Origin of the sequence: Nonomuraea sp. NPDC049646 (assembly GCF_044465525.1) — a bacterium.
GTDB lineage: Bacteria > Actinomycetota > Actinomycetes > Streptosporangiales > Streptosporangiaceae > Nonomuraea.
In genome coordinates this window covers 1-53534 of record NZ_JBITLU010000012.1, presented here as the reverse complement: position 1 = coordinate 53534, position 53534 = coordinate 1, and the positions used below count along the sequence as shown (strand labels likewise).

General features: G+C 69.8%; 60 protein-coding genes and 4 pseudogenes (1 of these 64 running past the window's edge). 25 read left to right on the top strand and 39 right to left on the bottom strand.

Translation table 11 applies throughout. The features are described 5' to 3' along the window. Positions 1 to 786 carry the 5' portion of an FAD-dependent oxidoreductase gene (locus ACIBQ8_RS32530; RefSeq protein WP_397193785.1) on the bottom strand. 303 nt of this gene lie to the left of the window's left edge, so only the first 786 of its 1089 coding nucleotides appear in the window; it begins with the start codon at positions 784 to 786; the stop codon falls past the left edge of the window. Continuing rightward, positions 783 to 1646, bottom strand: coding sequence for an SDR family oxidoreductase (locus tag ACIBQ8_RS32525; RefSeq protein ID WP_397193784.1), 864 nt, complete (start codon positions 1644 to 1646; stop codon positions 783 to 785). Before ACIBQ8_RS32525 ends, ACIBQ8_RS32530 begins: the two co-directional genes overlap by 4 nt. Positions 1647 to 1727: 81 nt before the next feature. On the opposite strand from ACIBQ8_RS32525, the gene ACIBQ8_RS32520 reads away from it, so the two are divergent. After that, positions 1728 to 2684 carry an Lrp/AsnC family transcriptional regulator gene (locus tag ACIBQ8_RS32520; protein WP_397193783.1) on the top strand — a complete coding sequence of 319 codons (957 nt, stop codon included), beginning with the start codon at positions 1728 to 1730 and terminating at the stop codon, positions 2682 to 2684. A 335-nt stretch (positions 2685 to 3019) separates the two neighbouring features. Here ACIBQ8_RS32520 and ACIBQ8_RS32515 read toward each other — a convergent pair whose 3' ends face one another. Continuing rightward, entirely contained in the window at positions 3020 to 3880 is an 861-nt protein-coding gene (locus ACIBQ8_RS32515) for a hypothetical protein (RefSeq protein ID WP_397178417.1), read from the bottom strand. Between the two features lie 718 nt (positions 3881 to 4598). Here ACIBQ8_RS32515 and ACIBQ8_RS32510 point away from each other — a divergent pair. Beyond that, entirely contained in the window at positions 4599 to 5018 is a 420-nt protein-coding gene (locus tag ACIBQ8_RS32510) for a hypothetical protein (protein ID WP_397178418.1), read from the top strand. A 114-nt stretch (positions 5019 to 5132) separates the two neighbouring features. On the opposite strand, the gene ACIBQ8_RS32505 is transcribed toward ACIBQ8_RS32510, so the two are convergent. After that, positions 5133 to 5615, bottom strand: coding sequence for a GNAT family N-acetyltransferase (locus tag ACIBQ8_RS32505; protein WP_397193782.1), 483 nt, complete (start codon positions 5613 to 5615; stop codon positions 5133 to 5135). A gap of 395 nt (positions 5616 to 6010) precedes the next feature. Here ACIBQ8_RS32505 and ACIBQ8_RS32500 point away from each other — a divergent pair, with 395 nt between their 5' ends. Further along, the gene (locus ACIBQ8_RS32500) at positions 6011 to 7054 is read left to right on the top strand and encodes an alpha/beta hydrolase family esterase (RefSeq protein WP_397193781.1); all 1044 of its coding nucleotides are present in this window, start codon (positions 6011 to 6013) and stop codon (positions 7052 to 7054) included. 216 nt (positions 7055 to 7270) lie between these two features. On the opposite strand, the gene ACIBQ8_RS32495 is transcribed toward ACIBQ8_RS32500, so the two are convergent. After that, positions 7271 to 8002 (bottom strand): MBL fold metallo-hydrolase, encoded by a 732-nt coding sequence (locus tag ACIBQ8_RS32495; protein WP_397193950.1) that lies wholly within the window; start codon positions 8000 to 8002, stop codon positions 7271 to 7273. A gap of 658 nt (positions 8003 to 8660) precedes the next feature. After that, on the bottom strand, positions 8661 to 9242 hold the full coding sequence (locus ACIBQ8_RS32490) for a TetR/AcrR family transcriptional regulator (RefSeq protein ID WP_397193780.1): 582 nt from the start codon (positions 9240 to 9242) through the stop codon (positions 8661 to 8663). Between the two features lie 93 nt (positions 9243 to 9335). Here ACIBQ8_RS32490 and ACIBQ8_RS32485 point away from each other — a divergent pair, with 93 nt between their 5' ends. From ACIBQ8_RS32485 to ACIBQ8_RS32470, 4 genes and pseudogenes are all read left to right on the top strand, one after another. After that, the gene (locus ACIBQ8_RS32485) at positions 9336 to 9944 is read left to right on the top strand and encodes a CatB-related O-acetyltransferase (protein ID WP_397193779.1); all 609 of its coding nucleotides are present in this window, start codon (positions 9336 to 9338) and stop codon (positions 9942 to 9944) included. Continuing rightward, positions 9848 to 10945: pseudogene (locus ACIBQ8_RS32480) on the top strand (erythromycin esterase family protein); the annotation flags it as partial. The gene ACIBQ8_RS32485 and the pseudogene ACIBQ8_RS32480, both read left to right, overlap by 97 nt. A gap of 133 nt (positions 10946 to 11078) precedes the next feature. Beyond that, positions 11079 to 11579: an FAD-dependent monooxygenase gene (locus tag ACIBQ8_RS32475; protein ID WP_397193949.1), complete on the top strand. Its 501-nt coding sequence runs from the start codon at positions 11079 to 11081 to the stop codon at positions 11577 to 11579. Positions 11580 to 11661: 82 nt separating this feature from the next. After that, entirely contained in the window at positions 11662 to 11982 is a 321-nt protein-coding gene (locus ACIBQ8_RS32470; RefSeq protein ID WP_397193778.1) for a VOC family protein, read from the top strand. A gap of 136 nt (positions 11983 to 12118) precedes the next feature. Here ACIBQ8_RS32470 and ACIBQ8_RS32465 read toward each other — a convergent pair whose 3' ends face one another. From ACIBQ8_RS32465 to ACIBQ8_RS32435, 7 genes and pseudogenes are all read right to left on the bottom strand, one after another. After that, positions 12119 to 12901 (bottom strand): endonuclease/exonuclease/phosphatase family protein, encoded by a 783-nt coding sequence (locus ACIBQ8_RS32465; RefSeq protein ID WP_397193777.1) that lies wholly within the window; start codon positions 12899 to 12901, stop codon positions 12119 to 12121. Positions 12902 to 12987: 86 nt separating this feature from the next. Next, positions 12988 to 13335: pseudogene (locus ACIBQ8_RS32460) on the bottom strand (alpha/beta hydrolase); the annotation flags it as partial. 123 nt (positions 13336 to 13458) lie between these two features. Further along, complete coding sequence (locus ACIBQ8_RS32455) at positions 13459 to 13890, bottom strand: hypothetical protein (RefSeq protein WP_397193776.1); 432 nt, start codon at positions 13888 to 13890, stop codon at positions 13459 to 13461. Positions 13891 to 14643: 753 nt separating this feature from the next. Then, positions 14644 to 15432 carry a hypothetical protein gene (locus tag ACIBQ8_RS32450; RefSeq protein ID WP_397178426.1) on the bottom strand — a complete coding sequence of 263 codons (789 nt, stop codon included), beginning with the start codon at positions 15430 to 15432 and terminating at the stop codon, positions 14644 to 14646. Positions 15433 to 15670: 238 nt separating this feature from the next. Further along, positions 15671 to 16234 carry an NADPH-dependent FMN reductase gene (locus ACIBQ8_RS32445; RefSeq protein ID WP_397193775.1) on the bottom strand — a complete coding sequence of 188 codons (564 nt, stop codon included), beginning with the start codon at positions 16232 to 16234 and terminating at the stop codon, positions 15671 to 15673. Positions 16235 to 16300: 66 nt separating this feature from the next. After that, complete coding sequence (locus ACIBQ8_RS32440) at positions 16301 to 17443, bottom strand: FAD-dependent oxidoreductase (protein WP_397193774.1); 1143 nt, start codon at positions 17441 to 17443, stop codon at positions 16301 to 16303. Positions 17444 to 17544: 101 nt separating this feature from the next. Continuing rightward, positions 17545 to 17682, bottom strand: coding sequence for a hypothetical protein (locus ACIBQ8_RS32435; RefSeq protein ID WP_397193773.1), 138 nt, complete (start codon positions 17680 to 17682; stop codon positions 17545 to 17547). 114 nt (positions 17683 to 17796) lie between these two features. Between ACIBQ8_RS32435 and ACIBQ8_RS32430 the strand changes: the two genes are divergently transcribed. Next, positions 17797 to 19023 carry a TetR/AcrR family transcriptional regulator gene (locus ACIBQ8_RS32430; RefSeq protein ID WP_397193772.1) on the top strand — a complete coding sequence of 409 codons (1227 nt, stop codon included), beginning with the start codon at positions 17797 to 17799 and terminating at the stop codon, positions 19021 to 19023. Between the two features lie 90 nt (positions 19024 to 19113). On the opposite strand, the gene ACIBQ8_RS32425 is transcribed toward ACIBQ8_RS32430, so the two are convergent. Beyond that, complete coding sequence (locus ACIBQ8_RS32425) at positions 19114 to 19443, bottom strand: Tn3 family transposase (protein ID WP_397193771.1); 330 nt, start codon at positions 19441 to 19443, stop codon at positions 19114 to 19116. A 151-nt stretch (positions 19444 to 19594) separates the two neighbouring features. Then, positions 19595 to 19858 carry a hypothetical protein gene (locus tag ACIBQ8_RS32420; protein ID WP_397193954.1) on the bottom strand — a complete coding sequence of 88 codons (264 nt, stop codon included), beginning with the start codon at positions 19856 to 19858 and terminating at the stop codon, positions 19595 to 19597. Between ACIBQ8_RS32420 and ACIBQ8_RS32415 the strand changes: the two genes are divergently transcribed. After that, on the top strand, positions 19739 to 20182 hold the full coding sequence (locus ACIBQ8_RS32415; RefSeq protein WP_397193948.1) for an ATP-binding cassette domain-containing protein: 444 nt from the start codon (positions 19739 to 19741) through the stop codon (positions 20180 to 20182). The two genes, ACIBQ8_RS32420 and ACIBQ8_RS32415, sit on opposite strands and share 120 nt — an antisense overlap. Here ACIBQ8_RS32415 and ACIBQ8_RS32410 read toward each other — a convergent pair. From ACIBQ8_RS32410 to ACIBQ8_RS32390, 5 genes are all read right to left on the bottom strand, one after another. Then, positions 20068 to 24087 carry a S8 family serine peptidase gene (locus tag ACIBQ8_RS32410; protein ID WP_397193770.1) on the bottom strand — a complete coding sequence of 1340 codons (4020 nt, stop codon included), beginning with the start codon at positions 24085 to 24087 and terminating at the stop codon, positions 20068 to 20070. The genes ACIBQ8_RS32415 and ACIBQ8_RS32410 overlap by 115 nt on opposite strands. Positions 24088 to 24189: 102 nt before the next feature. Further along, positions 24190 to 24312, bottom strand: coding sequence for a hypothetical protein (locus tag ACIBQ8_RS32405; RefSeq protein ID WP_364337215.1), 123 nt, complete (start codon positions 24310 to 24312; stop codon positions 24190 to 24192). A 59-nt stretch (positions 24313 to 24371) separates the two neighbouring features. Continuing rightward, entirely contained in the window at positions 24372 to 27275 is a 2904-nt protein-coding gene (locus ACIBQ8_RS32400) for an AAA family ATPase (RefSeq protein WP_397193769.1), read from the bottom strand. Positions 27276 to 27504: 229 nt separating this feature from the next. Beyond that, positions 27505 to 27741: a hypothetical protein gene (locus ACIBQ8_RS32395; RefSeq protein ID WP_397193768.1), complete on the bottom strand. Its 237-nt coding sequence runs from the start codon at positions 27739 to 27741 to the stop codon at positions 27505 to 27507. 107 nt (positions 27742 to 27848) lie between these two features. Then, positions 27849 to 28391 carry a dihydrofolate reductase family protein gene (locus ACIBQ8_RS32390; protein ID WP_397193767.1) on the bottom strand — a complete coding sequence of 181 codons (543 nt, stop codon included), beginning with the start codon at positions 28389 to 28391 and terminating at the stop codon, positions 27849 to 27851. Positions 28392 to 28530: 139 nt separating this feature from the next. On the opposite strand from ACIBQ8_RS32390, the gene ACIBQ8_RS32385 reads away from it, so the two are divergent. Next, entirely contained in the window at positions 28531 to 29121 is a 591-nt protein-coding gene (locus ACIBQ8_RS32385; protein ID WP_397193766.1) for a TetR/AcrR family transcriptional regulator, read from the top strand. A gap of 5 nt (positions 29122 to 29126) precedes the next feature. Here the strand turns inward: ACIBQ8_RS32385 and ACIBQ8_RS32380 are convergent, their stop codons facing one another. Further along, positions 29127 to 29654, bottom strand: coding sequence for a hypothetical protein (locus ACIBQ8_RS32380; RefSeq protein WP_397193765.1), 528 nt, complete (start codon positions 29652 to 29654; stop codon positions 29127 to 29129). A 145-nt stretch (positions 29655 to 29799) separates the two neighbouring features. Here ACIBQ8_RS32380 and ACIBQ8_RS32375 point away from each other — a divergent pair, with 145 nt between their 5' ends. Continuing rightward, positions 29800 to 30369 (top strand): TetR/AcrR family transcriptional regulator, encoded by a 570-nt coding sequence (locus tag ACIBQ8_RS32375; RefSeq protein ID WP_397178436.1) that lies wholly within the window; start codon positions 29800 to 29802, stop codon positions 30367 to 30369. Continuing rightward, positions 30359 to 30985: a hypothetical protein gene (locus ACIBQ8_RS32370; protein ID WP_397178437.1), complete on the top strand. Its 627-nt coding sequence runs from the start codon at positions 30359 to 30361 to the stop codon at positions 30983 to 30985. The genes ACIBQ8_RS32375 and ACIBQ8_RS32370 overlap by 11 nt, the downstream gene beginning before the upstream one ends. Here the strand turns inward: ACIBQ8_RS32370 and ACIBQ8_RS32365 are convergent. Continuing rightward, entirely contained in the window at positions 30948 to 31097 is a 150-nt protein-coding gene (locus ACIBQ8_RS32365; RefSeq protein ID WP_397193764.1) for a hypothetical protein, read from the bottom strand. The two genes, ACIBQ8_RS32370 and ACIBQ8_RS32365, sit on opposite strands and share 38 nt — an antisense overlap. 263 nt (positions 31098 to 31360) lie before the next feature. Then, the gene (locus ACIBQ8_RS32360; protein WP_397178439.1) at positions 31361 to 32413 is read right to left on the bottom strand and encodes a sigma-70 family RNA polymerase sigma factor; all 1053 of its coding nucleotides are present in this window, start codon (positions 32411 to 32413) and stop codon (positions 31361 to 31363) included. A 79-nt stretch (positions 32414 to 32492) separates the two neighbouring features. On the opposite strand from ACIBQ8_RS32360, the gene ACIBQ8_RS32355 reads away from it, so the two are divergent. Both ACIBQ8_RS32355 and ACIBQ8_RS32350 read left to right on the top strand, forming a co-directional pair. Then, positions 32493 to 32852, top strand: coding sequence for a VOC family protein (locus ACIBQ8_RS32355; RefSeq protein ID WP_397178440.1), 360 nt, complete (start codon positions 32493 to 32495; stop codon positions 32850 to 32852). Between the two features lie 2 nt (positions 32853 to 32854). Beyond that, on the top strand, positions 32855 to 33514 hold the full coding sequence (locus ACIBQ8_RS32350; protein ID WP_397178441.1) for a maleylpyruvate isomerase family mycothiol-dependent enzyme: 660 nt from the start codon (positions 32855 to 32857) through the stop codon (positions 33512 to 33514). Positions 33515 to 33670: 156 nt separating this feature from the next. Here the strand turns inward: ACIBQ8_RS32350 and ACIBQ8_RS32345 are convergent, their stop codons facing one another. The 6 genes from ACIBQ8_RS32345 to ACIBQ8_RS32320 all read right to left on the bottom strand — a co-directional run bounded on the left by ACIBQ8_RS32345 (position 33671) and on the right by ACIBQ8_RS32320 (position 37670). After that, positions 33671 to 33832, bottom strand: coding sequence for a hypothetical protein (locus ACIBQ8_RS32345; protein ID WP_397193763.1), 162 nt, complete (start codon positions 33830 to 33832; stop codon positions 33671 to 33673). A gap of 144 nt (positions 33833 to 33976) precedes the next feature. Next, positions 33977 to 34537, bottom strand: coding sequence for a hypothetical protein (locus ACIBQ8_RS32340; protein ID WP_397193762.1), 561 nt, complete (start codon positions 34535 to 34537; stop codon positions 33977 to 33979). Between the two features lie 378 nt (positions 34538 to 34915). Next, positions 34916 to 35911, bottom strand: a complete 996-nt coding sequence (locus tag ACIBQ8_RS32335; RefSeq protein WP_397193761.1) for a polysaccharide deacetylase family protein — start codon at positions 35909 to 35911, stop codon at positions 34916 to 34918. A 55-nt stretch (positions 35912 to 35966) separates the two neighbouring features. Continuing rightward, positions 35967 to 36137 carry a hypothetical protein gene (locus ACIBQ8_RS32330; protein WP_397193760.1) on the bottom strand — a complete coding sequence of 57 codons (171 nt, stop codon included), beginning with the start codon at positions 36135 to 36137 and terminating at the stop codon, positions 35967 to 35969. Between the two features lie 318 nt (positions 36138 to 36455). Further along, entirely contained in the window at positions 36456 to 37196 is a 741-nt protein-coding gene (locus tag ACIBQ8_RS32325; protein WP_397193759.1) for a hypothetical protein, read from the bottom strand. A gap of 135 nt (positions 37197 to 37331) precedes the next feature. After that, positions 37332 to 37670, bottom strand: a complete 339-nt coding sequence (locus ACIBQ8_RS32320) for a hypothetical protein (RefSeq protein ID WP_397193758.1) — start codon at positions 37668 to 37670, stop codon at positions 37332 to 37334. 480 nt (positions 37671 to 38150) lie between these two features. Here ACIBQ8_RS32320 and ACIBQ8_RS32315 point away from each other — a divergent pair, with 480 nt between their 5' ends. Next, the gene (locus ACIBQ8_RS32315; RefSeq protein WP_397193757.1) at positions 38151 to 39224 is read left to right on the top strand and encodes a hypothetical protein; all 1074 of its coding nucleotides are present in this window, start codon (positions 38151 to 38153) and stop codon (positions 39222 to 39224) included. 187 nt (positions 39225 to 39411) lie between these two features. Here the strand turns inward: ACIBQ8_RS32315 and ACIBQ8_RS32310 are convergent, their stop codons facing one another. From ACIBQ8_RS32310 to ACIBQ8_RS32300, 3 genes are all read right to left on the bottom strand, one after another. Then, positions 39412 to 39660 (bottom strand): hypothetical protein, encoded by a 249-nt coding sequence (locus ACIBQ8_RS32310; protein ID WP_397193756.1) that lies wholly within the window; start codon positions 39658 to 39660, stop codon positions 39412 to 39414. Positions 39661 to 39814: 154 nt separating this feature from the next. Then, on the bottom strand, positions 39815 to 40573 hold the full coding sequence (locus ACIBQ8_RS32305; protein ID WP_397193755.1) for an SDR family oxidoreductase: 759 nt from the start codon (positions 40571 to 40573) through the stop codon (positions 39815 to 39817). A gap of 14 nt (positions 40574 to 40587) precedes the next feature. After that, on the bottom strand, positions 40588 to 41049 hold the full coding sequence (locus ACIBQ8_RS32300) for a carboxymuconolactone decarboxylase family protein (protein ID WP_397178450.1): 462 nt from the start codon (positions 41047 to 41049) through the stop codon (positions 40588 to 40590). 249 nt (positions 41050 to 41298) lie between these two features. Here ACIBQ8_RS32300 and ACIBQ8_RS32295 point away from each other — a divergent pair, with 249 nt between their 5' ends. The 3 genes from ACIBQ8_RS32295 (at position 41299) to ACIBQ8_RS32285 (ending at position 43031) form a co-directional block, all read left to right on the top strand. Further along, positions 41299 to 42237 carry an RNA polymerase sigma-70 factor gene (locus tag ACIBQ8_RS32295; RefSeq protein ID WP_397193754.1) on the top strand — a complete coding sequence of 313 codons (939 nt, stop codon included), beginning with the start codon at positions 41299 to 41301 and terminating at the stop codon, positions 42235 to 42237. 261 nt (positions 42238 to 42498) lie between these two features. Next, positions 42499 to 42852 carry an NUDIX domain-containing protein gene (locus ACIBQ8_RS32290; protein ID WP_397193753.1) on the top strand — a complete coding sequence of 118 codons (354 nt, stop codon included), beginning with the start codon at positions 42499 to 42501 and terminating at the stop codon, positions 42850 to 42852. After that, a complete protein-coding gene (locus ACIBQ8_RS32285) occupies positions 42849 to 43031 on the top strand; it encodes a hypothetical protein (protein ID WP_397193953.1) in 183 nt (60 codons plus the stop codon). Before ACIBQ8_RS32290 ends, ACIBQ8_RS32285 begins: the two co-directional genes overlap by 4 nt. On the opposite strand, the pseudogene ACIBQ8_RS32280 reads toward ACIBQ8_RS32285, so the two are convergent. After that, a pseudogene (locus ACIBQ8_RS32280) lies at positions 42975 to 43514 on the bottom strand (helix-turn-helix domain-containing protein). The gene ACIBQ8_RS32285 and the pseudogene ACIBQ8_RS32280 overlap by 57 nt on opposite strands. Before the next feature lie 522 nt (positions 43515 to 44036). Between ACIBQ8_RS32280 and ACIBQ8_RS32275 the strand changes: the two are divergent. The 6 genes and pseudogenes from ACIBQ8_RS32275 (at position 44037) to ACIBQ8_RS32250 (ending at position 47925) form a co-directional block, all read left to right on the top strand. Beyond that, a complete protein-coding gene (locus tag ACIBQ8_RS32275) occupies positions 44037 to 44390 on the top strand; it encodes a hypothetical protein (protein ID WP_397193752.1) in 354 nt (117 codons plus the stop codon). Further along, a complete protein-coding gene (locus tag ACIBQ8_RS32270; RefSeq protein ID WP_397193751.1) occupies positions 44387 to 45073 on the top strand; it encodes a hypothetical protein in 687 nt (228 codons plus the stop codon). The genes ACIBQ8_RS32275 and ACIBQ8_RS32270 overlap by 4 nt, the downstream gene beginning before the upstream one ends. Further along, the gene (locus tag ACIBQ8_RS32265) at positions 45028 to 45480 is read left to right on the top strand and encodes a hypothetical protein (RefSeq protein WP_397193750.1); all 453 of its coding nucleotides are present in this window, start codon (positions 45028 to 45030) and stop codon (positions 45478 to 45480) included. The genes ACIBQ8_RS32270 and ACIBQ8_RS32265 overlap by 46 nt, the downstream gene beginning before the upstream one ends. 29 nt (positions 45481 to 45509) lie before the next feature. After that, positions 45510 to 45649 (top strand): annotated as a pseudogene (locus tag ACIBQ8_RS32260) (transposase); the annotation flags it as partial. A 106-nt stretch (positions 45650 to 45755) separates the two neighbouring features. Beyond that, on the top strand, positions 45756 to 47612 hold the full coding sequence (locus ACIBQ8_RS32255) for a hypothetical protein (RefSeq protein ID WP_397193749.1): 1857 nt from the start codon (positions 45756 to 45758) through the stop codon (positions 47610 to 47612). A gap of 136 nt (positions 47613 to 47748) precedes the next feature. Then, positions 47749 to 47925, top strand: a complete 177-nt coding sequence (locus tag ACIBQ8_RS32250) for a hypothetical protein (protein WP_397193748.1) — start codon at positions 47749 to 47751, stop codon at positions 47923 to 47925. Between the two features lie 552 nt (positions 47926 to 48477). Here ACIBQ8_RS32250 and ACIBQ8_RS32245 read toward each other — a convergent pair. From ACIBQ8_RS32245 to ACIBQ8_RS32220, 6 genes are all read right to left on the bottom strand, one after another. Beyond that, positions 48478 to 49782: an IS256 family transposase gene (locus ACIBQ8_RS32245; RefSeq protein ID WP_397193747.1), complete on the bottom strand. Its 1305-nt coding sequence runs from the start codon at positions 49780 to 49782 to the stop codon at positions 48478 to 48480. 130 nt (positions 49783 to 49912) lie between these two features. Further along, positions 49913 to 50800 (bottom strand): IS982 family transposase, encoded by an 888-nt coding sequence (locus ACIBQ8_RS32240; RefSeq protein WP_397193746.1) that lies wholly within the window; start codon positions 50798 to 50800, stop codon positions 49913 to 49915. 120 nt (positions 50801 to 50920) lie between these two features. After that, positions 50921 to 51538, bottom strand: coding sequence for a hypothetical protein (locus ACIBQ8_RS32235; protein ID WP_397193745.1), 618 nt, complete (start codon positions 51536 to 51538; stop codon positions 50921 to 50923). Between the two features lie 191 nt (positions 51539 to 51729). Continuing rightward, a complete protein-coding gene (locus tag ACIBQ8_RS32230; protein WP_397178461.1) occupies positions 51730 to 51963 on the bottom strand; it encodes a hypothetical protein in 234 nt (77 codons plus the stop codon). A 115-nt stretch (positions 51964 to 52078) separates the two neighbouring features. Further along, positions 52079 to 52435: an MmcQ/YjbR family DNA-binding protein gene (locus tag ACIBQ8_RS32225; protein ID WP_397178462.1), complete on the bottom strand. Its 357-nt coding sequence runs from the start codon at positions 52433 to 52435 to the stop codon at positions 52079 to 52081. 181 nt (positions 52436 to 52616) lie between these two features. After that, positions 52617 to 52988 (bottom strand): ATPase, encoded by a 372-nt coding sequence (locus ACIBQ8_RS32220; protein ID WP_397178463.1) that lies wholly within the window; start codon positions 52986 to 52988, stop codon positions 52617 to 52619. A 6-nt stretch (positions 52989 to 52994) separates the two neighbouring features. On the opposite strand from ACIBQ8_RS32220, the gene ACIBQ8_RS32215 reads away from it, so the two are divergent. After that, positions 52995 to 53282: a hypothetical protein gene (locus ACIBQ8_RS32215; RefSeq protein WP_397178464.1), complete on the top strand. Its 288-nt coding sequence runs from the start codon at positions 52995 to 52997 to the stop codon at positions 53280 to 53282. Positions 53283 to 53534 lie beyond the last annotated feature (252 nt).

The window sequence follows — 53534 nt, the reverse complement described above, 5'->3', positions numbered from 1 at the left end:
CAGCGGGAAGACGTCGTACCACTGGCTGATCATCCGCCGGACGAGGGGATGCCAGCCGTGCGTCAGGTCCATGACGAGGGACCTGAGCTGATCCTGCGTCATCAGGTTCAGACCGGCGGGGAGGTCTTCGGCGCGGGCGCCGAAGGAGCAGGTGGCGTAGTCACGGGTCGGCGCAACGCCCACCACGCGATGGCCCGGACCGGTGATCGCAGTGAACACGTTGTCCATGCCCTCGGCCAACTCGGCTGGGATCTTGCCGTAGAGCTGGACGAGGCCGGTGCCGACGATGCGGGCATGCGGCAGGTACTGGCCGCGCACGGCGGAGTTGATGCCGTCGGCGCCGACCAGGACGTCGCCTGTGACGGTGGTGCCGTCGTCGAAGCGCGCCGTCACGTGGTCGGCCGCGACCTGGAAGCCGGTCAGCCGCGTCCCGTACGTGATCGTCTCCGCCACCTCGGGCAGCAGGGACTCGCGGAGCGTCTGCCGGTCGATCGACAGGTGGAGTCCGCTGTGTTCGAGGACCTCCACCCCTGCGAGCGTGTGATCGAAGCGGACGAACCGGGGCAAGGGTGTGTGGGCGGTGGCAAGGAAGGCCGCTCGCCGTTCCGGGGCCATCACGCTGGTCAGCGCGTCGATGCCCATGTCGCTGAGGTGCAGGCGGTAGCCCTGGCGGCGGACGTGCGGCGATGGGTCGCGCTCGTGGACGGCCACGTCGATGCCGGCCCTGAGCAGTCCGTTGGCCAGGGCCAGCCCGCCGAGGCCGGCCCCGATGACGATCACCTTCATCGCTGGTCGCCGCCGAGGTCGTCGGCGTGCTCGGCGGCCCACGCCGACAGCGTGGTTGCGGGCGCCCCGGTGATGTCGCGCACCGTGGAGGTGACCTCCGGAGGCGGGGCGGCGGCCATCTTGGTGTAGCCGTCGAGCAGCTCGTCGATGAAGTCGTCAGGGAAGCCGGGGTCGGCCAGCAGCCGGGCGCGTTCCTGCGCCGGCGTCGACTCCTGCCAGTGCAGCGGGCGGCCGATGGCTTCGCCGATCAGCCGTACCTGCTCGGCCCGGGTCAACACCTCAGGCCCGGTGAGGGTGTGGCGGCGTCTGTCGTGCCCGGGTTCGGTCAGCGCGTGTACGGCCACCGCCGCGATGTCGTCCTCGTGGATCGGCGTCATCGCCAGCGAGCCGAAGGCCCCGCGGACGCTGTCGCCCGCCTTGATCTGGTCGCTCCACCACAGGGTGTTGGTCATGAAGGTGCTGGGGCTGAGCACCGTCCACTCCATGCCGGACCGCTCGATCAGCTGTTCGACGGTGGCGTGCCGGCGGGCGACCGGGTTGGGCTGCTCCTCGGGGGCGACTCCGGGCAGTGTGCCCCCACCGGTCATGAAGACGACATGGCGGACACGGCGCTTGAGCGCGTCGACGATGGGGCGGGCGGGTTCGGCCGAGTGGAAGGGCCACATGAGGAAGGCCGCTTCGACGTCGTCCAGGGCGCCGGGCGCGGCCAGGTCCGGGGTGATCACGTCGACGCTCCGGGGAAGCTTCGCGGCCGCGGGGTTGCGGCTCGTGGCTCGTACGGCTGCGCCGCTCCAGGCCAGCCGCTCGGCGACCCGTCTGCCGACGTTGCCCGTTGCGCCGAAAACCAGGTAGGTGCTCATGCAGCAAGAATCCGGCCACCCCGGCGATCTACGCACTTCAAATGCCATCTCGCGGCGATAAATGGCATGTAGCCTCGAATTATGGCGATAACTAGCGCATTGGACGCGCTGGACTACGCTCTCGTGCACGCCCTCCAGATCGACGGCCGTGCCTCCTTCCGCACGATCGCCGAGGTGCTCGGCGCCTCCGAGCACACGGTCGCCCGCCGCTACCGGAAGCTGCGCGCGCAGGGCGTCCTGCGCGTGGTCGGCTGGCTCAACGGCCAGCGCTTCGGCCGCACCGCCTGGTCGGTGCGCCTGGTGTGCACGCCGGATGCGGCGGCACAGGTGGCCGAGGCCCTCGCCCGCCGTGACGACACCGTGTGGGTCCGCCTGCTGTCCGGCGGCACCGAGATCGCCTGCGGCGTCCAGGCAGGCGGCGACCAGGACGGCGACGCCCTGCTGCTGAAGAAGCTGCCGCGTACCCCGCGCATCGTGGCCATGTCCGCGCACGCGACCCTGCACATGTTCGCCGGCTGGCGCAGCCGGGTCGCGGTGCTCACCGACGAGCAGGCCGAGCGGATCCGGCACGTGCAGCAGCACGAGAAAGAGGTCTCGCTGACCGCGCAGGACCACGCCATGCTGCGGGTGCTGGCGAAGGACGGGCGGGCCGGGTACGGCGAGCTGGCCGGGGCCAGCGGATGGTCGCACACCACCGTGCGACGCCGCCTCGACGAACTGCGGGCCGGCGACGCGCTCAGGTTCGACGTCGAGATCCCCTCCCAGGCCCTGGGCTACCACGCCGAGGCCTGGCTGTGGATGAAGATCGAGCCGTCCGCCCTGGCCTCGGTCGGCGAAGCCATGGCCGCCCACCCCGAGGCCGACGTGGTTGCGGCCACCACCGGCCCCACCAACCTCATGGCCGGCGTGACCTGCCGCGACACCCGCGACCTCTACCGCTACCTCACCGAGCGGGTGGCGCCGCTCCACGGCGTGCGCGAGCTGGAGACCGCGCCCGTGATCCGCACGGTCAAGCGGGTCGGCACCTTCCTGTCCTGAACCCCGTCCCGCGCCTCCCTCCCAGCCTGGCCACTGTCCGGTAGCAGAACGGTGAACCGGCCGCGTACAGCACCTCCGCCCTTGCACGTCCATGGCCACCGTGGGGCACGTTCGGCTAGCCGCCGGCGGTTCCCTTGCTTGGGACGGGCTGGGATGACGGCGAGAGCGAGCAGCCGGGCACACGTCGCGGGCCATGGACTCCGGGGATCGGGGGGTGGCCATGCGCGCACCGTACAACGGCGGGCGACTCCCGGAGGCCAACGACACAGACATCATCTGACTGACCAAAGCTCGGGCCACATGTCGTTGGAGTGAGTCGATCAAGTGCAGATCCATCAGCCAGGGAAGACGCGTGAGTTGAGCACGCCGGGCTGCCAGCCGGAGTCTTCGTGGTAGGCCCACACGGCTGTCGGATACCCCTTGGCCGGCAGCGTGTGGAAGGGACCGTCGCCGGCGTCGACGATCGTCTTGCCCTTGTCCTTGCCGTCGGTCCAGTCGAGTTGCACCTGCCACGCGCAGTCACACGAGTTGGTGTGCGCGGTCAGTTCCAAAATCTCCGGCTCATCGCTTTTGACGGTATAAGGGAAAGAAGTCTTCTCCCCCTTGGCGGGCCGCCAGCTGCCGGATGCGTCATCAAGGTCGGTCCTGAACGAGCGCACATCCACATGAGCGCCACATCGTTCACCGATCTGGAACTGCACCAAGGTGCCCGCCGGCGGTTTCGGCGCTCGTGACACGAAGACCGTGCGCGCACCTTCCAGCACAACCGTCTTGCCCGGCTTGCCGCTGACGGTCAGCCGAATCTTGGTGGTGTTCGGATCCCCGGCCCGGTTGGCCAGCGCCCACGCCTCCAACACCCCCTCATTGCGTTTCCAGTCCCTGCTCCACCGGGGCGGATGGACCTCCGCACGCGGCCGGGGAACCATCGTGGTCACGATGCACCCTTCATCGATGGCGCGCCCGCTCGGCACGATCACGAAGTTCGGAGTGTCGAACGTCCAGACCCCCGCGCGCTGTCGCCCGCCGGCGCGCTTGCCACCAGCCAGCGGCGCAAGAGGCGCCACTCGCCTGCCCGCCACGGTCAGCGGATCGTCTCCGGTGACCAGCCCAAGCAATCGATCCCCGGTGGCGCCGAAGATGCCCGTGGTCCACTGAGTCAGCGCGGCCGTCACCGCGGCCAGGACCACTGCGGCCATCGCCGCCCACACCTTGCGCCAGCCCCGCTTGGCCGGCGCGTGAGGTGCCCGGATCCCTCGGGAAGATCGCGACATGCGCCGACGATACCTCCCTGCTCCACGCGGCCCCAGCGCGATCCACGGCCGCAGCCCCGGGGTGAATGCATACTCTCTCTACGGTTACCAAGGCGTCCGCTGTCTGCAGGCGGCATCTCCGATGGGCGCCGGCCCCGGCCTGCCCCGACGTTGGGCCGTCGGCCGGTAGACGTGGCCGTATGAGTAGGCACACGCCATGGGGAGCGCCCGTGACGGCCTGGACCGTGAGGCGCAGTCACGGGCCGGCGAGAACGGGGACCAGGAGGTCAGGCTGACGGTGCCGCCTGACGCCGGCACCCACGGGCGGCGATGATGCACCTTTGCATCTATGACGTACGTGGGGCCGCGGTGTCGTTGAAAGAGCCGGGCGGCCGAAGTTGACCGATCGGCAGGCTTGGTGGGTCGCCGTGGTGGGCTGGGGCCGATCGCCGCCCGATGGCCACACCGGGTGAGGTCCGGAGCATCATCGCCTCCCAGGGCGCCGGCGTGGCTCTCACCCCTGGTGTCGACGGCCGTCGTACCAGAGAGGTCCCCGCCGGCATGCACCAGCCGACGCGGGTCCCATGAGATTCGAGCTGCCGTCAGCCGTGGTGTCGATCTGAGGCTCCTGGCCATGTCCTGAACGGTGGCGTACCGTGGCGACGTGACGACCGACAGCGATGCGTGGGACTCCAGCCACCAGCACAACCTGATTGATCTGGCCGACGATCTGGCCGAGCTGGACGCGGCGATGCTGGTGCAACTGGATCCGGTCGATCGGGCCCGCCAGGTGCGTGCCCGGGAGGCGCTGTGGGTGTACGCGGACGCCATGTGGGACGCGGTCAAGGCGACCAAACCCGGCGAGGGAAGCCCCGCGACGCGCAACCCCTACAACTGCGTGGCCGCGCTGCGCGACTTCGCCGGCGAGCTCCACGCCGCAGCGGTGCAGGCGCAGCAGGCGGCCGGCGACCCGGAGCCCGACGAAGACGGTCCGGGCGATGTGGACATGTGGGCGGAGCACCGGGCTGACCCAGGCTCCGGTCACCCTCGCTACACCCTGCCGGACCGGGCGCCCGATGCTTGAATGCCCTACTCGCTGGTAACCGTACAGTGCTCCAATTCTGAGTGATCGGGACTACCTGGCGGCTGGGCCTCGCTCGGGTGGAGGACGCCCGGTCAGCACGGACGACGAAGCTCCTCACCGATCGGCGAGGGGTGGCCGCCGTGCCGCCTTGTCGAGCCAGACCCGGTCGCGCAGTTCGATGCCGTCGATGACCAACCCGGCGGGGTAGCCGGTGGCGGGGGTGAAGGCGTCCCGCTCGATCGCCCGCATGCGGAATCCCTGCCGCTGGTAGAACCGCAGATTTCCGATGTCGGCCGCGGCAGTGGCGACCACCAGCGTCGTGCCGCCCTCCCCCGCGACGAGGTCGGTCGCGGCGCGGACGAGGCGCGTGCCGATCCCCTGCCCCTGAAGGTCCTCGCGGATCGCCATGTTCTTGATCTCCACCTCGCCCGGCCGTCCGGTGTCGATCAACTGCAGGTGCCCGACGATCTCCTCCCCGGACCGCGCCACCAGCACGCGGCCCAGGTCAAGATAGGAGTCCAGCTGCACCGGGGAGTCCTCGGCCAGCGCGAACAGGGGACGTAGCGCTTCGCGGGCGCCGGTGTACAGCTCTGTCATGTCTCGAGTGTCGCAAGCCGGCACCATGATCGGCTGCCGCCGTAAGCCCTTCGTAACAGCGCTGCTTGACGGTTGGGGGCAGCTTCGGGAGCAGGACGCCTCTCTGCGCGACGGGAACATGCTGACCGTCCAGGCGGTCGATCGGCTCGGCCGCAACCTCCTGGAAGCAGCGCTCTGCGTTGCCCGCACCGGGCGGCTGCCTGGCGGATCAGATGGCCGGGCGTGCGATTCTTCGGCGGTGAGCAGCTCGCCGAGGCGGTGGCCGCCCTCGCACTCCGATCGTTGATCTGGGTTTGCGGCCATCTCCTGGAGGACCGTTTGCGGAACGTCCGATTTGGGGTGACCGCAGGGCGGGGATCGCCATGAGCAACATGTCCGGCAGGAGAGGCGAGGAAATGAGAGCATCCAAGCTGACAGTCACCGTCGTGGGGCTGGCGATCGGTGCGGCGGCTTGCTCCAGCGGTGCCCCGGCGGCGATGTTCACGGCTCAGCCCAGCCCCACGGGCACCTCCGCCGACGACGCCGGACTCGACAAGGAACTGCTGGGCCCGAACCCGCCCCGGGCTCCTCGGTTGAGCGCGCCGGTGCAGAACCTCACGGTGAAGGTCGGCGGCATGACCCGCTCCTACGTCGCCTTCGTCCCCAAGGATCTGCCGAAGAACGCCCCGCTGCTGCTGGCCTTCCACGGCACAGGCATGAACGGCGAGCTCATGCGGGCCTACACCGGATACGAGTTCGACAAGCTCGCCGACTCCAACAAGTTCGTCGTCGTCTACCCCAGCGGATACGGACGGCACTGGAACGACTGCCGCAAGCAGGCCAAGTACCCCGCCCGCACCGAGAACGTCGACGACGTGGGATTCGTCCGCGCGATCATCGACAGGTACCGCGAGTCCAACGACATCGACCCGAACCGGATCTTCGCCATGGGCTACTCCAACGGCGGCCACATGACCTACCGCCTGGCCTCGGCGATGCCCGGCCAGATCAAGGCGATCTCAGCGGTCGCGGCGAACTTCCCCGCGCCGGACAACAACGTCTGCCCGGCGATCAAGAGCCCGATGCCCATGCTCATGATCACCGGCACCAAGGATCCGCTCGACCCGTACAACGGTGGCGACGCCGTCGTGGCCGGCACCTCCTACGGCAAGGTGCTGTCCTCCCCTGACACCGCGGCCCACTTCGCCGAGCTCAACGACAACACCGCGACACCGCAGGACACCGAGCTCCCTCACCAGGCCGATTCCGGATCCACCTCGGTCTCCGTCAGAAGCTACGCACAGCCCGGCAGGCCCCCCGTCACCCAGTACACCGTCAACAACGGCGGCCACGTCGTCCCGAACCAGGTCTTCGAAGCCCCAAGCCAACTCGGCCCGACCACGCATGACCTCGACGCACCCCCGGTCATCTGGGACTTCTTCATGAAGAACAGCGGCTGACCGATCATCGACCTGGCCACTCCCACCTGGCCCCCGCCCACCGGAGCACCCCAGCCCGCATGGCGTCGGCGACGACCTGCCGGAGCGGAGCCCCGCACACAGCCGTGCCCCCCGCAGACCCGGACGGCCGGCCGAGGCACAGCAGAGCGGGAGGCGGGCTGGTTCCAGGCGGAGGATCCTCCGGCTGAGCCATCCGCTTCCCGCGGGTCCGAGGGGCTACCGCGTCGCCTGGAACTTGTAGCGGTCGCCGTGTGCCAGATAGTGGAACTTGACGGACGTCGAGGAGGCGGCGGCGGCCTCCTTGAAGTCGTCGAGCCCGGAGTGGAACACCGAGAAGTCGTTGTAGTGGATCGGGATCGCGGTTTGCGGCCTGACGATCTCCGCACAGCGGACCGCCTGGGCCCCGGTCATGGTCACCGTGGTCAGGAACAGCGTGGTCCCACCGCTGTGGAACATGCCCAGGTCGATGTCGGGGTAGTGGCGGGGGATGTCGTACAGCCGGTTGTGCAGCATGGTGTCGCCGCTGATGTAGAGCCGGAACAGCCGCTGGTCGCCGTCGTAGAAGTCCAGCAGGTGGCCGTTGACCGGCATGAGCATGTCCGCCATCTCGAAGTCGCTGGTGTGCTCGGCCGGCATGGCCGTCACCACGAGCCGGGCGTCACCTCGTTGGACCGTCTGACTCTCCCAGGTGTCGAGCGCGTGGCCGTTGGTGAAGCCCAGCGGGTGCAGTTCCTCAATGGCGTGCTTGGTGCTGACGACCGGGATGTCCTTGTCGAGATCCCGAGCCGCGACATGGTCGAAGTGGTCGGCGTGATAGTGCGACAGGACGATCAGGTCCAGCGGGGGCAGATCTGCGACCTGGCAGTCCGGCTCCATCTCGCGCCGGGCATAGATGCCGTGCCCGAGGTGGAGATGGTCACCCTTGTGCAGAAACGCAGGGTCGGTCAGGATCGTGAACCCCGCGAACCGGCGCTCATACCCCCGAAAATCAGCACAGATACGGCGCTCCCCCAGACTTTCCGGCCCGGTCTACACGCGTGCATCCGCACCCACGTGCGCGACTTCCGGCAGCGCCCTTCCCCGCTGCCGGAAGCACCCCGGACCACACCCTGAACAGGCCGGTAGCAGGTAGAAGCCAGGACGGTGGACCACCGCGGGGGCCTTTGCTGCCCTTCCACCGCAGGGCCTGATTCCACAACGGACGGCGCGACGTTCACCTGCGGCGGCGACCAGGTCGTTGATGACGTCCGTGTCCGCCTCCGTGGCCTGGAGGGGCCACAGGCGGCGGCCCGGCCGTCTGAACGGCGGTGGGCAGCGCTGGCCCGCCTGCTGACGCGTGGCCAGGAGCTGCAGGAGCTCGACCCCGAACCGGCGGTAGTCCTCGGCGACGGTGCCGGTGGTGGCGGCGATGCGCCGCTCAGGGGAAGCACAGCCTGACCCGGCCGACCCGAACGTGGCGCGCCCCAGGTTCGGGTAGCCGCGGCTGGCGCTGCTCCGGCCGCCGGTCACGTACCCGTTGATGGAGGTCGGGGAGTTCGGTCGCGAACGGCGGGCACCACGCGCCGGCCGGTCACGCCGCACCCGCCGCAGCCTGGTCGCGCCCGCGTCACGGGCGGGGCCTCATCCCGGCGAAGAGCGCATCGAGGATCCGGTCGACGTAGGCGTGGGTCAGCGGCTCCTGGGTGATCAGGAGCCGGAAGTACAGCGGGCCGGACAGGATCGCCATCGCCAGATCGAGATCGAAGCCGGGCGACAGCTGCCCCTGGTCGCGGGCCGCCCGCAGCCGGGCGACGGTCCTGTCCGCCTGCGGGGCGATGAAGCGCTCGTTGAGCGCGGCGGCGACCCGGCGGTCGTGCTGCGCCTCCCCGACCAGGGCCTGGAACAGGGCGCCGTACGACGGCCCGGTCAGCAGGTCCACGGCCGCGTAGATCTGCGCGCGCAAGTCGGCGGCCAGGTCACCGGTGTCGAGGTAGTCCAGTTCGCTCTCGTTCAGCGACAGCAGGGAGTCGAGCAGCAGGGCGCCCTTGGACGACCATCGGCGGTAGAGGGTCTGCTTGCTCGCGCCGGCGCGGGCCGCGACCGCCTCCATGCTGAGGTTGGCGTAGCCGATCTCCTGGCCGAGCTCCAGCGTCGTCCGCATGATGGTCTCGGTCCGGTCGGCGCCGCGGCGGTGGGGGGTGCGGGTCATGAGGCCACCTTATCGGTACGGAACGTTCCGTACTGATAACGAAAAGAGCGGATTGTGCTACCTGTTCCCGTCGGCCCCACAGTGGTGCGCCCGATGCCCGGCCAGCCACGGGTGGTGCTGCTGAAACCCCTGGTCTCCTCCCCGCTGATCGAGATCGGCGACTTCTCCTACTACGACGACCCGGACGACCCGACCGCCTTCGAGACCCGCAACGTGCTCTACCACTACGGGCCCGAGAAGCTGGTCATCGGCAAGTTCTGCGCGCTCGGCGAGGGGGTGCGGTTCATCATGAACGGCGCCAACCACCGCATGGACGGCCCCTCGACGTTCCCCTTCCCGATCATGGGCGGCTCCTGGGCCGAGCACTTCGCCCTCGTCACCGGCCTGCCCGGCCGGGGCGACACGGTGGTGGGCCACGACGTCTGGCTCGGGTACCGGGCCATGGTGATGCCCGGCGTCCGCATCGGCCACGGCGCGATCATCGCCTCCGGCTCCGTCGCCGTGGACGACGTGCCCGACTACGGCATCGCCGGCGGCAACCCCGCCCGGCTCATCCGCCGCCGCCACAGCGACGCCGACGTCGACCGCCTGCTGGCCGTGGTCTGGTGGGACTGGCCGCTCCCGCTCATCACCGAACACGTCCGCACGATCATGTCGGGCAGCGTCGGCGACTTGGAGAAGGTGGCTGCCACGCACGCGTGAGACCGCCCGTCCACCTTCCAGCACCTGATCTTCCAGCACCGGAATCGAGCCAGCAGCATGTCCGCTTCGTCCCACCCCGACCCGTTCACCGGCTGGCTGGGCGGCCAGGCCGTCCCGCTCACCCACCTCGACCCCGAAGCGCCGCTCGACGACCTGGAGCCGCTGCGCGACCTCATCGGCGACGCCCGGGTCGTCGCGATCGGCGAGCACTCCCACTTCGTCGACGAGTTCATCCGCATGCGCCGGCGCCTCCTGCGGTTCCTGGCCGAACGCTGCGGCTTCACCGTCCTGGCCTTCGAGTACGGCTTCAGCGAAGGCTTCCCCCTCGATGCCTGGGCCCAGGGCGAGGGCACCGACGCCGACCTGACGGGACACCTCGCCGAAGCGGTCCCCGTGGGCGTCGACGACCCGCGGCGCTGGATCCGCCGCACAACGTCACCGCCACGCGGCCGGTGCGTTTCGCCGGGATCGACATCCCGGCGGCCGGCGGCTCCCTGCTGCCCGCCCTGGCCCCGGTCGCCGACTACCTGCGCGGGATCGACCCCGAAGCCATGCCGTTCATCGAGACGGCGATGCGGATCGCCGGATCGTTCGCCGGCGCCTCCGCCGCCTCGGCCGCGCCCGCGTGGGCCCGCCTGCCCGCCGCCGACCAGGACGCCCTCACCGCCGCCCTGGCCCGTCTGCTCATCCGCTTCCGCGCCGTCGAGCCGCTGCACGTCTCCCGCGGCGACCGGCCTGGCTACGACGTCGCCCTGCGCCGCCTCGAAGGCGCCTGCCAGGCCGACTACGGCTTCCGTGCCATGGCCGGCCTGTTCGCCGGGACCGGGCTGACCGCCGACACCTCGGCCCGCGACGCCTACATGGCCGAGTCGGTCCTGTGGCACCTGGAGCGCTCCGGGCCCGGAACCCGCATCGTGCTGGCCGCCCACAACGCCCACATCCAGAAGGCGCCCGTCTCCTTCGACGGGCAGCTCACCGGCTTCCCCATGGGACAACGCCTGCACGACGCGCTCGGCGACGCGTACTTCGCCCTCGGCCTGACCAGCGGCGGCGGGCACACCGGCGAGATGGTCCACGACGAGGAGGCGCGCTTCGGCTTCCGCATCGAGAACACCGCGCGTCTCCCTCTACACGATCAAGAACGAGAGCACCGAGTACGACGACGACGTCCCCATGACCGTGCCCGAGCTCCAGGACAGCATCCACCGCGTTGTCGGCGCGCGGCTGCCCGTGGCCCAGGCCAGCCGGCTGTCGCGGTTCACCTTCAAGGCCCGCCAGGCCGAGCGCTACCGCCAGGGCCGGATCCTGCTGGCCGGCGCCTTCGCCCCCGACCTCACCCTGCACACCGACCAGGGCGTCACCAGCGTCGCGGAGCTCCTCCACACCGCCCGGCCCGTCCTGCTCCACCTCGCCGGCCGTCCGGAGCTTCGCGCGGTGGCCGCGCAGTGGCGGGATCGCGTGGACGTCCGCATCGCCAGGACCGGCGAGCGTCCGGCCGACGCACTGCTGATCCGCCCGGACGCCCACATCGCCTGGGCGGCCGGCCTCGACGAATCCGCGGACAGCGCCACGCCCGCACTGCGTGAGGCACTCTCCGCATGGTTCGGAACGCCCTCGACACAGGAGGAGGCATGACGAGCAGGCTCACCGAGTTGACCGTCGACTGCCACGATCCGGAGAGACTCGCGGCCTTCGGTGCGCGGTTCTGGGCCTCCAAGTGATCGACCGGAACGGGCACAAGGTCGAGATCGGCTCCTGGGAGCCGACCGCCGAAGAGGTCCGCGCCCGCCAGATGCCGCCCACTCTGCTGTTCATCCGGGTGCCCGAGGGCAAGACCGTGAAGAACCGGCTCCACCTCGACGTCAGCCCGATCGACTGCGGCACCGACGACGAGGCGACCAGGTTGCTCGGCCTCGGCGCCACCAGGAGAGACGTCGGCCAAGGCCCGGACCGAAGCTGGGTGGTCATGGCCGACCCTGAGGGCAACGAGTTCTGCGTCCTGCGCACCCTGGCGGTGACGCGCGCACAGCCGGCGTAGTGGACGGTCGTCCCCGGCGGTGATCGAGAACCTGCGTAGGCGCATGGCAGGTCTGCGGCCCGCTGGGCACGCGGTGGTCAGGCTCGCGCTGAGGACGGGATGCCCTCCGGCACCGCGCGGCCTGACCGGGCTCCTGCTACCGCGTCACCCAGGCGTGCAGCGGGACGTGATCGGACCACGTGCGCCTGGCGTGATCGACGAAGCACCTCCGTACGCGCCCCTCGCCGGCGAACACGTAATCGATCTTCCGTTTGCGGGTCACGTAGGTCCAGCGCCGGCGCGGGTCGCACTCGTCGCGCCCCTTGTAGGCCGCGGCGGCGTCGCGCGGCACCAGGTTGAGATCGCCGCCGATCACGCCCCGGCCGAGCCTGAACAGCTCGCGCAACTGGATGTGCCGGTAGGGCCTGCCCTTCTGCCTGTCGTCGTAGCTCGATCCGGACGAGAAGTGCGCGGTGCAGAATGCCCGGTCGGCCGTGCAGACGGCGTACCTGCGGGCTCCCCACGGCGGCGAGGTCAGCGCGTGCGCGACGAGGCGGGTGTCCGTTCCGGCCACGGCCAGGGTGACGCTCAGCACCCCGCGCGGCCTACCGCTGGTGTCGGGAAGGCACTGGTACGGGGAGCCGTCCGGGTACACCAGCCCCGCCGACCCGACGCTCCACTCCCGGCCGGTACGGCGTTCGAGCTCGTGTTCCAGGTCGGCGTCCGCGCCCGTGCAGAACTCCTGGAGGAAGACCACATCCGCCTCGGTCGCCAGCACCGCCACGTGCCACGCCAGCTCGGCGTTCGAGCGGCGGAAGAGCGCGCACCCGGGATTGGTGCCCGCGCAGACGTTCCACGTCATCACATGGACGAGAGGGGGCTGCGCCTGTACGGACAGGTACGGGAACAACAGCGCGGCGATCAAGAGCTGCCTGATCATCCGAGATCCCTCCACACATGATCGGAGCCATCAAGGACCGCTCAACCGGCAGGACAGCGGTCAACCGAAGTCCGATGCCTGCCCGATCAGCCCGGTCCGGCTGGAAAAACCGCATTCGTCATTGTCCTGGCGGCGCGACCCGGAGGCCAGATCTGCGGGCGGCGCCGTGGTGCTCGTCCCCGGCCGACAGACCGGTGCCCGTGGTCACCCGGGGGTGGGAGTCTCAGGCTCGTCAGGTAGCGGTTGACGTGGGCGGTGACGCAGCCGGTGTCGCCGTAGAGGTAGAGCATGTGGCCGTGCCCCTCGTACCGAACGCTGGACGAGCCCGGCACCGGCCGGACGACCTCCGCCACCTCGTCGTGGTCCGTCCAGCTGCCGACCCCCAGGACCAGCGGCAGGCCGCGGGCGGGCAGCGGCGCCGGCGGGTTGGTGACGGGCGCTGGCCAGCGGCCACCAGGCCCGCTGCCCGGCGAAGTCCGGCGACAGCACCGCCGCCCTCCCGAGCGCCTCGCGGTAGGCGGCGTGGCTGCCGTATCCCGCGCCGTCCAGGCAGCGCGTCATGTTCTGCCCGGCGAGCGAGGGCACCTTGGGCTGCCCGACGACTGCCGCACGTAGTCGGCGAACCCGTCGTGACGCAGGTGAGCGGCCAGGATGCGCTGAGCGGTCAGGCGGACCTGCCGTTCCTCCTGCGGATCGCGGCCCGTCGCCGGGCCGGATCTGCCCCCTCCGGCGGCGGCGTGCAGGGCATGCGCAGGTAGGAGCAGATGACGTTCACGATCGTCTGGCGCAGCGGGGGTCCCCTGGGCCAGGTGCTCCAGGGCGTACAGGCCAGCGAGCCGGACCGGTGCCTTGTCGCTGCCGAGGTGGTCGGCGGCCTTGGTGTAGAGCTCCGTCACGCGACGCTCGGCGGCGTCGTGCGTGGTGTGCGTGGTGTGCGCGGTGGCCAACTCCTGGTGCCGGTGGCGGCGTACGGCCAGCAGGAGTGTCACCGCGGCGCCGACGCCGGCGCCGGCCGCCGGCGCGATCCGGACGGCCTCGATCTGGGCGGAGATCCGCTCGGGACCGGGCAGCGTGCCCAGATCCTGCAGCAGCCACCCTGGAGCTTTAGGACGTCAAGGCGTTCATCCCTACAGTCCGGGCCCGTGAACCAGGCCCCTGCCCGGCCGGCGGGGGTGCTATTCGCGCCCTCGACGAACTCGTCCGCACGGTCCTGGCCGACAAGAAGACCGCCGGCATCCCCACCACGCCGAAGCGGGCCCGCGAGCACGTCAGCGTCACGCTCGCGATGCTCGGCCGGTATCTGGCATCCGAGCCGTACACGCCGGCCATGCCGGAGGAGCAGCCGCAGTTGGTGAGGCCGCACTGCCAGCATGACCAGGAGCGCGCCTTGGACGTGTGCCAGGACGGGTACGCGCACTTCGCGTGCAGCACGGCGCGGCCCGGCCGGACACGCTCATGGTCCGCACCCCGTCCGGCGGCGCCACCTACACTTCCCGGTCCCGCAGGACGGGCCGTCATCGGGTCGACTACCGGCCACAACCCACGAGCGCCGCTCGAGCCCGGCATCGACACCCGCGGACGGTATCACCTTGGGTTCCTAGCGTGTTCTTGCAGGTCAGAGTGCGATGATCTTGTCAGGCGCGTAAGGCAGGCGAAACGGCGTTGAAGGCATGGCGAGTCGGGCCGGACGGGAGCGCCGGAACAGGGCCGGGCGGAGACGCCGGAGCAAGCGGGGAGGCGCGTCACCCCTCCCGGTACGCCGCGAGCCGTTCCAGGTCCTCCGGCGACAGCGGCTGCAGGAGCCCTGGGTGGTCCTGGGTGAACCTGTCCATGATCATTTTGATGCCTGTGACCGTGGCGATGATCTCGATCGACTGCAGGCCGGCGGCCACGTCCACGCCCGCGGGCACCTCGACCACCATGCTGTCGTCGCCCGGCAGCACGTCCTTGGGGCGGACGACGTTGGCGATCCGCGCGAAGGTGGAGCCCGCGCCGTGCACGTTGAGCAGGACGATCCCCGTCAGCGCCAGCCCGCCCAGCACGGTGATCAGGATGGTGCGGTCGGAGGCGTTGACCTTGATCTTGAAGTACGGGCCGAGCGACACCTCGACATTGGGCTGGACGTTGTTGCCCTGCGCCTGCAGGTTGACCTCGTCCTCACCGTTCGCGCCCGATCTGGGCGGTTTCTGGTCCCAAGGCGTGATGACGAGATCGTCGACATCGCCCAGCGAGTAGATGTTGAAGGCCTTGGTGAGGTCGAACTTGGTCCCCTCTGGTATCTGGATCGCGGACGGTTCGACCCTGGGGTCGCGTCCACCGGGGAAGTAGACCTGGGCGCCGGAGTCGGTCGACTGGTTGAGCACCCAGATATGGTTGTCGCGCGTGCTCACCCAGAAGACCACCTGGCCGATCGTGACGTTGGTTCCCGTGCCGACCGGCCCGAAGTGCACGAGTTCCTTACCGCCGACGAGAGATCCGGCGATCTTTCCGATGGTGGTCGCGACAGTCAGCGCGGCGTCGAGCCAGCCCATGACGTGTCCTTTCTCTGGGGTGACCCACCTAACATGAACCTCGTTTCGCCGCCCTGCAATGCCCAGCATCGAGGTCCGGAAGGTATCGGCCGACCATAATCAGCGCCAGGCGTCCCGGGCTGCGCCATTCCCTTTCGGCAGTGATGCGAGGCGCTTCACGCCGTGGTGTGAGGCACGATGTGGCGGTTGTTCCCGCCGCCCGCGGGAGCCGATGCCCGGGGCGGTGGGAAGGGCTGGGTCAGGCGGGGGTGCGGAGCGGGGCCAGGGCGGTGGACCAGGCGATGAGCTGGTCGAGGGTGGCGGTCAGCTGGGCGGTCTGGCGCTCGCCCGGGGTGAAGTCGGTGAAGCCGGTGAAGTCGTGGTGCATGCTGAGCGCGACCTGGGCGGAGACGTCGGCGACCTGCAGGGCGCCCAGCACGGGTCGCAGCGCCTCGACGGCTCGGACGCCGCCGTCGACGCCGTAGGAGACGAAGGCGGCCGCTTTGTTGTGCCATTCGGCGTGTACGCGGTCGAGGGCGTTCTTCAGCTTGCCAGGGGCGGAGTGGTTGTACTCGGGGGTGACGAACAGGAACCCGTCGTAACGGGCGACGGTCTCGGCCCAGGAGCGGGTGTGGTCGTGGGTGTAGCGGCCGGAGGCGGGCGGCGCCGGCTCGTCCAGGTCGGGCAGGTGGAATTCGGCGAGATCGACCAGCTCGAAGCGGGCGTCAGCGCGCTCGGCGGCGTGCTTCATCACCCACTCGGCCACAGTCGCGCCGCGTCGGCCGGGACGGGTGCTGGCCAGAACGACGGCGATGGTGATCATGATGGGTCCTTTCAGATCAGGTGCGGGGGAACACGGGCGCCCGGGTCGGGGCCGCGGGAGGAGGAGTCAGGTCTGTGGCTGGTCGGCGAACATCCGCGCCAGCCGGGTGACGGGGTCGGGGCCGAACATCAGCTCCAGCGAGGCGGCCGACTCGGCGGCGGAGGCTTCGCTGCGCGGGAAGAGCGCCTTTTCGTAGGCGGCCAGCGCGGCCTCGATGTTGCCGCGGTGGTCGGCGATGGCCTGGCCGAGCTCGGCGCCGTCGAGCATGGCGAGGTTGGCGCCTTCACCGGCGAACGGGGACATCAGGTGCGCGGCGTCTCCGAGCAGGGTGACGCCGGGTACGCGTGGCCAGGAGTGGCCGACGGGCAGAGCATGGATGTGGCGCGGTACGAGCGGGCCGTCGGCCTCGGCGATCAGCGTCTTGAAGGCGGTGTCCCAGTCGGTGAAGTGCGCCAGCAGCGCGGCCTTGGCGGCGGCGGGGTCGGTGAAGTCGATGCCGTCCAGCCAGTCGTGCCCGGTCCGCAGGGCACTGTAGACGTGCAGGCTGCCGTCGCTCTCCCGGTGGGCGAGGAAGCCGCACTCGCCGTCCAGGGCGATGAAGAAGCCGCCGCCGATCAGTGCGGCGCTGCCGGGATGGCGGATGTCGGCCTCCAGCAGGTCGAGCTCGACGAAGGAGATGCCGGTGTAGGCGGGCCGGGCGGGTGAGAGCAGGGGCCGGATGCGGGACCAGGCGCCGTCGGCGCCGACCAGCAGGTCGGTGGTGATGGTGCTGCCGTCGGCGAAGCTCACCTCGTGGCGGCCGTCGCCGAACGCGCGGGCGCCGGTGGCCTTGGCGCTCCAGCGGATCGTGCCGTCCGGCAGGGAGTCGAGCAGTAGGTCGCGCAGCTGGCCGCGGTCGGCCTCGGGACGGTCGCCGGTGCCGTCGTCCTCCTCCTGAAGGGCGACGGCGGCGTCGCGGTCGAGCAGGCGCATGGCTTGCCCGCCGGGGTGGACGATCGCTCGGAACGGCTCGTACAGGCCTGCCGCGCGCAGCGCGACCTGCCCGGAGTCCTCATGGATGTCGAGCATGCCGCCCTGGGTGCGGACGTGCCGATCGCTCTCCAGGTCGAACACGGTGGCGGGGATGCCGTGGGTGTGCAGGACGCGTGCCAGGGTCAGGCCGCTGAGTCCGGCGCCGATGATCGCGATGGGGTGGTGCGCGGTGGTCATGGTGGTACTTCCTTGGTGCAGAGGGCGGAAAGAGGGAGCGGGGACGTGCCGCGCCGGTCTCCCGGGCCGGCAGGGCCGGCCGGCGGCCGGGCACGAGGTGGTCACGGTGGGCCGGCCGCTCGCGGCGCGGCCGGCGGCTTGCCGGGCCCGCTGCGCAGCGGGACTTCCTTGATCAGCCAGGACAGGACCATCCGCATCGAAACGCCCGGCCGGGCCTGCGAGACGGCCGCGTCGACCATGGTCGATCACTCCTCGATGAGCAGCACAAAGAACGAACACATTTGTGCATTCGCTCTGAAACTATAACGACTCTACTCAGGGAGTTGTTCCAGTCAATGCCGTAGACTGGCTGCATGACCGAGGCCACGGGGCGCAGGGAGCGCAAGAAAGCCCGCACCAGGCAGGCGATCGCCGACGCCGCGCTGAAGCTGTTCCTCGACCGCGGCTACGAGCAGGTCGCGATCAAAGACGTGGCCGAGGCCGCGGACGTGTCGATGAGCGGGTTGTTCAAGCACTTCCCGACCAAGGAATCCCTCGTCTTCGACGAAGAGGACGACGTGCAGGCAAGCCTGGTCGCCGCGGTTCGCGTCCGTCCCGAGGGCGTTTCGGTCTTGGAGGCCCTGCGTGACTGGCTGCTGAGCCACGCCTGCGGGGCGAGGGCCGCCCCCGATGCCGTCGCGTTCCTCGACCTCGTCGCCCGCACACCGGCTCTGAGCGACTACGCCCGCCGCATGTGGCTACGGCATGAAGAAGAGCTGGCCAAGGCCATCCGCCGGGCAGGGCCCGAGGCCCCCGGCGCCGCCGTCGCCGCCCGCGCGCTGGCCCGGTTCGTCCTGGACCGCACTCAGCCCTGGCGCCGCGACGACCCGCGCGCCGAGATCGACGCCGCCTTCACCCTGCTCGCCCACGGCTGGCCCGCACCCGAGCGGCGCGTGCCGCCGCACCATCCCCCGCAGGCTGCGCCCGCGACCCCGTCCCCACCGCCAGGGCTGCGCGAACGCAAGAAGGCCGCCACCCGGCAGGCCATCACCGCGACCGCTCTGGAGCTGTTCACCGCTCGCGGCTACGACGACGTCGGGGTTCGCGAGATCGCCGAGGTGGCCGGCACCTCGATCGCCACCCTGTTCGCCTACTTTCCCGACGGCAAGGCCAGCCTGGTCTTTCCCGGCAACCGGAGCGAGCACGTCGCCGCCGTGGTCCAGGCCGTGCACCTGCGGACGCCCGGCCAGAGCGTGCTGGAGGCGCTGCGCGACCACATGGCCGGGCGCGGCCCGTTCGACCCCGCCCCTCCCCCCGACCAGCGACGCGCGCTCGACCTCATCCGGGCCACCCCGGAGCTGCGTGAATACGCGCTGCACTCCTGGACCCTGGCCCAGGAGGCGCTCACCGCCGCCATCGCCCGCGAGGCCGCGCTGCCGGCCGACGACCTGCTCGCCCGGCTCCTGGCCCGCTACGTCCTGCAGATCCCCGACCTGGCCAACACCATCGACGCCGAACCCCGCCACACGCTGGACGTCGTCGTCGGCCTGCTCGAACGGGGATGGCCCGGCGTCCTCACACCTGCACGCCCGCGCCGGTAGGCCATCGCCGGAATCCACCACACCCGTCCAAGGCTCCCCACTCGGGTTCGCACCACCAGCCCAACAGTAACTCTGCGTAATGTCTCCGGTTCAGCACGTAGTGGTCACGCGCATCGGCAGGGATTCCTTCTCGAGGACGTCCCGAAGTTGGCCGTGGACTACGTGGCGGGCCAGGTGAAGGCCGATCCAGCGCGCCAGGTTCGCCGCGCGCAGCGTCTCCTCCCGCACGTACCATTCGGCGGTCCAGGCCAGGATGTCGGAGGAGATCCCGGCGGCATCGGCCATGCGGGTCAGCCCGAAGTGATTCGCCCACTTGGCCGGGGTGAGCAGGTAGGCGGCCGGGTTGGCATACCGGCGCGATCCGGGCACCCACCCTTCTCCCGCCCGCAGGACGTCCCGTAGCACCAGCAGCGTGCACAACTCCCAGTAGTGCCGGTAGGCGCTGGCATCGCCGCTCTTGGCCGCGGTATCCAGGTAGCCGCGCCAGCGGGCCGGTACGAAGGTGACCGGCGCGACCGCGGGACCTTGCGGGCGCCCGTGGCGTTCAGCTCCCGCAAGATCTCCACCGCCTTCAGCAGGTCAGCGGCGGCTCCAGCTGCTGGCGCGGATCGCCATCGTCTTCCAGGACGTCTATCTCTTCGACGGCACGATCGAGGAGAACGTGCTCCTGGGGCCGTCCCGGCGCAAGCCTCGCGGAGGTGCGGGCGGCGCGCTGCTGTCCGGTGGTGAGCGCCAGCGTGTCTCGATCGCGCGGGCCCTGCTGAAGGACGCGCCCGTCGTGCTGCTGGACGAGGTGACCTCGGCGCTGGACCCGGTCAACGAGGCGGCCGTCCACGAGGGCAATCGAGCGCCTGACGGCGGGGCGGACGGTGGCGATGGTGGCGCATCGGATGCGGACCGTCCGGCGCGCCGACGCCTTCCTCGACGGCGGCCGGATCGTGGAGGAAGGCAGCCACGACCAGCGCGATCCCGGCGCCGGCGAACCGCCCCTGATCCAAGAGCCCGGCCGGACGGTGGGAGTCCGGCCGGGCGATGGTCAGGTGGTCACTTGCGTAGGTTGAAGGCGCGGATGGTGGTCTGCTTGAGGGTGTTGCCCGCCTTGTCCCAGGCTTCGACCTTGAGAGTCACTGCGCCCTTGGTGGCACCGAGGGCGGGGTAGCGGGCCGTGGCGGTGTAGGTGCCGTCCTTGTCGCGCTTGACGGGGACGGGGGTGTAGGTGGCGCCGTCGTCGGTGCTGGCCCACAATCTCAGGCCGGCGATGTCCGGCATCTTCGACGGGGACGGTGCGTGGTAGGGGGCGACGGTGAAGGCGTGTGACCGCCCGGCGCGCACGCTGTTGGTGACGTCCAGGGTGTCGCCCAGGTCGTAGCTGACGAACACGACCGGGGCCGGCTTGCAAGGCTTCGCCGTGCCGTACAGCACATCGAGCGAGCAGAAGGAGCCGGGCAGGCGCTGAGCCGTCACCGGGGTGTTGAAGACCCACTCGACGTCGTGCCGGTCGTTCTTGGCGGTCAGGCGGTAGCTGCCGGAGTCCTTCGGCAGGGCGAAGACCGGCAGGATGGTGGAGCCGCTGACCGAGGCGCGCGGGATCTCCTTGCCGTCCCGGTAGAGGCGGACGTCGAAGCCCGGCTTGGACAGGTCGGGCGTCGGCCAGTAGTCGCCGTTGTGCTTCCTGCTGCCGGGCGAGCCGTAGCTGGGCTCGAACTCCGCCCAGAGCTTGTCGCCCTGCACGCACATCAGGCAGCGCAGGTGTGCGCCGAGGTTGGCGCCCGGCTTGGCGAGCTTGTAGACCTTGTCCGAGCCGGTCGCGACGCCTGGCGTGAACGGCGTGGTCATCCACGACTGCCGGACGCGGACCGGTTCGTCGAACACCTCCAGGGCCCACTGCGGGATCCGGGCGTCCGTGGGCCCGCCGCGCTGCTCTTCCATGCCGTGCGACCACAGGAGGCCGGAGTCGAGCGGCCCGACCCAGTCCTGGCGTTCCTGCAGGGTGAGCCGGGGGCCGCCCCACCCGCTGAGCCCGGTCGACAGCGGAATGACGTCGTCGGCCTTCTGCGCGTAACGCCAGTCGTTGTAGCGGTTGGGGGCGACGACGTGGGTGTCCAGGTCGATCCTGGCCAGGTCGCGCTCGCGGAAGGTGTAGTGCAGCGAGCGGGACACCCGGCCCTCTTCGTAGGGGGCGAAGGTGTAGCTGTAGGGCGTCTCCTCGGTGCCGGTCACCCGGACAGTGACCTGCCTGCCGCCCGCGAGCCGGTCGCGCAGGCCGAGGGCCTCGCGGGAGGGCAGGGACACCGTCGGGATGCCGATCGGCTTGGCCTGTCCGGTGAACGGGGTCTGCGTGAAGCTCAGCGGGATCGCGCATCCCGTCCCGGGCTTGGGGAAGTGCGCGATGGCGGCAGCGCCGGCGTCGCGGATCGGGCCGATCCGCTCGATCTGGACTCCGCACGCGTCGCCGAACGTGTTCTGCGACATCGGCGCCTCCAGCAGGACGAGCTTGCCGCGCAGGTCGCGGCCGGCGAGCTCCTCGGGCCTGCCCTCCCCGACGTCCACGAGCTCCAGGTCATGGGTGCCGGTGAAGGGCCGGAAGTCGGGGAAGCCGTCGCTCTGCTCGTGCACCCCGAAGGTGTTGTAGCCGTGCAGCGCCGAGGCCGGGCTCAAGGGGAGCCGGTCCCGCCCGCGCACGCTCATGGCGACCTCGGCCTTGCCGAGGGTGAAGCGGGTGTGGAAGCGGAAGGAGCCCTTGGTGACCTTCTCCGTGGGCAGCGCCCACACCCGGGTCCATGAGTCCTTGGGCCACACGAACCCCATGAACGGGGTTCCGCTGACCGTTGTCCGCTGGTAGGCCAGGTAGGGGAAGTTGCTCAACGGCTCGGCCGGCTGCGGGGTGGTGAAGCGGATCTCCGCCAGCTTCCTGGCGTCGAGCGTGATCTCGGTGTCCCCGGTGACGGTGAACTCCGGCACGGACAGCACCGCCAGGTTGCCCCGGTCGTCGTCGCCGACCCACTCGATGAGCTGCGTCACGCTGATGACGCTCTGCGGCACGCGGACGACCGTGGTGCCCTCGGCGATCAAGCCGACCCCGCCGATGAAGCCCTTGCCGCCGGTGATGTCGATGGTGTCCTGGGCCCACGGACTGCGCGGCTTGCCGTCGCGGCCCAGGGTGTGGATCGTCAGGGTGGCCTTGGGCACCTCGCGGACGACGCCCACGGCGGAGCGCAACTGGACGCCCTCGGCGGTCGCGGTGACGACGCCGGTGTAGGTGTCCAGATCGGGCAGGGCCTTGGGATCGATGGTGGCGGCAGTGGCGGCGGCGCCTCCGGCGGGGAGGGTGAGGGTTGTCGCGGCGATGCTCAGCCCGCTCTCCACCGCCCGGCCGTCCGACCTGCGCAGTTCGGCGGTGAGCTTCAGGGTGATCGGCTCGCTGCCGCCGTTGGTGTAGGTCAGCTCCCTGGTGATGGGCTCGGCGCCGCTCTCGACCGCGCCGAAGTCGATCCCTCCGGTGGTGGCGAAGACCCGCTGGGCGTACGCCCTGGCCACGTCGATGCGGCCGGCGCCCTGCTTGTAGACGCTGAGCGCGTCGTCCTTCGCGGTCGACATGAGCGCGGCCTTGATCTGCGGGCCCGTCCAGTCCGGGTGCAGCTGCGCCATGATCGCGGCGGCTCCGGCGACGTGCGGGGTGGCCATGGAGGTGCCGTTCGCGGCCGTGTAGTGCTCGTCGATCGGGCTCCCCATGCTGGTGCCGGCGGCGCGCGCCGCGGTGATGGCCACGCCCGGGGCGGCGATGTCCGGCTTGAGGCCGCCGCCGACGCGCGGTCCCTGGCTGGAGAAGGCCGCCCACGCGTCGCTCTTGTCCACGGCGGCCACGGTCAGCGCGGCGTCGGCCGTGCCGGGGGTGGCGACCGTCTCGGCGCCCGCCGCGCCCGTGTTGCCCGCGGCGATCACGAACAGGGCGCCTGAGGACGCGCTGAGCGTGTCGACCGCCTGGCTCATCGGGTCGGTGCCGTCGGTGGCCCCGCCGCCGAGGCTCATGCTGATCACCTTGGCGCCGGAGGCCGCGGCCCACTCCATGCCCTCGATGATCTGGGAGTCGCTGCCTGTCCCCTCATCCGACAGCACCTTGCCGACGATCAGCCGGACGCCGGGGGCGACGCCCTTGTGCTTGCCGCCGTCCGCCGCACCGGAGCCGGCAATGGTGGAGGCGACGTGGGTGCCGTGGCCGTGGCCGTCCCGCACCTGCTGGCCGGGGATGAAGGACTTGCTGTCGGTGATCCGGCCGGCCAGGTCGGGGTGTGCCGCATCGACGCCGGTGTCGAGGACGGCGACCTTCACACCGGCGCCGTCGTGGCCGCCGGCCCACGCCTGCGGAGCGCCGATCATCGGGACGCTCTCGGCGAGGTCGGCCTTGACCTTGCCGTCCAGCCACACCTTGGCGATGCCGCCGCGCAGAGTGTCCGGCACGTTGGCCAGGCCGACGATCCCGTTGGCGCCCTTGGTCTCCGGCACGGCTCGCACCGCGTTCCAGAACGCGCCCGCCTCGGCCTTGGTGACCTGGATCGCCGAGGCGTTCACGCTTTCCAGCGTGAGCACGGGCTCGCCGGCCGGGATGGCCGCGGCCGCCGTGGCGACGGCCTGGTCGGTGTGCCGTTCTGGGTACTGCACGATGACGGGCAGCTGCTTGGACTTGTCGTCGGCGTAGCCGTTCTCGGCCAGATAGGTGACGTTGAACAGCTCCCGGTCCAGGCGGCCGGAGTTGATGGCGGGCACGGCGTCGCCCGGGGTGACGTACACGCCCTTGGGGGTGGCGAGCGCGGACAGCCGGGCGGTGGTGCCGTCGGGGCGGACGTGCGCCTCTGGGCGCACGGTGTACTTGCCGCCGCCCGCGTCGCCGAGCCGTACCCGGTCGCCGGTGATCAGGGTGATCGTATGGTCGCCCGGGCCCAGCCCGGTCAGCGCGACCGGGCCGGTGACCTGACCCGGCGTGTGACCCGGCGTGGGAGCGGGTTCCTCGGCGAGGGCGGGGGTGCCGGGCACCGTGAGGGCGCCGAGCGCCAGAGCCGAGACCACGAGCAGTGCGCTCGTGCGGCGTGGCCTGAGGGAGGGGGGATCATGCGGTGATCTGCGTGGGAACATGCGGAACTGCCCTTTCGGGTGCAGAGGGGGGGAAGATCAGACGGGCTCGAACCCTTCGGGGGCGTCGTCAAGGGGTTCGATGACCGGCTTCTCCGGCGGTCCTTCCCGCGCTGGGACGGCGTCGCCCTGTTCGCCGTCGGTGGAGTCGGTTTCGGACATGCCACAAGCCTCGTGCGCACCGCCGGTGAGGACTATGGGTAGGGCACCCCATTCGCGGCTCACGGACGGGGTGGGTCACTACGGGGGTGCTCCAGGCCGAGGTGCGCGCCGAGGGCGGCGCGCGAGCGCAGCCCGAGCTTGCGCAACGCGGCGCCGAGGTGCTTCTCCACCGTCCGGGGGGAGACGAACAGCTGCTGGCCGATCTCCCGGTTGGTCAGGCCCGCGGCGGCCATGTCGGCTATTTCGCGTTCCCGGGGAGACAGGTCCGCACCGTAACCCTGCGGGCCGCCGGGAAAGCGGCCCTTGACCGTCACGCCGTGCCTGCGGGCGAGCTGCGCGGCACGGTCGAGATCCCATCGGGCCGACAGGCCCCGGAACGTCGCCATCGCCTCCTGCAGCGGCTCTCCCGCTCCGGCGCACCCGGCGGCGAACAGGCGCCCGGCCGCCAGCTCGCGCGCCTGGGCCGCCTCGTACGGCGCGCCCAGCAGGTCGTAACCGGCTGCCGCCGCGCGGAAGTCCGCCGCCGCGGCCTCGTCCCCGGTCGTGAGATGAGCGCGTGCGTGGGCCAGCGCCGGGGCGGCCATCGGCGCGTCGAGGTCGCCGAGCCGTGCCGACAGCCGGGCCACCAGCGCGAGCGCCTCCTCCTGCCGGTCGGCGGCCGCCATCGCCTCGGCGAGCGCGGGCAGCGCGCGAACCGCCAGCGGCCAGAGCCCCTTGATCTCCCACACGGCGACCGCCGCCTCGGTCGCCGCGAGCGCGGCCCCGGCCTCGCCGTTCGCCGTGGACAGCCGCAGGAACCCGGCCACCGACAGCGGAAGCAGCTCATAGGCGCCCATGACCAGGGCGTTGCCGGCGACGTCGGGGAGCTCACGCCGGGCGGTGTCGAGCGCGCCGCGCGCCAGCGCCAGGCAGGCCGCGACGGTCTCGGCGCCGAGACGGTCGAACGGGCGGCCGCCGTACTCCTCGAGCAGGAGCGCGGTCTCCTCCTCCAGGCCGTCCCACCGGCCTTGGCAGCAGGCCAGCAAGAGCGCGACCAGGCGGCAGCGCGCCAGCGGCTCGCGCGAGGACTCCTCGCCGGCCGCCTCCCGCATCGCCGCGGTCAGCAGGGTGGCGGCGACTTCGTAGTTCCCTGCGAGACAGGCGTTCTCCGCGATGGATCGGTAGGCGCCCACCTCCTGCCGGTGCCGTGGCCGGCCGCCGGTCCTGCGGCGCACCTCCCTGGTCAGTTCCAGCCAGCGGGGGTCGCCGTACCCGCCCAGCGAGGTCGCGATCTTGCCGAGGATGAACACCTCCTCGACCGGGTTGCCGATCGCCGGCACCACCGCCAGCGCCCGCTCCAGCCACACGATGTGCTCGGCCAGCGGCACCCGCGCGTCCATCGGCCGGCCGAGCGCCGCCATCACCCATGCCGCGAGCTCGGGCTGGCCGGCGAGGTCGTCGACGGCGGCGGTGAAGGCGCGGCGCTGCGCGCCGGGGTCCTCGCCGAGCCTTTCCTGGAGCAATCCGATGAGAAAGTGCAGCTGTCCGCGTAGCGGGCCCGGTTGCTCCGACTCCAGCGCCTGCGACAGCAGGTCGATGACCTTCGGCGGGCGCAGCACCTGGGGGGCGGCCCATCCCAGCCGTACCGCCAGGCGGCTTCGGCGTTCCGAGGCGAGGGGCGCGTGGCGCAGGACGTCCTCCAGAATGCGGACTGCCTCGGCGTCGTCGCCGAGGTGCGAGGCCTGTTCCGCTGCCTGTTCGGCGGCCTCCACCCAGTCGGCCAGCCGTCCGGCCCGGCGCAGGTGGTGGGCCTCCTGGCCGAGCGGCACCGGCTTCAGGGCCCGCACGGCCGCGGCGGCCCGCGCGTGCAGCTCCTGTCGCCGGCCGAGCGGGATCGCCCCGTACACCGCCTGGGCGGTGAGTACGTGCCGGAACGCCACCGTTCCGGCCTGCTCGACCAGCAGGCCGGAGACCAGCAGCTCGTCCGCCCCCGCCACGGTGTCGGCCCTGGTCAGCCTGCTTACCGCGGCCAGTTCCTCCAGCCGCACCGGCACATGCAGCACCGCCGCCGCCTCCGCGACGACCCGCGCGACCTCGGGCAGCCGTGCCACCCGTTCACGCACCGAGTCGCGTACGCCCGGCGGCACGTCGAGCTCGGCCACCGCCTTGCGCGCCCACCGCCCGCTGCGCAGCCTGATCAGCGCGCCGCGCGCCCGCAGCAGCGCCATCAACTCCTGGACGGCCAGCGGTAACCCCGACGAAAGCTCATGCAGGTGCGCGCCGAAGTCCGCGGTGACGCCCGCCTCGCCCAGTATCGCCGCGGCCATCGCGCCGGTCTGCGCGGCGTCCAGGGCCTTCAACAGGATGTGATCGTGGAAGACCGGGTCCGCGGGACGCCCGGTCACCTCCCGGACCGAGCCGCCCGCCTCCTCCCCCCGGTAGGCGAGCACGAGCGACATCTCCGGCAGCGGGACCGCCAGCGCGTAGGCGAGGAATTCGATCGTCTGCTCGTCGGCCCAGTGCAGATCCTCCACCACCAGGACGACGGGGCCGAGCGCCCGCAGCACCTCGGCCAGGCCGCGGAACAGCTGGTGACGTTCGGCGGCCCGGTCGTCCAGGGGCTTCAGCGCAGGCGGCAGCACGGATTCCAGTTCGGGCAGCAGAGCGCGCAGCGCGCCCGCGACCGGTGACAGTTCGGCGCGCGCCAGCGCGTCGCCGGTGCCGCGCAGCGCCTCGATCAGGGGGCCCAGGGGGAACGGTTCCCGGATGCGCCGGGCACCGCCGCGCAGCAGCAGTCTGCCGGCCATCACGGGCAGCGCCGCCAGCTCGGCCAACAGCCTGCTCTTGCCGATACCGGCCTCGCCTTCGAGCACGACCACCGCGGGCGGCCGGCTCACTGCGGCGACCAGACGGCGAAGCTCCTCCTCGCGTCCGATCAGGATCGGGGAGATCACCCGTCCCGCGGCCGTGTCGCCGTCCGCCATCGAGACCACCTCCGCTCACCTGGTCCGTGCCTTGCGTGATGAATCACCGCAGTTGCGATCATTCATACAGCAAGCGCCCATGAAGGCTCATGTGCCCCTGGCGAACGTTCCTGGGTCCTGGTCCTCTCCCACCTTGTCCCGCACCTGCGCAGCCGACAGCCGATCGATGTGCACCCGCGGCTTCGCCGGCTCGCCGCGCAGGTGGCCGGTTTCGAGGCCATGCTGCAGATCAAGGGTTGGAAGCCGGGAGGTCGAAGCGATGGTCGCTGACGAGCGCGGGCACGGTGGTCATCACTTCCAGCACCCGGCGGACCAGAGCTCGCGCCTCGGACATTTGACGCGGCGGGCGCGAGCCCGCCAGGTGGCAGGCAGCCCAGCGGATGACGGCCTCGGAGATCTTCGGGTCTCGTTCGTAGTCGCGGGCCAGACGGCGACAGGCGGTCAGCCAGGCCAGCGTCCTCTCCACCACTGATCAGCGGGCTTGCGGACGATCTGCGATGGGGCCGGTGGCGCTGCTGACCGTTGCCGCCTGGCACCGCGGCTCCCGATAGCTCGCAGGACCTGCAACTCTGGCTAACGGAGGACTCGGTAGCGAAGATGAGCCTCACTCGCGAAGGCTGATGTATCGAGGCGCTCAAGCTCGATGTGCCGCCCAAGGCCGGCGAACAGCGAGATGCCGTCGCCGAGCAGGACCGGCGCAACGTCCAGGTGGAGCTCGTCGACGAGACCCAGCCGCAGGCACTGTCGTGCGATGCTTCCTCCGAGCAGGCTGACCCAGCGGTCCCCGGCCGCTTGCGTGGCCAGCCTGACGGCCTCCTTGATGTCGTCGACGACGAAGTTGTACGTGATGCCGTCGCGCTCGATCGGCTCATGGGCGCTGCGGGTCATCAGGTAGACCGGGACCTTCAGCATGCCGCCATACGGGATCTCGCCGTCTTCGATGGTCTGGGTCTTGTTCGCGCCGCCGACCACCGCGCCGATCCGGCTCATCACCGTCTCGACGACGGCGTCATCCTCGGGAGCGGAGGGCCGGCCGAACATCCAGTCGACCCCGCCGTCCTCCTTTGCCAGGAACCCGTCAAGAGTGATGGTCGCGTGGACGATCACGGTAGCCATAAGCCGCTCCTATCTCCGAGAGGTGAGTCGAGCGACTCACCTCTATTAACCTAATCGTGTTCGTAATGGCGAGTCAAGGAACTCGCCTCGATGAGATGCTGAACGGATGACACAGGGACGCTCCTCGTACCACCGTGCGGTGGCCGCGACCAATCGCGAGGCGATCCTCGGCGCCGCCGCGCAGCTCTTCCTGGAGTTCGGGTACGACCGCACGCCACTGGCACGTGTCGCCGAGCGCGCAGGGGTGTCCAAGGCAACGCTCTTCAAGCAGTTCCCGACCAAGGCCGAGCTCTTCGAGGCAACGGTGCTCGCGGCAGGCGGATCGCCGGCTCCGGAGCCGGTCGAGATCCCAACCGGCGACCTCTACGCGGGCTTGGTGGTGCTGGGTCGCGCGTATGCGGAACTGTTGACTCGCCCTCGCATGGTCGCCCTGATGCGAACCGTGATCGCCGAATCGCACCACTTCCCCGAACTGCGCGAGCGGACCTTCGACTTCGGCACGCTGCCCGTGCTGCAGGCGCTGGGGCGCTATCTGCGGGAGGCACACTCCGCGGGAAGCGCCGACATCGATGATCCGGATCTGGCATCCGCACAGTTCCTCGGCATGATCGCGTCCGCGATCTTCTGGCCGTGCCTCACGCACGGTACGTGGTCGATCACCAAGGAAGAGCAGTTGCGGGCGGTCGACGAAGCAGCCCGGACGATCGCCGCGCGCTTCGCAACTCCCTGACGTGATCATCCGCGTTCGGGGCAGTGCCCGACCTCAGGCTGCCGCCGAAGGATCTGGCGTTCGCCGCGGTGGACACGATGGGCGGGCGCGCCAAGAGCACCGGTGCACAGGTCGGCCGCACGCGCCCACTCGCGTGCGGGGGATGTTCGATGCCCGACGGTGAATAGCCCTAACCAAGCCCGCCGGCTGGCAAGTCGAGGCATGGAACAGAGCATGGCGAAGAAGACGAGCGCCCAGGAGGCGGCGATCCACCAGCCGCCGGGAATGTCGAAGGGCCAGCCAGGAAAGACGCCGCGCCGGGAGGACTCCGCCTGCTCCCGCACCAAGAACGGCGGAACAAGCACGCGGCTCATGTCGGCCATGAGGCGCGCGGTCGTGTACGGCCCTTCGAGGTCGGCCATCCCGCCCTCCACCTGGTGCCAGACCAGCGGGGATTCCGACCACCGCAGGGACACCAGTTCGCCGGAGTCGGCGGCCCGGCAGTTCACCCGGTCGACCTCCCCTGCCAGCACCACATCGCGGAACTGCTCCAACGTCCGCGAAAGAGGGCGAGGAACCCGGTTTCACCGTTCGAGCGGTACCCCTCCGGATCGCCTTCGACGTCCTCGCGGTCGCCGCCGTCAGCACGGTGGCGCTTGTGTTGATCATAGGGTTACCACTGGGGTGTACCATCGGTACATGCCGTTGCCACGCTTCTATCGCCTGCCCGCCGACCGGCGGGAGTCGATCCTGCAGGTCGCCAGGGAGCACTTCGCCCGGGACGGCGCCGACCGCGCCTCCTACAACAAGATCATCGCAGCGCTCGGGATCTCCAAAACGTCGGCCTACCAGTACTTCGACGGCAAGGAAGACCTGTTCGCCGGGGTGATCGAGGATGTGCACGCGCGGATATCCCAGGCACTCGGGGACTGGCCGGACGCCGGCTCGGCCGAAGAGTTCTGGGAGCAGTTGCAGGCGGCCTCCGGCCGGCTGACCGCGCACGGGCTGGCCCATCCCGATGACCTGGCGCTGCTCGACGCGAGCACGGCCCAGGACCCCGCGCCCTGGCTGGCCCCCGTGCTCGACAACGGGCGAGCCCTCGGCGTGATCAGGTCCGACGTGGATCGCGAGCTCATGCTCGTCGCCACCGCCGCCGTCCTGCGCGCCGCCGACGTCTGGGCTGCCGCAAGGCTACGCCAGGGCTCCGCCGTACCGGATGTGATCTGGAGCCTGGTGCGAGGGATGTGGAGCAAGCCCGATGAGAGCTGAGATCGACTGGACCATCCCCGCCACGCCGCCGGGATGGAGGGGTGCGTTCGAGCGGTTCATGGGGCCGGGCAAGAGCCGGGCGGAGCAGCGGATGGAGATCGCCGGCTCGCTCGCGTGCATGGCGCTGCTCGGCTGGCACCTGCTCCTGGCGCCGATCCAGGGGGGCTGGCCGCAATGGCTCGTCACGGTGGTCATCGGCCTCGATCTCGTGGGCGGCGTGATGACCAACGCGACAAACGCGGCCAAGAGGTGGTACCACCACAAACCCTCGCGCGCGCGGCTCCGGTTCGTCGCCGCACACCTCGTCTACCTGGCGGCCATGGCGTTCGTGGTGCTGGACGCCGCATGGGGGTGGTTTCTGACCAATTCCGCCCTTCTGCTGGCGGGCGCTCTGCTCATCGAGATGGTCCGACTGGAGGCCAAGCGGCCCGCTGCCATGGCCGCCTATATGGCCGCGGTGCTGGTCAACCTGACGGCCCTGCCGGTTCCGGAGACCCTGGACTGGTTCACCGTCTTCTTCTTCCTCAAGCTCCTGGTGTGCTATCTGGTGCCGGAGGCGCCCATGCGATCCGCGCCGGTCACTGCATCGGGATCACCCGCAGCGCCTCCTCCTTGAGCTCGCCCGGCGTCTTCATGTCATGCGGCGGAGCCAAGTTGTACTCGATGGCGAGCTGAACCGTCTGCGCCATCCGCTCCCCGGCTTCCCTGGCCAGCAACGTCAACGCCATGTCGATCCCCGACGGCACCCCTGCCGCGGTGACGATCTTTCCATCGAAGACGACCCGCTCCTCGACTGCCGTGCTGCCGAGCCTCCAGGTGCCGCACCCGCCCCCAGTGCGAGGTGGCCCTCTTGCCGGCCAACACCCCGGCCGCAGCCGGCAAGCACACCCCGAGCAGGTATCTCGCCCCACCGTCTGACGCATCGACCCTTCACTTCTACGGGCAGAGAAGTGGCCGATGCGATCCTCAGCCAACGCCTGCGGTTTCGCGGTCAGGGAAGCGAGGCGGGCAGCGCGAAGGGTGGGAAGTGGTCGGGACCGAGGAACGAGACGATCTCGCAGATGCGCGGGCCGCGGAGCGCGAACACGGTGATCGACCAGGCGGTGTGCGGCCCGGCGACGTCGCCGCCGAGGTAGAAGGCCACGGCGGGCTGGGCGTTGGCGCTGGTTGGGAGGGTGCGCCAGCTTGGACATCGGGTGATGGGGACTTGCAGGGCGAAGTCGGTGACGGCCGCCAACCCCTTGTACCAGTGCGCCAGAGGCGGCATGGACCAGGTGACGTCCTCGGTCAGCAGGGGCACCAGGGCGTCGATGTCGCCGCGTTCCAACGCCGTCGCGAACGCCGCCACGAGTTTGTGCACCTTGGCGTCGCCGATCGTCCGCAGCGCCTGCTGCTGGCTCATCGAGGGGGTCTTCTCGGCAATGAGCCTGCGGGCCCGCGCCAGGGCGGAGTTCACGGACGTGGTCGAGGTGCCTATCATGGTGGCGATCTCGGCGGCGGAGAACCCGAGAACGTCGAACAGCAGCAGGGCGGCCCGCTGGTTGCCCGACAGGTGCTGCAGGGCAGCGACGAAAGCGAGTTCGACGGACTCGCGCCGCTCGTAACGCGCTTCGGGGGCGGCGCGGCCGTCGGCGAGGCCCTGATCGGGGTAGGGCGCCAACCAGGCGACGTCGGTCAAGGGGGCAGCGTCCAGCACGGCCCGGTCGCTGGATGAGCCAAGGTCGGCGGGCAGCGCCCGCTTGGCGCGGGAGGCGACCAGGTCCAGGCAGGTGCGGGTGGCCACGGTGTAGAGCCACGAGCGCAACGAGCCGCGGCCCTCGAACCGCGCGAGCCCTCGCCAGGCGCGCAGCAGGGCATCCTGCAGGGCGTCGTCGGCGTCGTGAGTCGAGCCCAGCATGCGATAGCAATGGGCATGCAACTCCTGGTACAGCGGCCCGACCAGGCGCGCGAAGGCGGCATCATCCCCCGTACGAGCTCGGGCCAGGTCAGCCTCCTGACCGCTTCGCACCGGGTCCGCCGGGAGCCCGAAAGATTTTTCCCCCATGAGCGACGATTGTGCCCTACAGCGGCAGTCCTACCAGGTGACGGGCCACACCGGCCCGGCCCCGCCAGAGAGGACTGCCATGACGTCGACCGGATCCCGCCCCGCAGCCGAATGGTTCGACATCTCCACACTCGACGCTCGGCAAGCGCGAGGCTTCTATCAGGAAATGTTCGGCTGGGAGGTGAACGCCATCGACGAGACCTACGCACTCATCGGCGACGACGGCGGCCGTCCTGCGGGAGGGATCGGCCAGGCCGGTCCGAACAGCCCGTATACGGGGATCGTGGTCTACTTCCCGGTTGACGACGTCGAGGCCGCGCTCGCTCGTGCGCAACGGCTGGGCGGCAGCCGGGTCCTGGAGCCGACTCAGACGCCCCTGGGGCGCATCGCGGTATTCGCCGACCTCGACGGCAATCGCGTCGGTCTGGTGAGCCGCTGACCATGACCGAGTTCACACCCGAACCCATCGACAAGGTCCACCTCTGGTCGCTGGTCCACGCCGAACGGGCGGCACTGGCGGCCGACCTCGCGGATCTGACCGATGAGCGATGGGCCACGCCGTCCCTGTGCGCCGGGCTGACGGTCCGCGAGGTGCTGGCGCACATGACCTCTGGGGCGAGCCTCACTCCGGTACGGTGGCTGACCGGCGTCATCCGCTGCCGATTCGACTTCGACCAACAGGTGGCCATGCGGCTGGCCGAACAACTGGGCGCGACCCCGGCCGAGACGCTTGCCAGGTTCCGCCGCATCATCACCAGCACGACCAAGCCACCCTTGCCGGTCATGGCGATGCTGGGCGAGACGATCGTGCACGGAGAGGACATCCGGCGACCTTTGGGCATCCGGCGCGACTACCCGATCGACCTGCTCACGCGGATAGCCCACTACTACCGGCGCACGGACATGGTGGTCCTGGCCAAGGGCCGGATCCGCGGCCTGCGTCTCGTCGCGAACGACGGCCCCTTCGAGACCGGTTCCGGCGCTCTCGTGGCCGGCCCGACAGTGGCGCTGACGATGGCGATGACCGGACGCGCCGGCTACTGGAACGAGCTCGAAGGCGACGGTGTTGCGGTGCTCCGCGCCCGCGGTACGGTCACGTGATCCCCACCTCAGGCCCTCACCGTTCGGGCTCTGAGCAGTTCGGTTGCATGTCTGCCTGTACTTGCCTGTGTGCCTTTGCCTGTACGCCGACAGCACGCGGCGGTCATCTGTCTCGACAAGGAAGCCGTGCAGGCGAGCGTGGTCGCGCCCAGCGGCTCACTGTCGGACCAGGAGGCCCAGGGTTCCGGGCGCCTCCCAGGCCGCCAGCTGCCGCTCAGGGGCGGATTCCTGCTGCGCGAACTGGTTGATCAGGTCGGCGCGGGCTTGCCGGTCCTGCTCGGACGGGGCCTGTAGGAGGATGGCCACCGGCTCGATCACCCTGCATCGTGACCGCGGGCGTGATGGCGTCGTCGTCGCTGAGGTGGTGCGGGGTCCGGTGACACAGGGGAGGCGACGTGGTCACGGTCGAACGGTTGAGGCCGGTGGAGCAGGGGGCGCGGAAGCCGACTGAGCCACACGAACTTACGTGGTATCGCAATCCCTTATCCGTTTACCCTCACGGATGGGGGTTTCGGTTATTTGCCGATATGTGCTGTCCCAAGGAGGTGACCCCTGAATTCTCCGGGGCTGCATATAGCTCTCGTACTTCCAGAAGCGCTGCCCGTCGCCGATGTACATGCCTACCCGCTCGGCGAGATGATAGCCACCGTTCTGACCACCGCGTTTCGACAGCTCCTTCGCGATGGGCGAAGCGAACTCAAGCAGCTCCTCGCGACATGGGCCAATAGACACGCTATACGCATACTTGAACGTGTCGCTATCCAGCTCGACCGTCTCCAGCATCACGAACTGAAGCGCCGAGACGTTCCTGTTGCGGATAAGGTAGCGGAAGGAGCCTCCCAAGTTGGAGGACTCCGACGAGGCTTTCTCGACGAAGTCAACTCGCGCCGCAAATTTGTCCTCGTATTCGCGCTGCTGTTTCTGGTCGGCGGCGGCTGCGCTCGATTGTTCCTCTCGCCAGATTCTGCGTTCGTGCTCCAACTGCAACTGAGCCGTGCGTTCCTGCTCCTGGGCATAGAGCACGGAGGCAACCGCAGCACCCGAGCTGATCAGTGCCGCAGCAGTAGCAAGGATGGCAGCAATGCCGATCCTCGACTTCCCGCTGGTTGAGGTATTCGGGTTGCCTCTATCGCCTTGTATTCGACGCCGGAAATGTGCGGTCCTCCGTCGTGAGGCCTTGTCGCCTCTGGCGACGCCAGGCCGGAATCGAGGCCCCTTAGAGCTGGTCACGTTGACATTCTGCATCTCGTGACACGCTGAAGGGCGGTCTGTGCAGATTGTGAGGCTCTTCTGTGCGTGCTGATATCACATTGTCGCGGTGATCACGCCGCCATGGCGGAGGTTCTGAGTGGTCAACGGGCTACTTGGCGGCTGGGGCCACACTCGGGAGGAGGACGCCTTTCAGGCGGAGCGGCTCGGTTGAGGCCATGCCTGCTGAATGACGCGGTAGTCGATCACGGTGATGTTCTCTTGGCGGAGAAGGTCGCGGGCGGCTGCCGAGGTGAGAAATTCGTAGTCGGTCTGCCGTACGAGCCAGCCGCTGTCGATCGTGCGGGTTTGGCGGGTGCCCACGCTTGGATGTACTGCCCATTCGCTGAGTCCTGCCGGTAGATCGCGCAACAGGCGGGAGTATTGGGCCCCTTTGTGGTCGGTGGGCAGGGAGAAGCTGTCCAGGAAGGGGTGGTCGATGACCGGCATGCCTTGTGCGCGGATCTCCTGCCGCTTGGGTTGCAGCCAGACCCGTACGGCCAGGCCATGTTCTGCGGCCAGCGCCAGGGTCAGGTCAAGGATGTCGTCGCGGCCGCCGTCGGCCAGACAGTGGAAGTCCAGGTGCGTCGGGGTGAGCCCGCCATCGAGGGCTGCGTGGATTTGTGCTCGGAACTCGAGTTCGACCTCGTCGAGGCGCGCGCCGGCGAGCAATGCGGCACGGCCAGCGGGTGTGGCGGCGAACATCAGTCCCTGCTCGTCGAGCAGCGAGGCGACCTTCTCTTTCGGGGTCAGCGGTCCCCACCGGTAGTGAGGAGTGTCGCAGACCAAGGTGAGGTGGATGCCGAAGGGGATCTCGGGCTGCTGGCGGAGCAGTTGCAGGGCGTGGTGCGCGGCCGGGCAGGGCGTCATCAGGCTGCAGGACGTGGCGATTCCCGCTGCGATGGAGTCGATCACGGCGATGTTGATGTCGTGGTGCATGCCCAGGTCGTCGCAGTTGACGATGAGCACCCGTGCCTCTGGCGGAAAGCCGAGCAGTTCGGTTGAGAGTATCGAGGGCGAAATCGATGCTGCGGCATGTTCGTGCATACGGACAGGGTGGCTGTTGGGGATCATCTCGCGCACGCGGATTTCACGCCCGCCAGTCAACACCAGGGTCGAGGGCAACGCCGGTGCCTGCTCTTTCGGCAACGCGGCGCCCCGTACATCACAGATGCAAAGGTGCCTCACCCTCGACTCGGTGGTCTCAGGCAGCGTCGCCGCCCTGCCTCTTCTCCTCCTGATCCTCGTTCTTGTCGGCTCGCGACTGCGCCTCGCGGTCCAGGCCGTCACGGGCGCTGGGGCTGTCGGGCTTCGTGGCGGCCGTGGACTGCAGGCGGGCAGCCGCCTCCTTGTCCCATGGGGTGTGTTTGCTCATGCGACCACATCTACCGGTCGACGGCCCAGTGCCAGGGCAGGCCAAGGCAACCGCCGCGTCAAGGTGGCCGACGGGGTACGCGGTCGCGCAGCGGGCGTCGCCTTGGTGCCTGTGAGCGCACCGCGGCCGCGGCGCCTGGGCGGAGCCCCGTACCTACAGATCGTCACAGCCTTTCGTCACGCGGATCAGCGGCCTTCAGGGCCGCGAGGATGGCCTGTTCCAGGCTGCTGTGCACGCTCAGCACAGGCCTGGCGCCGGTGGTGTCCAGCAGGCGGTCGCGTGATTCCTGCAGGGCAGCCAGATGGAAAGAGGCGCAGGTCAGCGGCTCAGGCCGGGCCCTCGGTCGACGCCCCTACTCGGCGCCGGCCGGCAGGGCTGCGGGCGCACACGCTCGCTCTGCCGCCCCGGCGCCGGACGATCCGGGCTGTCGCTGCGAGCGGCCGCCTCACCCTGGCGCTGAGCGTTCTCGGTGCGAGCGGCATGTTCGATCTCGCGCCGGTCGGGCGGCAGGTCGGCGCGACGCCGGCGTTCGTCATGCACAGCGACCAGTTCGGCCTGGGCCACCTGGTGCACCTGTCGAGCCCGGTCGGCGCGCTGAGCGGCGGCGTCGACGTCGCGGGCCCATGCCCCGCGCCGGGCCGATTCCCAGTCGCGTTCGAGATCGTGGTGCCGGCGTCGAACCAGCGGCCAAGCGGTGACCGGCGGGGCGAGGGCGGCGGTCTGCTCGGCGGCCGCCTCCAATGCCAGGCTCTGCCGCAGCACCAGGGCCAGGCGCTCACGCGCGGCGGCCAGGTCCTCGCGCAGGCGGGGCAGCGCGGTCTCCAGCTCTCGGCGCCGTGCCCGATGGGAGGGACGCAGGCGCCCCAGCCCGTCCAGCTCGCGATGCAGGCGGCTCTCGCGCTGGCCCAGTCGGCGGATCTGCTCGCGGCCGCCGGCCACGTCCTGGCGGGCCTGCTGCAGCCAACGGGCGGCCTGTTCTGCGGCCTGGACCTGGCGTGCCTGCTGGCTCAGGCGGGCCTGCTGTTGCTTCAGCCGCCTGCTCGGCAGGACCGCCGCCATCCTGGACGTAGTGGCGCATGTCCTGCTCGGCGGCGTGCACGGCGGCGGCCGCCGCGGTGACGCGCTCGCTCAGTGTGTGTTGGCGGGCGGCCAGCTGGCCGTCCGTGAGCAGGCCGACCCCGTATGGGCTCCTGGTCAGCGCCAGCAGAACGCTGGCCCGGCGGAGGGCGGCCGTCGCCTCACGCTCGGCGTCGGCCAACTCCTGGCGGGCTCGACGCAGGCTTCGCCATCTCGGGCATGTTCTGCGTGCTGGCCGGCGATCGGCTCGGGCTCGGCGGTGATCAGCCGGTCGGCGCGGTCGCCACGCAGGGTGGCGGCGTAGGCGGCGACGGCGCGCTGCAGCTCAACCTCATGCCCCTCCGGCTCGCCGAGGCGGGCCCGGTCGGCGTCGCTCTCCAGCGGCTCGCGCGGCAGATACAGGGGGTCTTCTCCCGAGCGTGTCCCCAGCCGCCAAGTAGCTCTGTGAGAGATCACGGTCGCGGTTCGTGATCACCACGAGTCGGGCATACGACGGTCTAGCGAGACCGGCCCCCGAGAAGGTTCCCGGGGAGACATGACGGACGGTCCGAGCGAGCGCCGCACGCGTCTCGGACCGTTACTTGTCCAGGCGACTTCCGCGACCGACCGGAGGCGGCCCGCCGCAGCCGTCATCCACTGTGGCCTGCGGCAGCGCTCGCCCTTGAAAGCTCATGGCAGGGACCCGAGCGGAGAGGGTCCGGGCGGGGCATGGAGAACCACGAACGGCCCCCGCCATGCTGCGAGGACCGTTCGCGGGGCGTGCGCTGAAAGGGATAGGGGCCAGCCGGTCGATCACCGTGCCCGGCGATGACGCCGCCTGAGCGCTCATGGCGACGCGAGCCCTTGCGGGACCCGGGTGTGTCCTCGGGGGGAGGGACAGCACCGTGCACAATTAGTTAACCTCCTTTCCAGTTCCTCGTGAACGGAGGTATCGGCATGCGCCGTCCGGCAGCGCTCGTCTCCTTACTCCTCCCCCTCCTTCTCCTGCCCGTCCCCGCCCAGGCCGCCGCGACCCCGCTGCAGGTCTACGGCGCCTGGCACTGCGGTGATGACGCCTGCATCTGGGGCAACGTCCGCAGCCCAACAGACTTCGACGCAAAGAACCACTGGCTGATCGACCGGGGAGACGGCCGCCCCTCGGTCAACCTCGTGGTGCTCAGCTTCGTCCACCCGGTCAAGTTGCTGCACAAGACCACCGACACGCAGACCCTCGACGGCGTGCCGCGTGGCATGACCGCTGACATCGTGAACTACTTCACCAGCCGTGGAATCCGGGTGATGCTCTCCATCGGCGGCATCACGTACACCACCGCGTGGAACTCCGCCCTGGCGGAGAATGCGGCGCAGTTCGGGCGCAACGCGGCCGAGGTCGCCCAGCGGCTCGGCGTCGGCATAGAGATCGACTACGAGGAGAACAGCAGGCCCGACCTGGCCGGTCTGCAGGCCTTCGTCGACGCCTACCGCTCCGCCCTGCCGTACGACGCGAGCGGTGCGAACCCGGCCGCCCGGCTGACCATCGACCTCGCCGCCGGTGACCGCTGGCTCATCGACATCACCAGGAAGGCGACCGCGGACTGGCTGCGCACCGACACCCCGGTCCTGGACTACGCCAACGCGATGGTGCCCGCCCAGCAGCCCAGGAGCTCCGACGCCATCGCCAACTGGCAGGAGCACATCGACGGCAAGACCACCTACTCTCCGCCGATCCCGTCGCTGGCTCCGGCCAAGTTCACCGGCGCGTTCTACATCGCTGAAGGGAGCAAGGTCCGCGCCGAATGCACGAACTTCAGCACCTCGCTGCAGAAGTCCACGGGATCGTTCGTCCAGACGGCCGCGCCGAAGGGTGCCGGACTCACTTCCGGCATGCTCGGCTACATGTTCTGGGCCGCCGAACGTCCCTCCACAAGGGGCGTGACCACCGCACCTCCGAACTCCTGCGAGGGAGGAGTGGGCGGCGGCGCCACCGCGTACGCCATCCCCCTCCCGATGCCCGCCCTACGGCAAAGCTGACCGCCTCCCGGGACCGGGCCGCCGGTCCCGGGACAGACCGATTACCCGTCCGAGATTCGGTGACGGGCCACTGGTGTCGTCGCCAGCGCTGTCGAATCGGGGACGAAACTCAGCAGATGATAAGGAGCGGTCATCGATGACGGACTCAGGCCGGCGCCGGACCGGACAGCCCGAGGTTGACACGCTCCTAGACCAGGCCGAAGCCGAGCTCGACGCCGCGTCGGCCGCCGGCGATCCGGACCAGGTCGTCAGCCCCCGCCGAGCTCGCGATGAGGCCAGCGCCGTCTGTGACCATGTCGGCCGCGTGCTGCGTGAGGAGATGGCGGGGCCGGCGGAGGCGGGATTCGAGCGCAACGGTGCGCTCCTGGGTCAGGTGCGCACTGCGTCGCGGGCTGAGGACGAGTGCGGTCGTTGGGTCGATGGTGGTGACGGGCATGAGTGAGCCCCTTCCCGGGATGCGGTGATGAGTCCGGGCGTCAAACTGAGCCCCTGAACGCCGCTGGCGAGCGAGGTTCAGAGGAAGCCTTGTTCTCGGAGCTCAGTGCTGTGAAGCTCCGAGAACAAGGCCAGGCCGCGGTCATGCGGTCGGCTCAGGGCTGGGTGTCGAGCCACTCCTTGAAGGTCGGGCCGGCGAGCTTGGCATGCGGGCTGGGCAAGAACCCGCCCTCGGCGGCGATCTCGGCATCGGGCATGCCCGAGCCGTCAACGCCGGCGACCTTGATGCCTCGGCGGGCGCCGAGTAGTGCGGCCGCCTCCGCCAAGGTCTCCTTCCGGGGCCCGGCGATCTCGGGGATCGGCGTTCCTGGAGTGGGCTCGCCGGGGTCGAGGGCCAGGTCGACCAGTTCCTCGGCCACGGTGCGGCAGGCCACGAGCTGGGTGGGCAGGGCCGGGATGTAGGCGACGTCGCCCTGCTGCCAGTCCAGAAGGTGACCGACGAACTCGTGGAACTGCGCGGCCCGCAGAATGCGGACGGGAAGCGGGCCGGACAGCAGGAGTTCCTCGTGCGTCTTCTTGGCGGCGAGGAAACCGGCGGTGGCCTTGTCGACGCCGATGATGGACGCCACGGCGATCCGGGCTACCCCCGCCTTCTGACCGTACTCGTGCAGATTGCGGGCCGACGTGCGGAAGAACTCCGTCGCCGCCTCCTGCTCGGAGGCGTGCCACGAGGCGACGTCGATGACGACGTCCACCTCGGTGAGCGCCTCGGCCAGGCCCTCACCGGTGATGATGTCCACGCCGGTGGCCCGGGACATCGGCACGACCTCGTGCCCCCGTTCGGTGAGGACGTCGACCACGTGGCGTCCCAGCCGCCCGGTCGCTCCCGCCACCGCGAACTTGGTGATGCTCATGCTCTGTGCCTTTCTTACTCGCTGTAGTTCTGGCCAGGGGGCATGCCAGGGATCGGCTTGGCGATGAGCGCGGCGGGGGTGAAGAAGCCGATATGGGCGATCGCCATGATGAGCGTCCACAGCGCCTTGTCGTCGTAGTGCGCGGACGCCTTGGCGTACAGCTCGTCGGGGACTCGCTCCCCGGACGGGTTCGGCGTGAGAACGGCCTCCACCAACTCCAGCGCGACCCGTTCGGCGTCGGTGAAGTAGGTGGCGTCCCGCCAGGTTGCCACGGCGGTGATGCGCTCCTCTGATTCCCCTGCCTGGCGGAGGTTGCCGGTTTCCCTGATGGTGAAGTACGTGCTGCCGAGCATCTGCCCGGCACGCAGTTGCAGCAGGTGGACGGTGATCTGCGGAATCGAACCGTTCTTAATGACCTTGTGCAAACCTCCGGCGACTTCCGCCATCTCGGGGACGAACGGGATGGGGTTGGGCATGCGCGACCGGAGGTCGGTCGTCGTGGGAGCGGACATGGCGAGGGCTTCCCTTCTCAAACTCGGGCTCGTGGTGTCGCATGCCGCACGGATCGTTCGCGCGGCGTCCTGACGACCACGAGACGCCGGTCACCCGCCCCCCGTAACAGCGCTGACGTGTGACGTGGGCCACGGATCGCAGGTGTTACGAAGCAATCGGCAGCGGCGTCTTGTGCGTGTGATAAAGCTGAGTGCGGACAGGCAGGGCCAGGCATGAGTGAGCGCGGCGAGCGAACGACGGACACACCGGGGCCGTCCGATCATGCCGACTGCGTGGACTCCGCCACCGAGGCGTTCGTCGCCCATCGCAACCTGTTGTTCACCGTCGCCTACGAGATGCTCGGCTCGGCCGCCGACGCCGAAGACGTCCTGCAGGAGGCCTGGCTGCGATGGGTGGGCGTCGACCTCGACAGCGTGCGGGAGCAGCGTGCCTACCTGGTGCGGATCGTCACCCGGCAGGCGCTGGACCGGCTGCGTGCGCTCGGCCGGCGTAAGGAGTCCTACGTGGGACCGTGGCTGCCCGAGCCGTTGCTGACCGCGCCGGATGTGGCCGAGGACGTGGAGTTGGCCGACAGCGTCTCGATGGCGATGCTGCTGGTGCTGGAGACGCTCCAGCCGATCGAGCGGGCGGTGTTCGTGCTGCGCGAGGTGTTCGATCTGGACTACGACGAGATCGCCGAGGCCGTCGGCAAGAGCCCGTCCGCGGTCCGTCAGCTCGCCTATCGGGCACGGGCACACGTCGCCGCGCGCCGGCCACGCGGCACCGGCTCCCCGGCCGAGCACCGAGCCGCCCTCCAGGCTTTCCAACGAGCGGTCGAAACCGGCGAGCTGCAGAGCCTGCTCGACATCCTCGCGCCGGACGTCGTCGCCCTGAGCGACGGCGGCGGAATAAAGCATGCCCTGCTGCGGCCCATTGTGGGGGCTGACAACGTTGCTCGCCTGCTGGCCGTCGGCTGGTGGAAGCGCGACGCGGAAAGGTCGGTTGAGCTGGTGCAGATCAATGGCGGCCCGGGGCTGCTCGTCCGCGTCAACGGCGAGATCGACGGCGTGGTGGCGGTGCGAGTGGAGAACGGCTACGTCACCGGCGCCTACCACGTGCGCAATCCCGAGAAGCTGTCGCGTATTGACCAGCAGACCGCCGTGACCCGCTGAGAACCCGTCAGGAGACCTGTCACCCGAGGAATCCTGAACGCGCAGATCTTCGCGCACGGTCGCGGCCGGTGTGGTCGCGGCCGTACGCCTGACGTCTCGGGCTCCTTTGTCCGAGCACCTGCCGCTACAAGCCGAATACGAAATGCCGCTGGAAGGCGGAGAACACGATCGCGGTGGGGCGCGCCAGAATGCATCTCACAGGACACCAGCTCACGGTTGACGCCCAAGCTGTGACACAGAAGATCAGTTCACACCTGGAAAATGATCGTTTCCGTGGCGGTAGCCCAGGTCTCGACCCTCTGTGAAGGAGCTTTCGTGCATCCCGCCCTTGAACCGCAGCATGGCCGCGCCCAGGGGACGTCGGTCGGGCCGGTTCCGCGTCCCAGCGCTCGAGTCGTCCTCATTGACGACGCTGATCGGCTTCTGTTGTTCTCCAGTCGTGACCAGCGTAACGGGATGGTGCGCTGGTACACCCCGGGCGGCGGCGTCCAGGACGGGGAGTCTCATCAGGAGGCGGCGCTGCGGGAACGGCGAGAGGAGACCGGGCTGACGGGCGTGACACTGGGCCCGGAGGTATGGCGAGGCGGCCCTGGATCACGGAGCGGGACAGCGTGACCTACGAGGTCCGCCAGCGCTACTACCTGGCACGGGTTCCCGCGTTCGAGATCGACACCACGCGAATGGAGGACTTCGAGAAGACAAGCATCACCGGTCACCGCCGGTGGACATCGCATGAACTAGCTGTACTGACCACAGAGGTTAGGTACGCGGCTGGCGGGTGGGTGGCCGCCTAGCTAGTGCGGTGTGTGCTCGGTGGTGATTGTAGGCGTGGAGCCAGGATCGGAATGCTTGCCGGCGTTCGGTTTCGCTGGTGTAGGGCTGGGCGTAGGCCCACTCGTCGGCCAGGGGGCGGTGGCGCGGTCCAGGTGTCGCAGGCGGGCCAGGCCGTGGCGGGACAGCACGCGGTGCACGGTGGAGGGGTGCAGGCCCAGGAGGCAGGCGATGCGGGCCGGTCCCCATCGGCGCAGGATGCGTACTTTGATGATGCGGCGTTCGGTCCGGGCCGGGGTCTTGCGGGGGCTGTGGTGCGGCCGGCTGGGCCGGTCGGTCATGCCGGCGGGGCCGAGCTGGCGGTAGCGGTCGGCCCATCGTTTGGCGGTGCTGACCGCTACTTGGAAGCGTTCGGCGGCACGGCGGAGGGGCCAGCCGTCCTCCACCACGCAGCGGGCCAGGCGTAGGCGTCCGAGTTCGGTCAGCGGCGCGTTACTGTGGGGCATGAAGGGCCTCCGGGGCTCGGCGTAGATGTCGCAATCCACACCGAACCCGTAGGCCCTTTCCTATGCAACGATCTTGGGGATCGTGTCGCCTGGCGTTCTCAACCTCTGTGGTCAGTACAACTAGCGGCAACAGGCGATCTCCTGCGACCTGCTGGACTGCCGCACCTGTTCGCCGACCTGCTCGTCGATGGCCCGCCCGCGCATCCGGTCCCGGTCGACGGTTGAGCCAGGACTCGTGGGCTTTGCGCTTGATGGGGGAACGTCGGCGCGTCATTCCCTCCGTCCGGGAGGATCAGCATCGTGACCACCCCACCGGAGGCGACGAACGGGCTGCCCGAACGTGACGAGGCCCCCGACCCCATCACGCACTCACCCCAGGAGCAAACGTGACAGAAGAGCTGCAACGCCTGACCGCCGTGGAACGCCGCAGGGGCGCAACTCGATCTCGTCCTGCGCTACGGCGATCCGTACGAGCAAGAGGCCGCTCGTACGAGCACGCACGTCTGGATCGACCCCCAGCGCGTGGTCTCCCAGGTGGCCCTGGCCCTGTACGAGGAAGCACGCAACGGCCGCTCCCGAGACGGAGCCGCCCCGGTCACCGGCAAGGACGTCGAGGCCGCCCTGACCGCGGCCGTCGACGCCCGCGTCGCTGCCGAGCTCGACGAGCTGTGCCTGCTGCACACGGCCCGGGTCCGTGGCCGCTCTTGGGAGCAGATCGCCGCCCTGCTGTCCTCCGGCACGGCCGTCGGGGGCATCACACCCGACCAGGCGCGGCACCGGTACACGGAGCTGAAGAAGCGACACCCCACCGACATCATCCTGCGCGCCAGCGCCGCTCCCCTCGACACCCCGATCGACGCTCCGGCCGTCCCATGAAGTTCGACGAGCGCCGTGAGGCGCTGCGCAGGCTCATCCAACGCCAGGGGGATGATGCCGAGCGCGAGCAGGCCGCCCGCACGCAGTCGCACTACTGGGTGGACCCGCAGCGCGCGGTGTCCCTGGTGGCCCTGGCCTTGGAGGAGGAAGCGGACTTCGGCCGCCGCCTGCTCGGCTACGACTCGATCAGTGACGCGGACGTGGACGCGGCCCTCATGGCGGTCGTCGACGCCCGCACCGCCGCCGAGCAGCGGGAACTGATCGTGTTGCACGCCGCTCGCGCTCGCGGCCGCCCCTGGGAACAGATCGCCGAGCTGCTGAGCCACAGCCTGCCCGCTCCCGCTGCCGTAACCGCGGCCCAGGCCAAAGCCCGGTTTGCAGCGTTGCGTAAGAAGTACCCCTACAGGGCCGGCCAACTGCCCCGCACGGTCACCAGCAACCCCGCCGCCCCCCTCGGAGCCGTCATGACCAGCTCGACCCCCGCGCCCGGCCCAGCCGCTGTTCCCGGCGCCGAGTTTCACGCAGCGCTGCCCGAGCTGCGTACCCTGAGCGAAGCGCTGTACGGCGCACTGTCGCAGCCGATGAACCAGGCCGACCCGTACCCGAGATCGCCTGGCAACTGGCCAAAGCTCTGGCGTTGCTGCTCAACGCTGCCGACCGGTCCGGCGACCACGCGGCGCTGATGGAGGGGCTGGGCCAGGTCAGCGACTCCACCGCCATCGCCGCCTCCCGTGCCCGTGCGGTGCTGGCCGCCGGCGTGCCCGTGCTCGCGCTGGCCGCTGACCGCGCCGCTGATCGCGAGAACCGCACCGCGCTCGGCGACAGCCTGACCACCCGCGTCACCGCCGAGCTACTGACCGCCGACGAGCACGGTGACAGCTACGGCGGCCCGCGCGACCTGCTGGACATGGAGCTCACCGGCGACAGCATCGCGGTCAAGAGTGAGCTGCACGGCACCCTGGCCACCGACGCGCGCGCCCTGTTGGACTGGGACGCCGTGCTGCGCGCCCTCGGCGCCGCCTACGACCGCGCCACCGCGCCTGCGCGTGAGCATCCAGACGACCAGTCCGCCCCTGGGACGACACCGTGACCGAGCTACTGCCCCGACCCGATCCGGGCAAGGCGCGCAACGTCGTCGAACGGGCGATCAACCGGCTGAAGAACTTCCGGGCCGTTGCCACTCGCTATGACAAGCGCGCCGACATCTTCCTCGGCACCGTGTCACTCTGGCCGCCCTGGTCATCTGGCTCCGAACCTGATCCAAAGGGAGCTTCTAGAGAGTACCGGCTGCCATTTTCCGACACTTCCCGGCCATGCTAGATCATTCCCCTTGTCGTGGCGACGGCCAGCCGAGAAACTTAAACAATGTCACACGCTCTGTCTCCGGATATTCAGGCGATCGAGCGCATGGCCGTGCTCCTGGCCGATGTGTCCGACCCTGAACTGTTGACGCGAGCCGCCACCCTGCGCAGGCGACAGGCCACAGGAGAGAGTCCGGACGCGCTGCTGTCCGAGGCGTTCGCGCTCGTTTCTGCGACGTTCGGCAGGATCTTCGGCCGCCAGTGCACTCCCGCCGAGCTGCGGGCCGGCATCGCACTGTACCGCGGAGCGGTGGTGGAGCTCGCCGACCGCACGGCCTGGCCCGTCGCCGCGACACTCGCCGTCTTCCTCGGCGCTGTGGAAGGCAGGGGCGTCCATCTGATGGCCGATGACGGCGCGCCCATCATGGCAACGCTGTGTGAGCGCCTCGGCCTGACGGTCGCCCGCCTGTCCGACGACATGGAGGCAGACGAGCGACGACTCGCCTATGCGGCGGACGTGACGGTGGGACGGGTCCAGACGTTGGGCTACGACCACCTGATCGACAATCGCGTGTCGGGCCCCAACGAGCGGGTGCAGCGCGAGCTGTACCGCGCCATCGTGATGGAAGCCGACCTCGTCATGCTCGACCAGTTGACCACCTACCTCACCCTGAACCGCGACGGCATCCGCACGGCGTCGATCAGCGTGCGCGCCTATCTGGCCCGGTACGAGTCCGTGGCCGGGATTGCTGCGACGGTCCTGACCGAAGCAGCCGAGTTCACCCACCTCTATGGGCTTTCCGTGGAAACCGTCGACACGGCGCACCCGACCGCGCGGCGTGACCATCCCGACCTGCTGTACACCACGACCGAGGCCAAGCTGAACGGCCTCCTCGATGCCATCGCAGGTCACCACGCCGAGGCCCGGCCGGTGCTGGTGGTCACGGACTCCGTGGAGATCACCGGGCGGCTGGCCGACCTGCTGGCTGCCCGCGGCCTGCCGGTCGCATCGCCTCACCCGGAGCGCCCGCTGGCTCGCGCGGGACGCCCGGCGACGGTGACCCTGTTCGCGCAGCCCACGGTGGAGGGCGAGGTTGCCTTGGGCGGTGACCTGGACTGGCTTGCCCAAGAGCACGTGCTGGCGTCGGGCCTCGATCCCGCCGTCGCCTCCGGCGACGCTTGGGACGAGGCAGCGGCCGCGGCCAGGCAGGAGCTGCTGCCCGCGTGGACGGCCGACCGCGATCGGGTGATCGAGACAGGGGGGCTGGTGGTACTGGTCGCCGAGTATCCGGGCACCAGGCGCCTGGAGGCGCGCCTGCGGGCGCTGGCGGGGACACGGGGGGACACCCGGGTCTTCGTGGCGCTGGACGAGGGTTGGACATGGCACCGGTATGCCGACTGGCTGTACCGCCTCATCCTGAAGCACATCACCGAGCCGTTGGAGGGGTCGCTGCTCGCCAGGGCCGTCGAGCGTGCCAAGCGGCAATGTGAGGCGCGGATCGCCGGCTACCGGCGCCGGATGGCGGCCTACGACGCGGTTCTCTCGGCGATCGGGAAGCAGATGGACGCCGAGCGCCGAGCGATGGTGGAGGGCGCCGAGCCGCTGGGAGCCATCCTGGCCTTCACCGAGGGCGAGCAGGCACCGCCTAGAAAGGTGGACAGCGAGGCACTGCGCCTCATCGCCCAGGAGGTCATCGACGAGCAATGGACGGCCTGCCTAGCCGAGCTCACGGCGATGTACGACGACTACGGACGGGAACGGTACACACAGGAAGCGTTGCCCGCCTTCCGGGAACAGGCCGAGGCCACCTACAGGGCGATGCGCGAGAGGGCAGCCAGAGCACTCACGGATCGGCTGCCTGTGCTGGGAGCGTACTGGTACATCTCCTCTAGAGACCTCCCTCCTTGGTCAGCGCGCTGAAGGGGTTGCCGGCCACGACGGTCTGGCGGTTTCCTGGTCAGCCGGCTGCCGTCGCTTACGAACGCAGGGCCGCACCTGATCTAAGAAACAGCTCTACCGCAGAGGGTGGACGGCAGGGCGTTCGTGCCGCCTTCAGGTGATCATGGTGGTCCAGATGCCCACCGGGATGGACAGCAGCACGCCGGCGATGAGGCTGACGATGTGTGAGCATCCACTCGCGGCGCCGTTGGCGGGGCTGCTGGGCGAGAGCCGCGGCCTGGTTTCTGGCTGCGAGCGCGTCAGCGAGCTTGTCGATCTGCGGGTCGGTGAGTGATGACTCCAGGAGAGTCTACCGGCCCAGCAGCACAAGGTGCTTGTGGCCGCGAGATCCCCAAGCGGCTCGCGGACGACCGGGATGAAGATGCGAACTTGCGCCCCGTCGCGATGCGAGGAAAAGGCTGTCCTGAGGCAGGAGGCCCCCGTCGCCGGCTCCCACTTTGCTCGCCCCGTGCCTGGCGCGCGGTTGAGGGCCGCAACGCTCTCCCCTGTGCACCCCTGGGCCTGGATGTCTAGCAGGCGGCCATATCGCGATTACCGCTGTAGCCGAGTTGCTGCTGATCTTGATGCTCGCCACGACCGTCACACACTGGCGAACGCTGGCACGGAGGGGCGTTCACGATTACGGCTGAGCAGCCGCTATAGGAGTCGAGAGAAGATCGCTTCCCGCGAGCTCGTTGATCGTTTCCCGGCGAGGCAACGCGCCGGGCGATGGCCAGAGGTGTCGATCTTTGGTTGGATGTCGCGATGCACACATCTGGGAAGCCGGTAAAGCTGGCCATCTATGGCGAGGGTGTGTCCAGTCAGTGGTGTATCTCGTCTTGCGTGATTAACGGGTGGTCGGGGTGAGACGGCCTTCGAAGGTGATGACGAAGGCGTTCAGGGCGGCCTTCCAGCGGGTGATCCAGCGTTTGCGGCCCTTGCCGGTCGGGTCCAGACTCATGATCGCCATGTAGACGCACTTGAGCGCGGCCTGCTCGTTCGGGAAGTGGCCGCGGGCCTTGACCGCCCGCCGGATCCGGGCGTTGACCGACTCGATGGCGTTGGTCGAGCAGATCACCCGGCGAATCTCGGTGTCGAAGTTGAGGAAGGGCACGAACTCGGCCCAGGCGTCCTCCCACAACTTCACGATCGCCGGGTACCTGCCGCCCCAGACCTCGGCGAACTCGCAGAACCGCTCCAGCGCGGCGGCCTCGGTCGGGGCGGTGTAGACCGGCTTGAGCGCCTTGGCGATGGCATCCCAGTGCTGACGGGCCGCGTACCGGAACGATGCACGCAGCAGATGCACCACACATGTCTGGACGACAGCTTGCGGCCAGACGCTCTCGATGGCCTGGGGCAGCCCCTTCAGACCGTCGCAGACCACCATCAGCGCATCACCCACGCCGCGGTTCTTGATCTCGGTCAGCACGTGCAGCCAGAACTTGGCGCCCTCACCGCCGTCGCTGGCCCACAAGCCGAGGATGTCGCGCTCGCCATCGACGGTGACCGCCATCGCCACGTAGATCGGCCGGCTGGCGACCTGCCCCTCACGCAGCTTCACATGGATCGCATCGACGAAGATCACCGGGTAGACGGGGTCGAGCGGCCGGTTCTGCCACTCGGCCATCCCCTCCAGCACCTTGTCAGTGATGGTCGAGATGGTCTGCTTGGACACCTCGGCGCCGTACACCTCGACCAGGTGCGCGGAGATCTCACCGGTCGTCAGGCCCTTGGCGGCCAGCGAGATGACCATCTCATCAACCCCGGACAGCCGCCGCTGCCGCTTGCGCACGATCTTCGGCTCGAAGCTACCGTCCCGATCGCGCGGCACGGTGATCCCGACCGGCCCGACGTCGGTGATGACCGTCTTGGAGCGGGCGCCGTTGCGGCTGTTGGTCGTCTCGCCGCCGGAGCGCTGGTGCTTGTCGTAACCGAGATGGTCGGTGATCTCGCCCTCCAGCGCGGACTCCAGCACCAGCTTGGTCAGCCGGCCCAGCAGCCCGTTCTCACCGACCAGTTCCACGCCCTCGGCCCGGGCCTGGTCGACCAGCTCCCGATCCGAATCCTTGGCGTTGCTGCCCTTGGGCTGCCTGCGCGCCACGTCGGCGTCCTCCAGCTCGATCTCCGTCGATGCCTGGATCACAGTACTCATCAGGTGCGTTCTCCTTGATCAGGAGTTACACCAGTGACCGTACAGTCCCCGGGGTCTGCCAAGTGCTTCCGGCAGCGGCCTTCCGTGCTTCCGGAAGCACCCCCGCTAGACGAGTAAGTCCTAAGTCGGGTTAGTGGTCGTAGTTGATCAGTGATCGGGTGAGGGGCTGGCCGGTGTGGCGGTTGTGCCAGATCGCGGCGGTCAGGGCGAGGATGCGCTGGGCGATCCGGGTGCCGACGCCGTTAGCGGGGCGGCCTCCGTGAAGCTCCAGGTCGAGCTGGCCTTTGAGGGTGTCGTTGACAGACTCGATGAGCTGGCGGATGGGTTTGAGCAGGTGCTCGCCAGGGCGGGGTGTGCGCTTGCGGTAGGACGGGCGCAGCAGCCGCACCCCGCGTTCGGCCAGGAAGGCGTCCAGATCGGCGGAGATGTAGCCTTTGTCGCCGATGATGAGCAGGCCGGGACGGTCGGCGAGCAGGGTCGGGTCGTGCTCACAGATGGCCATCAGGACCTGGCGTTCGTCGATGTTCGGGGTTGCCAGGGCCCAGCTGATGGGCAGTCCGGCCGGGGTGCAGATCAGGTGCAGGCGCAGGCCCCAGAACCAGCGGGAGCGGCAGTAGCCGTAGCCGGCCCATCCGGCCAGGTCTGAACGCTGGGTGGTGGGACAGGAGCGACCGCACTCGATCGGTGTGGAGTCCACCACCCACAGGGGGTCGGCCCACAGGTCGGTATCGGTGGCCAGCGCTCGGATCGCTCGTTTGAGCAGCGGCAGGGCCTTGTGCAGGCGTTTGTTGTAGCCGGATTGGCCGGGCAGGTAGGGGAAGGCGCCGGGCAGATGCGTCGGGACGTAGCGCAGCCAGCGGGCCTCGGAGTGGATGCCGAGCAGCACCTGGGCAACTGCCAGAGTGAGCAGTTCGGCGTCGGTCAGCTTTGGTTTGCGCCCCAGCCGCGGCCGGTGGCCGAGCCAGTCGTCGATGCTGACGTACAGTGCGGTGAGAAGGGTGTTGAGGTCTGTCTTCACAAACCGATCGTCAACACCCTTCGTCATGTACGCACTCCGTACCGCAGCGACATAGGACTTGGGAGGGTGCTCTGCTACCCCCTCCGCCAGGGCCTGCTTCCACAACCCACGGCGCGACGTTTACCGGCGGTGGCGAGGTAGCAGGTGAGCCTCCAGGGCGCAGCTGATGAGCTCGCTGCGCGAACGGGCGCCTGTGGCGTCGACCAGGTCGTCGATGACGTTCGTGTCCGCCTCTGTGGCCTGGAAGGACCACAGGCGGCGGCCGTCACGCGCGGCGGCCGCCGTGGTCGACGCGCCATGCCGAGGCGGGAACAGGCTGTCCTCACGTCGCACCGGAACCGCGTGCCTGCGCGCGACCAGGCCGGGCAGCTCAGCGCGCAAAGCGTCGATGGCCTCGACCACCAGCTGGTAGTTGTCCACGCGACGCGAGCGGCGGCGACGGCTGGCCGCCTGAATGACGGCGGGCAGCAGGTAGACCCCGACCGGGAACGTGTCGGGCGGCCCCTCAGGCACCTGACGACGCTCGGCCACGTGGGCCTGGCCCTCCCGGGCCTGTTCGGCTGTTGCGTCAGGATCGGGCGCAGACGGCGGCGAGGACGGGGCGGTATCGGGGGCGACGGCGTCGGTGTCCTTGCCCGGCTGCTGACGCGCGGGCAGCAGTCCCCCGAGTCCGCCGGCGGCGCTGGCCCCGAAGACGCTGCCGAGGCTGCCTGGGGTGTCGATGCTGGGCTGGTTCATGACTGCTGTTCCGCGGCGGCCAGGAGCTGCAGGATCTCGGCGCCGAGCTGGCGGTAGTCCTCAGCGAGGGTGCCGGCAGTGGATGCGATGCGCCGCTCAGGCGGAGCGCCCGAGCGGAGCGTCGCCGCCGTTCGATCAGTGGCGACGGCTGCGGCCGGGACGGCGTCGGCCTGGACCGAGCCAGGGGCGGTCTACTTTTTCTTGCGCTTCTTGCTCTTGGCATCGTGGGTGAAGGGCATGGAGATCCCGGCCGGGTTGTCACCCTGGACGACAGTAGCGCCGTCCCCGCTCACCACCGTGGTGTTGATGTGGATGTCCCCCGTGCCGAGATTAAGGGGGCCACTCACGTCGTGAATGACTGTCCCTGCGTCGCCCCGCACGTCGCCGTCGTCCCTGAAGATGCGCGTCGAGGACGCCGAGACCACGGCCGGCTTCCTCGCCTTCTACGCCCGCGCCCGCGCGTCCTCGGAAATCTCGCGGTGCTGGTGGTTGGATGCTGGAGGGCGTCCCTGGGCAGATGGGCACGGCCGGGCCGCGGGGTCAGGTCGTGCGGGCCGCGTCATAGGCTGCTACGACACTCTTGGGGGCTTTGTTGCGCCAGGCGTGCTCGACAAGTTGCTGGATCCGTTCCGGCGGGACGGCCGCGAGGTCGACCCGCAGGCCCACCCAGATCTTCGTGGCGGCGGTCCGCCACACCTCGCTGTAGACAGCGGGGTCGGCGGTCACAGCTGTGGCGGCCTCCTCCTGGCTGACGGAGAACACCGCGGTCGCGTCCCCCTTTTCCATGCCGGCGAACGGCCTTCCCTTCACCTTGAACCCCGGCAGCCGGAAGTGGGTGAACTCCTCCACCTCTGGTAAGGCAGTCGCGAACCGACGCAGATCGTCAAGCGTGATCATGTGATCTCCCTTCCTCGGCCGCATGCTAATCGATCGCTTGTACGAACAAGAGATCAAAGGTCGCTTCCATACGCCGAGATCCCCTGGCCCCTCGCTGTTCAAGGGGGGCCGGGGGATCTCGGCGTACGGGTGGTTGGATGCTGGAGGCGTCCGGGGCCGATAGGGACGGTCCCGGACGCCTCTACGGGGTCAGCACCCGGGGCAGGTGCGCGTGCCGGTGGTCGACGTCGACCGCCTGGCCGTGCTCGCGCAGCCGGGCGGCCAGGATCTCCACCAGGCCGGCCGCGCGATGTTTCCCGCCGGCGCATCCGATGGCGATGCTGCGCGGGCCCGCGGGCAGCATCGCGTACGCCACCAGGTTGTCGACCAGCTCGGCGGCACCGGGCGTGCCGAGCACGACCTGCTGGACGCGTTCGTCACGGCCATCCAGGTCGAGGATGCCGCCGTTGCGGGCGGCTGCCGGGTCGCGCAGGCGCCGGCGGACGTCTTCGACGCGGTCGGCCTCGGGCGGCGGGCCGTGCAGGTAGCCGAACGAGATGAGCGTGAGTGCCATGATGCTGTGTCCTTCCTCGGGTCACGCCGAGCACACCCGTACGAGGCCGGGACCGAGGCCGTGGCCGTGCCGCTCGCACTGTACGGACTGAGCCACCTCGGCGACCCGCACCTGTCAGCCGAGCTCAGCAAGCGTTCGATCCCGGACGGTCACCTCTACCCGGCCGACCACAACACCTCGACCGCCGGCTGGACCCCGGACGACAGCGGAAGCGGCACCTGGGACGGAGGGGGCGGCGGCTGGGACGGCGGAGGCGGCGGCGCGGGTGACGGTGGGGGCGGCGGCGGGGCCTGAAACGGCGCACGCCGGGCCGCGAAGGCTGCCCGGGGGTCGTGATCGGCAAGCGAAGCTGAGGCGATGGCCGCCCGGTGGCATGGAGACGGGGCTAAGGCTGCGGTGTGCGCTGCTGCGATCTCACCAGGGCGGTGAATGCCTCGATGGCATCGACGACCGCATCGAAGCGGACCGAGTGGTACAGGTCGAAGGCGTGGTTGCCGCCACGCAGCTCCGCGTAGACGACGGGAGAGGCCGACGTACGGCGGAGCT

What these genes read in the sequence shown, in the direction of transcription:
- ACIBQ8_RS32255 (WP_397193749.1), top strand. Translation starts at nt 45,756, where the DNA reads ATGTCACACGCTCTGTCTCCGGATATTCAGGCGATCGAGCGCATGGCC.
- ACIBQ8_RS32435 (WP_397193773.1), bottom strand. Translation starts at nt 17,682, where the DNA reads ATGGTCGACGCGGCCGTCTCGCAGGCCCGGCCGGGCGTTTCGATGCGG.
- ACIBQ8_RS32375 (WP_397178436.1), top strand. Translation starts at nt 29,800, where the DNA reads ATGCCGTTGCCACGCTTCTATCGCCTGCCCGCCGACCGGCGGGAGTCG.
- ACIBQ8_RS32405 (WP_364337215.1), bottom strand. Translation starts at nt 24,312, where the DNA reads ATGTCCGAAACCGACTCCACCGACGGCGAACAGGGCGACGCCGTCCCA.
- ACIBQ8_RS32465 (WP_397193777.1), bottom strand. Translation starts at nt 12,901, where the DNA reads ATGATCAGGCAGCTCTTGATCGCCGCGCTGTTGTTCCCGTACCTGTCC.
- ACIBQ8_RS32225 (WP_397178462.1), bottom strand. Translation starts at nt 52,435, where the DNA reads ATGATCACGCTTGACGATCTGCGTCGGTTCGCGACTGCCTTACCAGAG.
- ACIBQ8_RS32490 (WP_397193780.1), bottom strand. Translation starts at nt 9,242, where the DNA reads ATGACCCGCACCCCCCACCGCCGCGGCGCCGACCGGACCGAGACCATC.
- ACIBQ8_RS32290 (WP_397193753.1), top strand. Translation starts at nt 42,499, where the DNA reads ATGATCGTTTCCGTGGCGGTAGCCCAGGTCTCGACCCTCTGTGAAGGA.
- ACIBQ8_RS32315 (WP_397193757.1), top strand. Translation starts at nt 38,151, where the DNA reads ATGCGCCGTCCGGCAGCGCTCGTCTCCTTACTCCTCCCCCTCCTTCTC.
- ACIBQ8_RS32440 (WP_397193774.1), bottom strand. Translation starts at nt 17,443, where the DNA reads ATGACCACCGCGCACCACCCCATCGCGATCATCGGCGCCGGACTCAGC.
- ACIBQ8_RS32245 (WP_397193747.1), bottom strand. Translation starts at nt 49,782, where the DNA reads ATGAGTACTGTGATCCAGGCATCGACGGAGATCGAGCTGGAGGACGCC.
- ACIBQ8_RS32525 (WP_397193784.1), bottom strand. Translation starts at nt 1,646, where the DNA reads ATGAGCACCTACCTGGTTTTCGGCGCAACGGGCAACGTCGGCAGACGG.
- ACIBQ8_RS32365 (WP_397193764.1), bottom strand. Translation starts at nt 31,097, where the DNA reads ATGGCGTTGACGTTGCTGGCCAGGGAAGCCGGGGAGCGGATGGCGCAG.
- ACIBQ8_RS32270 (WP_397193751.1), top strand. Translation starts at nt 44,387, where the DNA reads ATGAAGTTCGACGAGCGCCGTGAGGCGCTGCGCAGGCTCATCCAACGC.
- ACIBQ8_RS32355 (WP_397178440.1), top strand. Translation starts at nt 32,493, where the DNA reads ATGACGTCGACCGGATCCCGCCCCGCAGCCGAATGGTTCGACATCTCC.
- ACIBQ8_RS32400 (WP_397193769.1), bottom strand. Translation starts at nt 27,275, where the DNA reads ATGGCGGACGGCGACACGGCCGCGGGACGGGTGATCTCCCCGATCCTG.
- ACIBQ8_RS32305 (WP_397193755.1), bottom strand. Translation starts at nt 40,573, where the DNA reads ATGAGCATCACCAAGTTCGCGGTGGCGGGAGCGACCGGGCGGCTGGGA.
- ACIBQ8_RS32500 (WP_397193781.1), top strand. Translation starts at nt 6,011, where the DNA reads ATGAGAGCATCCAAGCTGACAGTCACCGTCGTGGGGCTGGCGATCGGT.
- ACIBQ8_RS32450 (WP_397178426.1), bottom strand. Translation starts at nt 15,432, where the DNA reads ATGGGCTGGCTCGACGCCGCGCTGACTGTCGCGACCACCATCGGAAAG.
- ACIBQ8_RS32515 (WP_397178417.1), bottom strand. Translation starts at nt 3,880, where the DNA reads ATGGCCGCAGTGGTCCTGGCCGCGGTGACGGCCGCGCTGACTCAGTGG.
- ACIBQ8_RS32350 (WP_397178441.1), top strand. Translation starts at nt 32,855, where the DNA reads ATGACCGAGTTCACACCCGAACCCATCGACAAGGTCCACCTCTGGTCG.
- ACIBQ8_RS32445 (WP_397193775.1), bottom strand. Translation starts at nt 16,234, where the DNA reads ATGATCACCATCGCCGTCGTTCTGGCCAGCACCCGTCCCGGCCGACGC.
- ACIBQ8_RS32360 (WP_397178439.1), bottom strand. Translation starts at nt 32,413, where the DNA reads ATGGGGGAAAAATCTTTCGGGCTCCCGGCGGACCCGGTGCGAAGCGGT.
- ACIBQ8_RS32505 (WP_397193782.1), bottom strand. Translation starts at nt 5,615, where the DNA reads ATGACAGAGCTGTACACCGGCGCCCGCGAAGCGCTACGTCCCCTGTTC.
- ACIBQ8_RS32235 (WP_397193745.1), bottom strand. Translation starts at nt 51,538, where the DNA reads ATGAACCAGCCCAGCATCGACACCCCAGGCAGCCTCGGCAGCGTCTTC.
- ACIBQ8_RS32520 (WP_397193783.1), top strand. Translation starts at nt 1,728, where the DNA reads ATGGCGATAACTAGCGCATTGGACGCGCTGGACTACGCTCTCGTGCAC.
- ACIBQ8_RS32330 (WP_397193760.1), bottom strand. Translation starts at nt 36,137, where the DNA reads ATGAGCAAACACACCCCATGGGACAAGGAGGCGGCTGCCCGCCTGCAG.
- ACIBQ8_RS32370 (WP_397178437.1), top strand. Translation starts at nt 30,359, where the DNA reads ATGAGAGCTGAGATCGACTGGACCATCCCCGCCACGCCGCCGGGATGG.
- ACIBQ8_RS32220 (WP_397178463.1), bottom strand. Translation starts at nt 52,988, where the DNA reads ATGGCACTCACGCTCATCTCGTTCGGCTACCTGCACGGCCCGCCGCCC.
- ACIBQ8_RS32295 (WP_397193754.1), top strand. Translation starts at nt 41,299, where the DNA reads ATGAGTGAGCGCGGCGAGCGAACGACGGACACACCGGGGCCGTCCGAT.
- ACIBQ8_RS32300 (WP_397178450.1), bottom strand. Translation starts at nt 41,049, where the DNA reads ATGCCCAACCCCATCCCGTTCGTCCCCGAGATGGCGGAAGTCGCCGGA.
- ACIBQ8_RS32390 (WP_397193767.1), bottom strand. Translation starts at nt 28,391, where the DNA reads ATGGCTACCGTGATCGTCCACGCGACCATCACTCTTGACGGGTTCCTG.
- ACIBQ8_RS32485 (WP_397193779.1), top strand. Translation starts at nt 9,336, where the DNA reads ATGCCCGGCCAGCCACGGGTGGTGCTGCTGAAACCCCTGGTCTCCTCC.
- ACIBQ8_RS32430 (WP_397193772.1), top strand. Translation starts at nt 17,797, where the DNA reads ATGACCGAGGCCACGGGGCGCAGGGAGCGCAAGAAAGCCCGCACCAGG.
- ACIBQ8_RS32325 (WP_397193759.1), bottom strand. Translation starts at nt 37,196, where the DNA reads ATGGCGGCGGTCCTGCCGAGCAGGCGGCTGAAGCAACAGCAGGCCCGC.
- ACIBQ8_RS32310 (WP_397193756.1), bottom strand. Translation starts at nt 39,660, where the DNA reads ATGCCCGTCACCACCATCGACCCAACGACCGCACTCGTCCTCAGCCCG.